Origin of the sequence: Kushneria avicenniae, assembly GCF_900112585.1 — a bacterium.
In the GTDB taxonomy this organism is placed as follows: domain Bacteria; phylum Pseudomonadota; class Gammaproteobacteria; order Pseudomonadales; family Halomonadaceae; genus Kushneria; species Kushneria avicenniae.
On record NZ_FOLY01000010.1, the window covers coordinates 1 to 57,197 of the forward strand.

Consider the following 57,197-nt stretch of genomic DNA (forward strand, 5'->3'; position numbering starts at 1 on the left):
GGGCAAAACACCCATCGGATTTATTCTGGAAAGATGGCAGGATGACCCGGACAGGTTCCATCAAAACCCGAACCATTACTTCCCGGGACCAAATACCTAGACCACTTTTTGAGCTATCACTGAAAAATAAAATCCCGGCAAAGGCTTTTGGCCCATACCGGGAAAACATCCAAACGAATGGATTCTGGAGAACAAACAACTCTATGCCGCTGGTTTTTTCCTCAGAATGCCCTGATATACGGCAGCCAGCAGCTTTTCGGGCATGAGGCGCAAGGGAGCTCTTTTGAGAATATTCATGTACATGGTGCCTGCACTGACAAACCCCATGTCATGAAATTTTTTCTGAAGTTTCACATCCTGCTTGAAGTAATGCCAACCTCGACGCCTTGCCAGCATGCCGTTACCAACACGGGCATTAACCAGAATATCACTGACGTTATCGATATGACTGCCCTGACAAAGCAAACGCGCCCAGAGGTAATAGTCTTCGATGCCCAGAAAATGCTGATAGCCACCGGCTTTCAGAATTGCCGAGCGGCGAAACATCACGGTCATATGATTGACCGGGCAGCGTGAGCGCGCAAAACGGGCGACCTGCTCCTTACCGGTAGGCAATTCGCGAATGGCGTGAGGCTGCTTCGGATCTTCGTTGAACTCGGCGATCGCGCCACCCAGCATGTCCACTTCGGGGTGAGCACTCATGTAGTTCATCTGCAATTCGAAACGCCCGGGACAGCAGTGATCATCCGTATCCATTCTGGCGACAAGATCGTTACGGCACTGTTCAAGCCCTGCGTTGAGCGCTTCCCCAAGCCCCCGGTTTTCATGCAGTCTGATAGAAACAATATCAAGACTGGTGCGATATTCATTCAGCGCATCATGCAGTTGATCGGTAATGGGGCCATCTTCAACGATCACGACCTCGTCAGGCTGTACACTTTGTGTCCTGATGCTTTCAAGGCACTCACGTAAAAACAGTGGTGACTCCTTGTCATAGACTGACATCAGCACTGAAAATTTCATTGCAGCCTTTCCCTTGAAAATTCTTTAGAAAATTTTGTCATGGACGTCTTAGGCAAACTGGTATCAGCTATTTCTCAGATTCTCATCAACCAGCTTATCCATCCATACTTTAAACCAACTCTATTTGTGCCAGGCGAAGGGTAGCGAATAGTATAAACAAACCAGCTTTAACGATCCCTTCGTGCCTTACCAATAGAAATAATGTTTACAAATACGATCTGCCAAAACTGATTTTTAATATTAGCCTTCAAACACGCTCATTATAAATTAGCCATTTTTCCTTTCTTAGACATTATATTTTCATATAATGCCTTATAGTTTTGGCTCATGGCTTCGCCTGTAAACTGCGCCAGATAACGGTTGCGAGAACGCGTTGACAGCTGATGGCGTTGATCAAGGGCATGAGTAATAGCGCTTTGAAGTGACGCCTGATCGCCAACGGTAAAGAAAGCCGCCTCGTCTTTTTGCAGAATCTCCCGAAAGACACCGATATCACTGCAAACACAAGGCAGACCGGCTGCCATGGCCTCAAGCAGCGCCAGTCCAAAACCTTCACTGATGCTGGGCATCATGTAAATATCGTAATATGGTAAAAAAGCAGAAACGTTATCCCTGTATCCCGCGAACCAGCATCTATCTGCCACACCGGCTTCTTCAGCCTGATCCATAAGATCCTTTTTATAAGGACCATCTCCTATTACCACGAGTGCACATTCGGGCAAACCTGAAAGTGCACTAACTACCTGGCTGATTCCTTTTCTTTTTATAAGATGAGCATTGGTTCCCAATACATGATATTGGCGAGAAAATATTTCTATCCTGTCAAGATCGTCAGAAGAGAGGCCATGTGTAGTTGCCAGCCCTCGAATACCATTATGCACTACATGCAGCTTTTCCACTGGCAGGCTGGAGTAATAATAGTTGTAGGCATCCTGAGTCAAAACCGCCAGCCCATCCATCCTCCGCCAGGCATTCATCCATAGAGGCGTTACAAGAGTTGCTGCTTTCTGACCATAAATATTTAATAGCTCATCTTTGACGTAGTTATGTAAAGTCGAGATGAATACACTTTTTTTATTAAAAAAAGAAGCAAACACTCCCAAAAAGTCCGGCCTAATGCCATGGGAATGAACAACATCAAATGATTTAAGGGCCTTGATACTACGAAAATCTATCGGCCTTGTCTCACAACTAACCTCCAGGGTAGGTGGTCCTCTAAAATAGAAAACCGTTGACTCAACATCTGTAGGTAAATTGTCCACGATATTTTTGACAACGTTAGCCGGCCCGCTCGGTTTAAGTTCAGTAATGATTTGAGCAATCTTCAATGTCAACTCCGAATTAACCGGGAAGGCGTGCCGCTGTTATAAGGAAATTATACGCTGAGCTGAACAAGAAAGTAGGTGCAATACCCGCCATGACAAACAGCATGCGCATCAGAATCTTTTCATTTTGTGTTTTAAAACTACGATCAAGGTTCGCCGCAAAAATAGGCATGGTGACGATAAGCAGCATCATGCCAATTCGCTCAGCCTGCGCGCCACCCAGCGCTGGAATAAACGCCACAAATGTGAAAATTGAATAAACAAGAGTTGTATTGTGGTGTATGAACTTCTTTAAACTAAAGTTCCCAATCACAAAGGCAACAATGGACATCGCAAAGAAAACTGCAAGATAAGCATAAGTCAGTGAAATCCCTGTGGAAGAAGAAGATTTCCCGAACTCGCTATCCCCCAGAGAAGAATAATATACGCCCGCCATCATTACGAGATAAAGAAACGCAAAAACACCTTTATGAAAAAAGCTGACTTTTGGTTTCGTCATTCCATTGGTCACTGCAAAAATATACAGCAGCGGCATATAAACGATGGCAGCGTTGTGCGTAAACAATGCAAGCAAGCCAAAAAATCCTGCTACCATGAGATTTCTGGCACCAAAAAATGCGAACAGCACGAAAACGCAGGCAATCAGCTGACGATAGACATTCTGATACCCCATCAATAATGGAAAGAATACTATCAAGAAGGGAATGACATACATGGGCACTTTACTACTCAAGTGACGATTCCCCATCGCATAAAACAACAGGGTAAGCCAGATCATATCAATGACCCATAGCGTTATGACATCATCCTGAATCATCTGGTACAGATAAGATGCCCCGAACCAGTATACAAACTCTCTTATATAATATGTTGTTGCAGTGGCAAAATCGAGATTATAGGTAAGATATCTGGCATACCCCACCATGTCATAGTCAAAGCCAGAAGTGCGAACAATCCACAGATAGTACGCGGCAATCACATAAGTAATTGCGATCAGTGCCGTTCTTTTGTTAAGAAAACAATAAAAGAACGCAAGACCACACAACACAAGATACCATGCAAGCTCAGCAGTCATAGGCTAACTCATCAGGATTTTTTTAATCTGGCAATGGCTTTATAAGTGCCAAGCAAATGAGGCAATAGAAAGAATAGACCAATCTTATCAAGCATATCACCTGCCAACTTGATCGTTTTGAACTTTGGCTTCAAAAGCTCTGGCATGATGCGATCCGAAAAAAAACGATAAGCACCATGATCCTTCAAAAGGGCCGCAAGTACAAAGTGACGTTTAGCGAAACCACTCATATGTCTTGGATCTACAAGATATTTTTTCATGAATACCTTGCTGGCTTCCATATTCATGGAGCTACTCATACGTCCATCACGGTCGCAATTCAGACGTACACCCGGTATAGGGTCATATCCCCACGATCTACTATGCTCGGCAGTATCGATCAAGAACCCCCAATCCTGATGTTTATTCAAGCTTTCATTAAATTTGAAGACATGCTTTTGATCAGCTGAAAAGCTAATCGTGGAGGTTCTTATATCCTTGTCTTCAATGAAGAGATAGTGTCGGGGATCATAAACATCGGGCTTTTCGATAAAATCTTTTTCCCCATCGACTGCCACATTGGTATAGGCGCCGAAACAGAAATCGTAATGCCCTTGGCGCATAAATTCCAAACGCTCGGCGATATAGTTTGGTTTAAAATGATCATCAGAATCGAGCAAAAAAATATAATCGCCCGAAGCAAGATTAATACCAACATTTCTGGAAACAGCAGCGTTTGATTTTTTTCCTTTTTGCACGAGAGTCGCATTAGGAAAACCATTGACAACTGCTGTTAATCTTTCAAAATCGTCAGAACAATCGTCAACCAAAATCGTCTCATATTCATAATCACATGCAGACTGATGAACGCTGTCAAGAGTATCTTTGATAAAACCGCTACTACGATATGTTGGAATGATTACTGATATTTTCATCATTTAATTCCAGTTACCCTTCAATCAAATTCATTCTGATGACTTCTTTGATTTTGACAATAAATCTCACTCAATTTTTTTATCAACAAGACCATTAACAGCTTAGCAAGCCTAGAAAATACCAGCATGCAATATTAACAAAAATATTATTTTTACAAAATTTTGAAAGGGCTTTTTTATCGAAATCGACATATGTAAAGGTAAACACAAAACCTCAAAAAATATATTTCGAAAAAAAGAACCGCAATAACCCATTCACATCATTTTGTCATTTTCAGATCTAAATATTTATCTGTATGAAACAGAAATCTGAGTGCAAGCAACACTGCCAGCACTCAGAAAATTCCTCTACAAATATTATCTAGCACCAAAGCCTGTCAACATCGTTTTTATCGTGCGAATGACGATGAGAACATCCAACCAGAATGAAAAATTCTTGATGTAGTAAAAATCATGTTCAAGCTTTTTGGTCATGCCTTCTACTTCAGCTGCGTATCCAAGTTCGACCTGAGCCCATCCAGAAATCCCTGGACGCACGACGTGGCGATAGTTAAAGAATGGGACGTCACGCTCATACCACTCTGCAAGGTTACAAGATTCCGGCCTCGGTCCAATCAGACTCATGTCTCCCTTGAGCACATTGAAAAGCTGAGGCAGTTCGTCAATACGATACTTCCTGATCACTTTTCCTACTCGTGTAATACGCGGATCCTCACCCTCCGATGTAAAACCGAGCCCTTCATGATTCATGTACATACTACGAAACTTGAAAAGCTTGAATGGACGGCAGTGAAATCCCATACGCTGCTGATTGAAAAATGCCGGCCCCGGGTCATCCCTTTTGATAATGATCATGGTAGCCAGCATGATCGGCAAAACAACTGGTAATACCAGCAGCACGCCAAAGACATCGATCAGGCGCTTGACAAGCTCGTAATTTTCGCTGGGCGTTAGACTACCATATTTATTCTCATACAAATGATCCAGATGTACTCTGCCTGTTAATGATTCGTGAACCTGACGAGCATTAAATACCGGAATGCGATGAATTGTGCAGTCTGCAAGAAACTTTTGCCATTTATCATCCAGATCCGCACGGAGATCTGCGACAACACCATCGACGCGCATCGTTTCAAGGTCGGGGTTTTCCAACCACCGCCAATCGACATTCTTGTCATGACAGAATTCGTGCACTCGACCAAAAGGCACCACCGCCAGTTTGCGAGTTCTATAACGCGTACTGAGCTGATACCCCATAGAGCAGTAGAGTACTGCAATCAGATAAGATAGAACGATCTGTGTGGTTGCAGTCTCTGTCTGCAGACTCATCAGAACCGCTGCCATCACAATGTAGGATATTGTAATGAAAGGAATAATATATAAAAAGGCTTTCGTTCTAGGAAAGTGTACAAGACGGTGTACAGCAATGATGGCCACCAGGTAAGCTACGGCCGTACCAAGCAAGGTAATGCAACGCTCAGCCTGCCATTCTGCAATCAGACTCCAGCTCCACTGAAACATTGCCGGCAACAGTACCGCGATAATCAGTCCCAGTGCCTGATTGAAGCGATAGCTCAGCAGGAGCTTTTCGTACCACCTTGAATGCCGACGATTTTGTTCCATGAAATTTGTGAACGTTTCCATGTTGCTTTTCTCACTTCCGATGTGGCTACCCTACCGCATGTAGGGCAGCCACGGGGCGCGCTCTTGATCTTTTATGACTTCTGACCGTAGCTGTAGTGGTAATTACCGTAATTACCGCCATAGCGATGGGATGCTGTCTGCTCGATACCGTTGAGAACGGTTCCCTTGATTTCCACCCCGCTGTGTTCGAATCGACGCCTTGCCTGCTCGATCTCTGCGGGAGGATTCACGCCATATCGTGCCAGCAACATGTTGGTACCTGCCTGCTTGCCGATAATAGCTGCATCAGTGACAGCCAGAATGGGCGGCGTATCGATAATGATCAGATCATAATGCTGATCTGCCCATGCCAGCAGCTCACTAAATCCAGCGCTCATCAGAAGTTCAGCAGGGTTGGGCGGAGCAACGCCTCGCGAAATGAAATCAAGCCCATCGACACCGCCGGAACGCACCACTTCAGAAGCTGTTGTCCTGCGCGCAAGCACATCGCTCAGACCATTTTCCGAACGCCCCTTGAAGATCTGGTGCAGATGGCCCATACGCATATCGGCATCGATCACGAGGACACGCTGGCCTGCTTGGGCACATACTACGCCTAGATTGGAAACCACGAAGCTTTTGCCTGCACCTGGGCTGGCACTGCTGATCATAAGTCGTGCGTTCGGTGCTTCCATCATTGCGAAATGAAGACTGGTTCGCAGGCTACGTACAGCTTCGACAGCCTGATCATCAGAGTTACGCAGAGCCAGAACACCAGTATCGACTGTATTTCTGACGCCCTGCTTGCGCCCAAGGCCTAAACCACGCTTGCCACGAACCCTTTTCACCAGCCCACTCTGGTTACTACTGAGAGGCACTGAAGCATAAACGGGAATACCGATCTGCTCGAGCTGCTCCGGACTTTCGATACCACGATTCATGATCCGACGGATCAGAACCACGATAATGGCCAATACCAAGCCCAACGCAAAGGCGATGACGGTTATCAGGGCCTTGCGTGGCGCCACCGGGCTACTACGCAGCGTTGAATCATCGATGATGCGGACGTTCCCTACAGCGCCTGCCTTGGCAATGTTCATTTCCTGCATGCGGTTAAGCATCTGAACGTACATTTCCTGGTTGACGTTCACGTCACGCTGAAGCCGCAATACTTCCTGTTGTGTTTCGGGAAGACTGTCGACACGCTTTTGCAGACGATCCTTTTCGGCATTGAGCTCTTCACGCTTCTGGAGCAGTGCCTGATATTGTGGATGGCTTTTATTGAAACGGCGTGACAAGTCAGCTTCGTCAAACTTGAGCTGATTGAGCTGATTATCAATATTGACAATCTGACTTAATACCGAAGAGGTCTCCTGATCAAGATCCACGGAGTCCTGATTGACACGGTAGTTATTCAGCTTGTTCTCTGCTTCCACCAAGCTGTCTCGAACCTGCGGAGCCTGCTCATTGAGAAAGTCAAGGCTCTTCTGAGCTTCGGCAGATTGCCTTTCAATATTTTGAGTGATGTAGATATCGGTAATGGCCTTGAGGCTATCACGGATTTCATTGCGATCGGTGCCCTTTAGCGTCAGGCGCAGTATGCCCGTTCCGGAGCGACCAACTTCTTCAACCTCAAAACCGCTACGCAGACTGTTAATGGCTGACAGACGAGAGCGTTTGACAACCGTGAACTCGGCACCCTGCCCTGCGGTCATATCCATGATGCGCATCTCTACATTGCCATCACGTGATTGCGCCAATTGACCCACCTGTCCTTCCAGAACCAGCTGGCCGTCAGCACGTAACTCGTAGCGATTGTTGCCCAGCGATTTGATAGTGAGCGGTCTGTTGGTCCAGCTATCCGGTACGATAAAACGCGTAACGTTGATGCTTTCACCAGCCCACACGGAGGACCACCCCTGTGCAAACGACGGGCGTTCAACGCCTCGGCGCGCCAGCGTATCGCCGAGAATAGGCAGCCCTTCCGGCTTGATACTCAACTGAAGATTGAGCCGATCAACTGCCTGACCCAGCACCATGCGAGAAGAGAGAATTTCCATCTCGGCGGTTGAACGAGGGGTATCGCCAAAAACCCCCAGATTCTGGATCGGATTACTTGCCGGGTTGGCACGTCCTTCTATTTCAAGCAGGGCATCGCTCTGGTAAACCGGCGTTTTAAAAGTAACGTAGAGGATCCCCAGAAACGTAAACACACATACGATCAGAGCGATCAGCCACTTATTGTCGACCATCAGACCGAAAAGACGGCCTAGATCAAGCTCTTCGCCAGAATCGGCTGACTGATGTTTTTCAGTATTCGAGGCCATATTGATTTATCACTGATTCCATTTACGAAATGGTATATGAGCGTCCCTGTCAGACTTGATACAGCGCTCATTTCCGATGTTGCCGACTAAAGGAGTCACGCTATTCGACAGACTGAATAGCGTGAGCTCTTTGATTAAAGATCGTTATAGTCGTTAACGGAGCCAACCGATTGACGCGTCAGATTGGTCGAAGGCAGCAGTTGGCTGATAACGCGGTTCCAGCGACTGATCGGTGCAGTAGTGACATAAACGATATCGCGCGGCTCAAGCTGAAACTCTGTACCAATGACATAGGCAGCAGCGTTACTGGCATCAAGCTGATAGACAGTAGCCTGCTTGTCACCGGGGCCGCCTTGGCGGATGACAAAAATACCAGAGGCACGCGCTTGGATCTCATCAATACCACCGGACTGGCTCAACGCGTCAACAAGGTTGAAGCGGTGGCCACCCATTGGTAGGTCCTGAGGCCTTTGAACCTCGCCCAGCACGTAAACTTTCTCGTCGCCAACATCAGGCACATGCAACACATCGCCATCATGGAGCAGACGATTCTGACTGACCTGGCCGTTCTGCAGCATATCGTAAACGTTGATTATTTCTTCCTGACCATTGTGGGTCAGCACGACATGGCGCCAGTCAGCGTTTTCGTTAAGACCGCCGGCACTAGAAATGGCATCAAGCACGGTCAGCGGCGTGTTGGTAATGGGCTGCTGGCCAGGGTTATTAACCTGACCGCTGATATATGCCTTCTGGGACTGGAAGCTGGCAATATTGACCTCAACTTGGGGCTCTGCAATATAGTCAGACAGTGCAGAAGCAATCTGGCCACGCACATCCGCCACATTCTTGCCGGCAACCTGCATACGACCGACATAGGGGTAGAATATGGTCCCATCACTGTGTACAACGTTACCGGTTTCGACCGCAGTTCGCTCCCCACCGGCAGGAATCGTCAACTCGGGATGGTCGTAAACAACAATGTTGAGGATGTCGCCCTTGCCTATACGGTAGTCGTAGTCACTACCATCAAACTTCAGGTCTTGCGAGGCCTCTTTCAGACTTCTCTGGGAGCTGACCTCCTTGCGCGCAGCATTTTGCGCCTGTACAAGGCCAAAGGTGATGGGCTGGACATCTACCAGATCATCGATGGGTGGCCCTGACTGTTCATAGGGCATGTCACTGCCGGGAGCAAGAACACAGCCTCCCAGAAAAAGGGAGCTCCCTACCAAGGCACAACTCAGCAGCCGCTTCATTAACCGCTCACTCCTGTCAAAATTATTCCGGCGTCTGGACACGCTACCGCCGCGGAATGTCCATACTGGCGTGTTTCCGAGGCCATAAAATACCGTCGATGTCGCTTTTTCTACCTCGACACCATGTCGACGGTATCGAATGATGCAGCGGCCCATGACTGCAAGTCGACTCGACGCCTCAATAACATGACCCGACCTGATTAAAGAAATCGGCAAAAGCGCCTACAACCTTTAATTAAAGGCCAGATAAAATTATTCAGACTTTGGATTGGTGTCGATGCTATCAGACCCCCTTGAGCAGGGGTATGCTGCTTTGCGCATCATTATTCCGGGATTCTACAGCACCAGCATCTAACCTACCATTGGCAAGACTTCGTTTTACGAATCATCATGTCACGTCGTGTTACATGAGCTTTTGAGACTGACGCCGAACTGCTTTGTAAAACGTATTCAGTATTTTAAGCATGCATCACTTCAGCGCTTGTGCAGAAAACACCATGTCGGCAAAACTTTAAAGCCGAAAGTCATAACGGCACGAGGCGCCATGAAAAATAGATCCGGCGATCAAAAAAACGCCAGGCATAAAAAAAGGGCCGTCGAAACGGCCCTTTTTTAAAAGAAAACTATTCGGTACGCTCAAGCCACTGCTCGACCGTATCGTTACCGTACTCTTCTTTCCATGCCTTGAGTGTTTTCTGGTTACCACCACGAGTTTCCACAACTTCCCCGGTATGGGGATTGCGATACACTTTCAGCTTGCGCTTGCGCCGACCTGCACTCTGGCTTTCTGAAGCGGTAGATGACGATTGCCTGGTGACGGGCTGATCGCCAGCGGGATCGAGGATCTCGATGACATCTGCTGCGGTCTTGTCATGAGTCTTCATCAGTTGTTCAAGCTTTTCCTTGAACTCCAGTTCACCCTTGAGCCTTTGATCCTGCTCGAGCTGTTGCAGTTCATCGCGCAATTGCTTGAGCAGTTGTTCTTTCTTCATGTATTCATTCAACAGCGACATTATCGACCTCTTCAGCTAATGCACATCTCTTTAAAGGATGCTCGACCCTGCGGCCCATTAAAATGGTTTTAACCAGTGGCCCTTGAATACTACGCCAGGAAAAAAATACTTTAAAGCAAAAACTGGCTTCGACGCCTTTGAAAGGATAAATAAAAACGAATCGTTCTACCATATCGGTTATCGTCAATATTAGCCAACGTGACTTAAAACTCATCTAATAATAAGATGCCGCTCCATTGGCAATACCACGGCATAATAGCATTACCTCCCATCACACTGAAAATAACCACATCGAGATTCGAAACAGATGATTTATTATCCAGCAGCCAAACTATTGGAAACCTGATGCCAAGTCACCTGTGAATAGCGCATTTACAGCTCTTCGAACCTGTAGTATGTATATGCGTACAGATATTTCCGGGATTCGTGATGCGCAAGATACTTCACGCTGACTGCGACTGTTTCTACGCTGCTGTCGAGATGCGAGATAATGCGTCTCTACGCGACACCCCCTTGGTGATCGGAGGAAAAGCAGAGCACCGTGGCGTCGTGGCAACATGCAATTATCCAGCTCGCGAATATGGCATACGCTCTGCCATGTCGATGGCGCAGGCCAAAAGGCTATGCCCTCACCTGCAGCGTCTCAGCCCCGACTTTGACAAATATCGAAGGGCCTCACAGCAGGTACAGGAGATCTTTCGCGAACTCACCCCCATCATTGAACCTCTATCACTTGATGAGGCCTTTCTGGACGTATCACACATCGAGCTTATGCAGGGCAGCGCAACCTGGATGGCGCAATGGCTTAAAAGCGAGGTGCTGCAGCGTGTGGGCATTACCATTTCGGTAGGCGTTGCACCCAACAAGTTTCTCGCCAAGATTGCCAGCGACTGGCAAAAGCCTGATGGTCTCTACACCATTGTTCCGGATCAGGTCAGTGACTTTCTGGATCGCCTTCCCATTACAAGGCTCCATGGGGTGGGACCTGCTACGGCGAAGAAGCTCGAAGCTCAGGGCATTCATACCTGCAGTGAGTTGAAAGCTGTCGACCTTGCAACGCTTCTGGACGATTTCGGTAAATTTGGTGGGCGGCTTCATGAACTGGCCCGGGGAATAGACGAGCGCCCGGTCAAGATTGAGAGAGAAAGAAAATCAATCAGTGTGGAGACCACGTTTGATCGGGATCTGCCCAGCATGGCGTTATGCCGGAAAAATATCGCAGAGCTGGTCGTACGTCTGGGCGAGCGTATAGAGCGCTATCAACACCCCGCAATCAACAAGCTTTTTGTGAAAATACGCTTTGACGACTTTTCCATCACAACCATGGAAACGGCAGGTCAAACGCCAGAACTGGAACGGTTTCTGCCACTTTTCGACACTGCCTGGCAGCGCGCGGAACGTCCCGTCAGGCTTCTCGGTGTTGGCGTAAGGCTTACATCAGAGGATGCTCAGCGGCAACTCGGGCTTTTTTGAGCCGGTTGCCGCTGGAGCAGAACTCAGGAAAATACTACGGTCTTGTTACCATCGATCAGTACCCTGTCCTGCAAATGCCAGCGCACACCTCGTGCCAGCACGGACTTTTCAATATCCCGTCCCAGCCTGACCAGATCGCTGGTGGTATGGCAGTGAGTTACCCGCTGAATATCCTGCTCGATAATCGGCCCGGCATCCAGCTCCCGAGTCACGTAGTGACAGGTGGCGCCAATGAGCTTGACCCCTCGTGTATGCGCCTGATGATAGGGTCTTGCGCCAGCAAAGGAAGGCAGAAAACTGTGATGGATATTAATGATCTGTCCGCTATAACGCTCACACAGTGACGGTGGAATAATCTGCATATAGCGTGCCAGCACAATCGTGTCAGCGTCATTCTCTTCGATGGCTTTTTCGATATCAGCAAAGGCGGTCGCCTTGTTATCTGACAGCACCGGAATATGGTGATAGTCAATGCCATGCCATTCGACCACGCTGCGCAGATCATCATGATTGGAGATCACGCCGGCAATATCGCAATCGAGCTCGCCGGCCGACCAACGGTACAAAAGATCCACCAGACAGTGTGACTCTTTTGAGACCATGATCATCAGACGGCGGCGCTTTTGTGCACCGTCTCGCCACTGCCACTGCATATCGAATTCTTCGGCAATTGTGGCAAAGGCCTGCCGAAAAGCATCGCTATCGATCCCAATATCTCTGGCCTCAACTTCATAGCGCATGAAAAAGCGCCCGGTTTCCAGATCGGAGTGCTGGTTGGCTTCGGTGATAGAGCCGCCCTTCTCGGCGATAAACGACGACACGCGTGCGACAATGCCAACACGATCAGGACAGGTTACCACTAAACGACAAAGGGACATCAGATTCACGCTACCTGTTCAAAGACAGGAATTGTAGCGAATTCAGATGCTTTTGCGCAGTGTTCGTTGTGACCACCTGATGCGTTGCGTATAGTTGATCACAAACTATCGCCGGACCCGCCATGGATCAGACTCGCGTACAAGTTCGTCCCCGTCGCCGTTCCGAGATCGAAATATTGCCGCTGGGTGGTTGCGGTGAAATCGGTATGAACCTGATGCTTTACGGCTTTCAGTCCCGCTGGCTGGTTGTTGATTGCGGTATGGCGCTGCGTCAGGATCTCCCTGACACCCCTCTGCAGATCCCGGACGTTTCCTCTCTGGCAACACTCGGCATTCGACCGGAAGCCATCGTCATCACCCATGGCCACGAGGATCACCTTGGCGCACTGGGTTGGCTGTGGCCACGTTTTGGCTGTCCGATATACGCCACGCCACTGGCCGCGGGTATTGCACGACAAAAACTCGTTGAACAGGGTCTGGCCACCGATGCCATCAGGGTTTTCAAACCCGGTGCCCGTTTCGATGCGGGGCCTTTTTCAGTGCAAAGCATCAACGTTGCACACTCCATCCCGGAAAGCGTTTCACTGCTGCTGGAAGTTGATCGACATCGTATTCTGCATACCGGTGACTGGAAAATCGATCCGAACCCGATACTGGGCGCCACAACCCGCGAACAGGACTTCACCCGGATTGCACCGGTTGATCTGGTTGTAGGTGACTCCACCAATGCCATGGTAGAAGAGCACTCACGCAGTGAAGGCGACGTGGCAACCACGCTCGAACGGCTCATTGAGGGTTGCAAAGGGCGTGTCGTGGTCAGCTGTTTTGCCAGCAATCTTGCGCGCATCCTGGCGGCAGGACTTGCAGCGCGTCGCCATCGGCGCCGCATTGCGCTTCTTGGCAGGGCGATGGAAAAGATGGTGCGACTGGGGCGTGAACTGGGATACCTGGCTGACTTTCCGGACACGGTACCGCTATCCGATATTGGCTACCTGCCCCCGGATGAAATTCTGATTCTGGCGACCGGCAGCCAGGGAGAATCTCGAGCGGCCCTTTCCCGCCTGGCCGCCAATCAACATTCAGCACTCGAAATCGAGGCCGGCGATTGCATTATTTTCTCCTCACGCGCCATTCCCGGCAATGAAAGAGCAGTCACGCGACTACAGCAGGCTTTCACGCATCGTGGCGCTCACGTTTTCAGCGATGAAACGCATCCGGGCCTCCATGCTTCCGGCCATCCGGGTCAGGATGAGCTACTCAGCCTTTATCGATGGGTCCGGCCTGCCCATTTGCTGCCGGTACACGGCGAGACTCTGCATCAACAGGCCCATTGCGCCATCGCTGACTCGCTTGGCATCAAAAGCACCATCCTGCCAATCAACGGTCAATGGCTGCGCTGGAACGGTAAACGCATGATGACAGAAGAAATATTAACACTTTCTCCTGTCATCATTTCTCAGCGCAAGCGTGCAAGGAAACCCTCCCATCGCCAGAACGATACGATCATTGTTTTGCCCGTCATCCATCAGATCGATAAAGGGCAATGGCAGCGGGTTGGCAGAATGCTTATCGACAGTCAGGTTGACGCCTTTGTGGATGAAGAAACACTGGGGGACTGGGTCGACATTACGCTGGAAGGGATAACGGCACGCACATCCGTCGAGCTTTCACATCTGCTCGAAGAACTTGCCAATCACTGGCTTGGAGAACAGCTCAGACAATCCTCCAGAGTCACGATCGATATTGTAGATACCACATTGCAACGATAGAGGCAGCGTCGTTTATAAAAGCCGTGGCACTATCACGGCTTTTTCATGAAAAGCGAATATGGCCTGACGGTACTTTTCAGGTGAAAAGACACCATCAGGCGCTGGCATCCTTGGGGGGACGGCCCCGACGCTTGCGTGGCTGCTCGTTTCCAACAAGATCGTTAACCGATAAGCCGGCATCGGTCATGGCAGCACGAATTTCGGCAAGTTTTTGCTCCTTGCTGGCCTCTTCCTCTCGCCGCTTCTGCTCTTCTTCCTGCTTTTGCATCATGACTTCATCAATAATTTCGGAAAGCTTGGTCAACTGCTCCATGCTCAACTGACGCGCTGCAGCTCTGGCTACATTCTTGTTGCGAGCGATCTTTTCCAATGTCTCTGTCGACATATCCTGCACTCCAGATAAAAGATATATGCCTTGAGTAGTATATACCCTGAAAAAGGGTTATCAATTATTGAAACCAAAGAAAAAGGCCGACATGTGTCGACCTTTTTTCATAAAAACGAAACGCTCTATCCACCAGTCATGTTCATGAACCTGACAATCTGAACATCGCCATCGGTTGTGAAATGATGACGGTGAGGCTTGAGGGACATCGACTCACGAATTCTTTGCTTCAGGGGCTCTATCTCACCCGGATTTGCACGGATGACTTCCCGTAAATCCGTGGAGTGCTCATTACCAAGGCACAGCAGCAACCGGCCCTCGCAGGTCACACGCACCCGGTTACAGCTGTCACAAAAATTGTGGCTATGCGGCGAAATAAAGCCAATGCGCGAATCGCTGTCAGCCATCCGGCAATAGCGTGACGGCCCGCCCGAGCTTTCCGGAGAATCCAGCAACGGATAACGTGCTTCGATGGTAGCGCGCACCTCATCGCTGGAGCAGAAGGTTTCCTCACGCGAATGCTCTGAAACATCGCCCAGCGGCATTTCTTCGATGAAGCTGATATCGATACTTTCATCACGAGCAAACTCGACAAGATCCAGTATCTCGTCGTCGTTTCGCCCTTTCAAAATGACAGCATTGAGTTTGATACGCTCGAAACCTGCCTCTTTTGCAGCACGAATACCATCGATGACCTTCTCGAGATTACCGGTACGAGTCAGCTCCTTGAAACGTTCCGGCTTCAGGGAATCAAGGCTGATGTTGAGACGCTGCATACCCGACTGACGCAGTGATGATGCATAGCGCCTTAGCTGGGCACCATTGGTGGTCATGGTGAAGTCTCGAAGACCTTCCAGCGATCCGATATTGTTGACCAGCTCGTCAATGTTGCGCCGTACCAGTGGCTCGCCGCCGGTCAAACGAATCTTTTCCACGCCCAGCTCTGTAAATGCTCTGGCCACCATCGAAATCTCCTCGATGGAGAGCACCTGATCACGTGGCAGAAAGGTCATCTCTTCGCTCATGCAGTAGACACAGCGAAAGTCGCAGCGATCCGTTACAGAGATGCGCACGTACTTGATACGACGATCAAAATCATCAATCAATTCACTCATTACTGCTCCCAGCGCTTCAACGACGCCAGATCGCTTTCACGCTCGCTGACCCAGTAAGCCCCACTGCTGGTATGTTCCTTTTTCCAGAAAGGCGCACTGGTCTTTAAAAAATCCATGATAAAAGCGCAGGCTTCAAAAGCGGCCTGACGATGTACCGTACTGACAAGTACCGCGACAATATCGTCTCCCGGCGTCATATAACCAATGCGATGAACAACGATCACATCGTTGATCTGCCAGCGCTGTCTTGCACGCTCGACGACATTTTCCAGCGCCCTTTCGGTCATTCCCGGGTAATGTTCAAGAGTGAGCGCCGTGACCTCAGGCGACTCATTAAAATCCCGCACCCGTCCCACGAAACTGACCACGGCTCCCGTGCCATGGCAGCCGTCCGAAAGCCGACGATACAGGGCACCAATATCGAAGGGATCATGCTGTATCGCAATCATGCCCTCTTTCTGACAGCCATTGTCAGCCTCCGGTAACGGGTGGAAAGAAGGCAACTTCGTCGCCGGGATTGACCGCGACATCACCCTGAACCATATCGTGATTAACGGCGCACAAAAGGCGCGCTTGATCCAGCGCCTGAGGAGCGTCAACCTGCGATTTTATCCACTCCTTTACTGCCATCAGTGTAGGAGACGATAGATGCCCTGGTAAAACACTCAATTTTTCGACACCCAGCCGCTCTCTCAACTCGGCAAAAAAGCGTATTTCGATAGGAGTCTCCTCGGTTACCGCTGGGCCATCCGACGCTCGGGCATCGAGTACAGCGTGGCTATCAGCGGCTGACGAGGCTTCCTGTCGCTGCCATACACCGGAGCGCCCGCCGCTTTTATGATCCAGGCGTACCTCCATGATTTCCATGCCGCGATCCACGGCCTTGCACATGTCATAAAGCGTCAGGCAGGCAACGGATACCGCTGTCAGCGCCTCCATTTCGACACCGGTGCGCCCTTCCAGACGGCAGAAAGCTCTGACCCGTACGCAGTGCTCTACCGTATCAAGCTCAAAATCCACCGAGACTTTTGAAAGCATCAGCGCATGACACAGCGGGATCAGTTCATGGGTACGCTTGGCAGCCTGAATGCCGGCAATCCGCGCCGTTGCCAGCACATCGCCCTTGGGCATATCGCCATCGGCAAGCAGTTTCAGTGTTTCGGGCTGCATGACGATACGACCGGTGGCAACAGCTTCACGATGACTGTTCTGCTTGTCCGATACGTCGACCATGCTGGCCTCACCTCGTTCGTTCAGGTGGGTCAAAGTCATATCAATTCTCCAAGCGGTTGTATGGTCACGGGCGTGCCGGCATCACATGCTGCCAGCTCGGCCGGCAGTTCTATCAGACAGTTGGCATCATAAAGCGAGCTCAGCCGATGCGACCCCTGCTCCTGCAGGACACTGACGCTGATCACGCCCCGGCTGTCGACATGATAGCGCCCCCTCAGAAGATCCAGCCGGCCGTGCCGCCCTTTCAGAGGCTGCTTGCACAGGGCATGCCATTTAACAGGCATCCAGTGGCGCCACCCGCTCAATTGACGAAACAGAGGCTGTACAAACTGCATGAGAGTGACCAGCGCCGCCACGGGGTTACCCGGTAGTCCAAAAAATGGAACCTGCTGAATATGACCGAAAGCCATCGGCTTGCCCGGTCGCATGGCCACACGCCAGGAGGTGACCTGGCCCAGCTGCTGGATGGCATCGCGAACCAGATCCGCCTGACCGGCCGAGACACCGCCAGAGGTAATGATCAGATCGGCCTGTCGACTGGCACTCGAAAGATGAGCCATGGTCTCATCAAGACGATCAGGCAATATATCGGTCATGACCACCTCCGCGCCCCAGCGTTTCAGGCAGGCAGCAAGACTGAAGGTATTGGCGTCAAAAAGAGAGGAAGTCGTGTCATCACCGGCACGCCGCAGCTCGTCACCGCTGGAAAAAATGGCCACTCGGGGACGACGGTGCACATCAATATACGCCAGGCCCAATGAGGCTGCCATACCCAGCTGGGCTGGCCCCAGAAGTGTTCCCGCCTCGAAAACCCGATCCCCGATAGTAATCTCTTCACCGGCATGGCGAACGTTCTGCCCCCGCCTGACGCTATCCGGTTTCAGGAGTTCCACCCGTTCACCGCTGACGACAATCTCCTCGATCATTACCACCGTGTCGCATCCAGCCGGCAATGGAGCCCCCGTAGTGATGGCAACGGCCTCCCCCGACGCCACCACCGCCTTGAAGGGGTGCCCTGCCAGCGCCTCTCCGGCCAGCCTGAAGCAGTGATGCCCCTCATGAGCAAAGGCAATGCCATCCATGGCGGAGGCGGTATAGCGCGGCAGGTCCAGCGTAGCCACCAGCGGTTCGGCGAGGATTCGGTCCACGGCCTGCATCAGCGGTACGCGCTCCACTCCGACCGGCGCTGGCGCAGCGGCCTTGATATGCGCCAGCATATCGCCGACCTCAAGCAATGTCTCACGGGTCTCGAAGCAATCACTCATGACGCGGCCCCTGAGCCATGGCCTGCCACCGCACGGGCCAGGCGACCAACCAGTCCAGCAGCGCGGCATGATCATCAAGATCAAGGCGTTCCACGTTTTCTGGCAATGCCACCTCATCGGTCGTTGCCACGGCACGCACCCAGGGATCCTCAAAGGCCATCAGCGATTTGCCGACGGCGTCGCGATAAAGCTCCAGCTTGGGCAGGGGCCACTGCTTGAAGCCCTCGATCAATACGAGATCGGGCGATAGCGTCAGCACCTGATCCAGCAGGATCGACAGGCAGGGCTCTTCCTGGCCGGGGGTTTCCATCATCAGAGCAAAACGTCTGCCGGAAGCAACCAGCATGGGCGCTGCCCCCGCCGTACGCAGGCGATGACTGTCCTTGCCGGGAACATCGACATCAAAATCATGATGGGCGTGCTTGATCACGGCCACATTGAGGCCGCGCAAGCGCAGGTCGGGGAGCAGGGCTTCCAGCAGCGTTGTCTTGCCTGTGCCACTCCAGGCGGCAATGCCCAGAAGCGGGGTATGGATATCGGAAAGCGTCAACTGCGTCATGGTACCCTGCCAGATCAGGATGACACGGTTACCTGACGACGTTCAGACCCGGTACGGCATGGCCCGTGACATGATCATCGACCAAAGGTATCCCTGTCATGGGGTGTATTGATATTGACGAAAGCACGGGCATTGTCGAAATGGCAGGCGACATTTGAATGGCGTGCATACCATTGATCGATCTTGCGACCACCGTCGTCCAGCCACTGCGCCAGATCATCAAACAGCTCTCGCCTGAGTAAAACGACCGTAGGGTGAGCGCGCTCATGATCGCTGGCATACGCAATATCGGCATTGCAATCTGCAAGGGCCGTCAGGAGCCTGTCGACCAGATTTTCTGGCAAAGCCGGCGTATCACACGGCACGATCAGCACCAGCGGCGTTGACGCCGCCTTCATCGCCGCATGAAAGCCTGCCAGCGGCCCGGCGCTGCCTGCAATCCGGTCAGTGATGACGGGATAGCCCAGCGCCTCATAATCGTCGATATGACGATTGGCATTGATCATGACCCGGGAAACCTGAGGCACTATTACAGTCAGCACATGGCTGACAAGGGGCCGACCATCGAGCTCTACCAGCCCCTTGTTGACGCCGCCCATGCGCCGTCCCAGACCACCGGCCAGCACCACGCCGGTAATGCTCGACCGATTATCCATGATCGCCTTCAGCGCGTTCCAAAAAGCTTGTCGCCGGCATCACCAAGACCGGGCACGATATAGCCATGGCTGTCGAGACCTTCATCGACCGCGGCCGTATACAGCTCGATTTCCGGATGCGAGCGGGAAACCCGTGCAATGCCTTCAGGCGTCGCCACCAGCACGATCACCTTGATTTGACGACAGCCCTTGGCCTTGAGCATGTCCAGCGTAGCGGCCATGGAGCCGCCTGTCGCCAGCATGGGATCGATGACAATCGCCAGACGCTCGTCCAGATCCTGTACGAACTTTTCGAAATAGGGCACAGGCTCGAGGGTTTCCTCGTTTCGATAAAGCCCCACAACGCTGATTCGAGCGCTCGGCAACAGGGTCGTGACGCCATCGAGCATACCAAGGCCTGCACGCAGAATGGGAACGACCGTCACCTTCTTGCCCCTGATCTGCTGCACCTTCAATTGCTTGCCACTCCAGCCCTCGATGGTTTCATCGCCCAGCTCGAGCCCCTTGGTCGCCTCGTAGGTCAGAAGGGTCGCCAGTTCATTGGCGAGCTCGCGGAAGTGCTTGGTACTGATCCCCGCTCCACGCAGCAGTCCCAGCTTGTGTTTGACGAGAGGGTGATCAATGGTATGAACATTCATGATGGGTATACGACCTGATAGAAGAATATCACTGCCCTTTTATTTCATGATGGACAGCGCAAGTGCCCCCATTCTACTCCGGCACACACGAGTGCGTTAAGCATCCGTGCGCCGACAACAGAGGACATATTGACACATCGTGGTAACGCCGCTCAGGCGTCGGAGAGCTGCTCAATGGACGGCAGCTGCCAATCAATGGGTGACGCCCCCTTCTGGGTCAGAAACTCGTTGGCTTTCGAAAAGTGCTGGCAGCCGAAAAAACCACGATGGGCAGCCAGTGGTGACGGATGCGGTGCATGAAGCACCAGATGTTTTGTCCGATCCACGAAGGCCGCCTTTTTCTGGGCATAGCTGCCCCACAGCAAAAAGACGACGTTCTCGCACTGCTCATTGATGGCCTCGATGGCGCGATCGGTAAACGTCTCCCAGCCCTGCCCGCGGTGAGAGGCGGCCTGCCCCCGCTCCACGGTCAGTACGCTGTTGAGCAGCAGAACCCCCTGGCGCGCCCAGCTTTCCAGAAAACCGTGACTGACCGGTTCAAAGGCCACGCTGTCGCTCTGCAACTCCTTGTAGATGTTGACCAGAGACGGTGGAATGGCCACTTCCGGACGGACCGAGAAGCAGAGCCCATGGGCCTGCCCAGGACCGTGGTAGGGGTCCTGTCCCAGAATGACGACCCTGACGCTTTCCAGCGGCGTCAGTTCAAAGGCACGAAACCAGTTCTCCGATGCTGGATAGATGACCTTGCGCTGATCCTTCTCGTGACGCAGAAAGGCTTTCAACGCCTGCATGTAGGGAGCATCCACCTCATCGCCAAGGTAGCGGTTCCAGCTTTCGGGCAGCGGCAGGGCCATGGTTACTCCTTGCGGGTACGAAGCTGATCCACCAGCGGCTCGACAAAGGAGATGCCCATATCCCAGGGGAACTGGATCCAGGTGTCCTGCGCCACTTCCGTCAGATACTGATCTACCATCGGACGCCCTTCAGGCTTGGCGTAAATGGTCACGAAATGCGCGCGCGGCAGCATTTCGCGCACGGCACCGGCGGTCTTGCCGGTATCAACCAGATCATCCACCAGCAGCCAGCCATCACCATCATGATCGATGCCCTTGAGCACGCTGATGCTGCTCTGTGTCATGTGCTCGTAGCTTTTGATACAGACCGTATCGATCAGACGGATATCGAGCTCGCGTGCGATCAGGGCAGCCGGAATCAGACCACCACGAGTCACGGCAACGATACCCTTGAAGTCACGGTCAACCAGCTGATGACACAGCATGCGAACGTCGCGGTGAAGACGATCCCAGGAGATCGTGAACTGGTTATGGTAGCGCTCGGTACTCATTGAAATGTCCTGTGCGTCAAGGGAGACACGTCTGCCCTGCCTATTCGTCTTCGGTGAAGGTGCAGGCCGCAAAAACGCTGTAACCGTCAGCGCGAATCATGTCACCACCGCCAAGCTCGGGCAGATCGATGATGGCAGCCGTTTCAACGATGATGCCGCCGCTGCGCTCGATCAAACGAGCCGCCGCCAGCATGGTGCCTCCCGTGGCGATCAGATCATCCACCAGCAGGATCCTGTCCCCCTTCTGGAACGCATCCGAATGCAGCTCCACGGTGGACTCGCCATATTCAAGGCTGTAGGTCTCGCTGATGGTGCGAAACGGCAGCTTGCCCTTCTTGCGTACCGGCACGAAGCTACAGCCCAGCTCGTAGGCCAGCGGTGCGCCGATGATGAAGCCGCGCGCATCAATGGCCGCGATGGCATCGATATCAAGCTCCTGATATCGATGAACGAAGCTGTCGATCAGCTTGCGAAAGGCAGCACTGTTTTGCAGCACCGGCGTAATGTCGCGAAAGTTGACACCGGGTTCCGGCCAATCCTTCACGGTACGAATCACAGACTTGATGTAGTCGCCGTAAATACTTGTCGCCACGTTCAATCTCTCGTCGACCCATATGCAAAACGACCGGACAGTGCCGGTCGCTTTTTATAAACGTTGATCATTTTACCCAATGGCGCCCGCGCAAGCGACCCGCGCAGGCCACATCAGCACGCAATTTCACGCTCTTGCCGCCAGAACACGTTCCACTGTCTCGACAATGGTCTGTGTCTGAGGGTCGATTTCAATATTGACGCCGTCGCCGATATCGCGCGTGCCGATTGTGGTCCGTGCCAGCGTATCGGGGATCAGGTTGACGCAAAATCGATTGTCTCTGACCTCACCGATGGTCAGGCTGATGCCATCAACACCAATATAGCCCTTGTCGAACAGAAAGCGTGACCACTGCGGCGGCAGTTCGAACCACAGTTGACAATTGTTGGGCGCATCCTCACGGGAAATCAGTGTGGCCATACACATGACATGCCCCGACATGGCGTGGCCGCCGATTTCATCGCCCAGTCGCGCCGCCCGCTCCACGTTCACGCTGTCCCCCACGTCCAGCGCCCCCAGATTGGTCACCGCCAGCGTCTCACGCATGAGATCAAAACCGACGCGCGCCCCTTCAATGCTTGTGACGCTCAGACAGCAACCGTTGTGCGCTACCGAGGCACCGTGAGCAAGCCCCTCAAGCAGGGGTTCGGGCATCTCGATAACGTGACGATTGAGCCCTTCCAGGCGCTCGATGGCGACCACCCGCGCCATGCCCTGTACGATACCGGTAAACATGATGGCCTCGTTGACAGCTGAAAAGCCCCATATTCGCCTTTTCTGCCGGCCCTGTCATCCGCAGCAACCGGCCGGCGCCATCATATACCCGCACTGTTGGGTCCTTATGACGCGTGAAGACGATGAATCAAGTATACTGACGCGCCTTGTGCCCAGCGCACGTTTTACGACGATCATTTTCACCACGTCAGGTACGCGCCCGGTGGTGCACGATCCAACAGCATTTAAGACATTCCCATCCAATGATTCGACTTGAAAATGTGACCCGAGTGTACGGTCAGGGCGCCGGGGCCGTGACGGCTCTCAAGGACGTTAACCTGGAAGTGGCCCCCGGCAGCATCACCGGTGTCATCGGCGTCTCCGGTGCCGGCAAGAGCACCTTGATTCGATGCGTCAATCTGCTCGAGCGCCCGACACGGGGCCGGGTATTCGTGGCCGACCAAGAGCTGACTGCCCTGAACAAGGAGGCGCTTCGAAAGGCGCGTCACGGCATCGGCATGATCTTTCAGCACTTCAACCTGCTCGAGTCGCGCACCGTACGCGGCAATATCGGCCTGCCGCTGGAACTGATCGGCACACCGCGCCGCGACATCGATCAGCGCATTGATGAGCTTCTGGAGCTGACAGGCCTTGCTGAACGGGCCAACGCCTATCCGGCCGCCCTTTCCGGTGGTCAGAAACAGCGCGTGGCAATTGCCAGGGCGCTGGCCAGCAACCCGAAGGCCCTGCTGTGTGACGAGGCCACCTCGGCGCTGGACCCGCAGACCACCAGCGCCATTCTGACGCTGTTGAGGGATATCAATCAGCGACTGGGGCTGACCATCCTGCTGATCACCCATGAAATGGAAGTGGTCAGAACCATCTGCGACCAGGTTGCCCTGATCAGCGGCGGAGCGCTGGTGGAAACAGCCCCGGTCGGGGACTTTTTCACTCGCCCTGCCACCGAGGAAGGCCGACTCTTTCTCAACGACTTCCTGCAGTTGGCGCCGTCCAATGCGCTGCTTCAGCGTCTTTCAGACGGCGGAGCCGGCAACGGCGTGCCCGTGGTACGTCTCACCTTTCGCGGCCAGTCTCTTTCCAGCGAGCTGATGACCCATCTCGAGCAACGCTTCGGCCTGCGGCTGCACATCCTGCAGGCGCGCGTCGAAAACATTCAGGGCCGCACGCTGGGCCTGATGATCGCGGAGTTTGACGGCGACCGGGACATCATCGATGACGCCATGGCCCACCTGCACACGCTTGACGTACAAACGGAGGTACTTGGCCATGTCCAGCGCCATGATTGATCGTATTCTCGATGCCGTTATCGATACCTTCTATCTGGTCATCTGCAGCGGCGTCATCGGTATCGTGCTGGGCATCATGATGGGTGTGGCACTCTACGTGACCCGTGAAAACCGCATCATGGCGCTGCCGGCCCTCAACCGAGTCATCAGCCTGATCGTCAATGTTGGCCGGTCAGTGCCGTTCATTATTCTGATGCTGGCACTGGCCCCCTTTACCCGCTGGCTGGTGGGCTCCTACATTGGCACCACCGCCGCACTGGTGCCGCTGAGCATTGCTGCCATCCCCTTCGTGGCGCGTCTGGTCGAAGGCGCCCTCAATGAAGTGCCGCATGGATTGATCGAAGCCGCCGAGTCGATGGGCGCCACGCCCTGGCAGATCATCACTCGCGTATTGCTGCCCGAGGCGCGCGGCGGATTGATCACGGCGGCGACCATTACCATCATCGCACTGATCGGCTACAGCGCCATGGCCGGTGCCATCGGTGCCGGTGGTCTGGGTGCTGTGGCCTACAACTATGGCTACTCCCGTTATAATCCCATGGTCATGCTGGTGACGGTGCTGATCATGGTGGTCATGGTGCAGGGTGTTCAGATGCTGGGCGACTTCCTTGTTCACCGCAGCCGCCATCGCTGAAAGGCAGCCCACAGACCTGAAACAACCATGGCCTTAAAACAACCCTGACAACGATATTCGCGGGCATGAACCATCGCTCGTTAACCCTTTTCGACAGCGTCGCCTGTTGACACCCTTGCAAGGAGATCAGACATGAAAGGTTTACCAGGGATTCTGGGCACCGCGCTGGCCCTGAGCGCCAGCGTTATCCTCACCGGCTGCGGTAGCCAGAGTGATGACGAGAACACCATCCGGGTCGGCACCATGGCAGGCCCGGAAACGGCGCTGATGGAAACTGCTGCGGACGTGGCAAAGGAAAAATACGGGCTCGACGTCGAGATCACCGAATTCAACGATTACGTTTCGCCCAATGCCGCGCTCGACGACGGCAGCATTGATGCCAACGCCTATCAGCACCAGCCCTATCTGGACAGCATGATGGAAGATCGCGGCTTTGACTTTGTCGCGGCCGGCAAGACATTCATCTACCCGATCGGCGCTTATTCCGACAAGTACCAGAGCATCGATGAGCTGCCGGAAGGCGCGACGATTGCCGTACCCAACGATCCGTCCAATGAGGCACGCGCCCTGCTGCTGCTGGCACGTGAAAACCTGGTCACGCTGCGCGACCCGAAAAGCCCGACCGCCACACCGGATGACATCACCGACAATCCGCACAACTATCAGCTGCGCGAACTGGACGCCGCCCAGCTCACGCGTGCGCTGCCGGATGTCGACATGGCCTTTATCAACAGCACCTACTCGGTGGCCGCTGACATGACCGTTGATCAGGCGCTGATCGTCGAGGATGGTGACTCTCCATACGTCAACCTCATCGTGGTCCGTCAGGGCGACCAGAACAGCGAGAAGGTTCAGCATCTCGTCGACGCCTTCCAGAGTCAGCAGGTCGTCGACAGGGCCGACGAGCTCTTCAAGGGCGGCGCGATCGCGGGCTGGCAAAAAGACCAGTAATCTACTCTACCCGTCGCTGACCGGGGCCGGCCCATGCCGGCCCTTTTTTATGACTCAGCCATCGAGATCATCATGAACGACACACGATCCACCACCGATTACGGCATGCTCAAGCGCCAGCTGTCTGCCCTGCTGGATACGCGGGACTGGGTAACCAATACCTCGCAGATGACCGCCTTTATCTTTCAGCAGATCCCTGACCTGAACTGGGCGGGCTTTTACATACAGCGTGAAGAACGTGTTTTACGCCTTGGGCCGTTTCAGGGGCAACCGGCATGCAATCCCATCGGATTTGAAGAAGGCGTCTGCGGCGCGGCAGCGCGCACGCGCCAGACACAGCGTGTAGAGGACGTGCACGCCTTTCCCGGCCACATTGCCTGTGATGCGGCGTCACGCTCGGAGCTGGTCATCCCACTGATCAGCCACGATCGCCTCTGGGGCGTACTGGATCTGGACAGTCCTCTGGCCGGACGCTTTGCCAGCGAGGATCAGGAAGGCATTGAAGCGCTGTGCCAGGTATTGATCGAGCAGACCGATCTTTTCGAGCCAATCGGCTGACTTTCATCGGCTGACAACAGGACGTAAAAAAACCCCGCCGATGCGGGGTTTTAGAAATTCTGGTAGGACCGAGCGGATTTGAACCGCTGACCTCCACGATGTCAACGTGGCGCTCTAACCAACTGAGCTACGGTCCTTCAAATCAGTATCCGTTGAAACAACCCGTTTTGATGTCCTGAAACGATGGTAGGACCGAGCGGATTTGAACCGCTGACCTCCACGATGTCAACGTGGCGCTCTAACCAACTGAGCTACGGTCCTGCTTCAATGGCATGCGAGTGCCGTTTCAACGCTGCGCTATTGTACTGATTTTCTGTTCGAGCGCAACCGTTTAACCTCCTCATCGTTATAAAATCCTGCTTTTGCAATGTCTCCCTGAAAACAAACCGAGCCGGCCGATGATCAATCAGCAGGCCCGGATATCATTCAGCGGCGGGACCGACAGCATTCGAATGTGGCGTCCTCCGACACCACAAACGCGGCGGCCCGCTGCTGTGCTTTACCGGCTCATGACTCGACCCGGAAGCCCATGGTGGCCTCAACTGCCTGCTTCCAGCCGTCGTAGAGCTCGTTGCGCTGCTTCTCGCTCATCTTCGGCTCGAACTTGCGCTCCAGTGCCCAGTACTCGGCGATCTCTTCACGAGACTTCCAGAACCCGACGGCCAGACCAGCGAGATAGGCCGCGCCCAGTGCGGTTGTCTCATTGACCTCACAGCGCAGCACGTCAACGCCCAGCACATCGGCCTGGAACTGCGCCAGGAAGTTGTTGGAGATGGCACCACCGTCGGTACGCAGCTCGGTCAGGGCGATATTGGCGTCGTTTTGCATCGCATACAACACATCGGCGCTCTGATACGCCAGTGACTCGACCGCCGAACGAATGAAATGCTCCTTGGTCGTACCGCGGGTCAGACCGAACATCGCGCCGCGTACGTTGGAGTTCCAGTACGGTGCGCCCAGACCGGTAAATGCCGGTACCATATACACACCATCATTGGTGCCGGCCCGCTCGGCATAGGCTTCAGAGTCCGAAGCCCTGCCCAGCATTCGCAGCCCGTCACGCAGCCACTGAATGACCGAACCGGCCACAAACACGCTGCCCTCCAGCGCATACTCCATGGTGCCGTCGACTTCCCAGGCCACGGTTGTCAGCAGCCCGTTGCTGGAAGGCGTCGCCTCGGTGCCGGTGTTCATCAGGGTAAAGCAGCCGGTGCCATAAGTGTTCTTGGCCATACCGGGCTTGAAGCAGGCCTGACCAAACAACGCCGCGTTCTGATCCCCCGCCATGCCGGCAATCGGCACTTCATGGCCAAACAGGTACTTCGGCAGAACGTGACCGTAGACTTCGCTGTTGGACTTCACCTCGGGCAGCATGCTCTCGGGCACACCGAACAGCTCCAGCAGCTCCTTGTCCCACTGGCGCTCGCGAATGTTGAAAAGCATCGTGCGCGAGGCGTTGCTGACGTCGGTCACGTGTACCTTGCCACCCGTCAGGTTCCACACCAGCCACGTATCGATGGTGCCAAACAGCAGATCACCCTTCTCGGCCTTCTCTTTAACGCCTTCGACGTTGTCAAAGATCCACTTCAGCTTGGTCGCCGAGAAGTAGGCATCGATGACCAGCCCGGTCTTGTCACGAATCATGTCGGCATGACCCGCTTCACGCAGCTCATCGCAGATCTCGGCGGAGTGGCGCGACTGCCAGACGATGGCGTTGTAGACCGCATGCCCGGTGTTCTTGTCCCAGATGACCGTGGTTTCACGCTGGTTGGTAATGCCGATCGAGGCAATATCCGAGACATCAACTTCCGAATTGTTGATGACCTCGGCCAGCGTGGTCAGCACACTGGTCATGATTTCGCGCGGGTTGTGCTCGACCCAGCCCGGACGCGGGAAGATCTGTTCGAACTCGCGCTGGGCAATGCCCGCCACACGGCCTTCGTGATCAAACAGCATCGAGCGCGAGCTGGTGGTGCCCTGATCGATAGCGAGAATGTACTTTTTCTGCTCACTCATGAGTATCAACTCCTCGATTTAGTACAAGCGGCGCATGGGCCTGATAACGATTCAATAGACGTAGGCAACCAGCGCGGCCAGGGTACTGCCAATGACCGGGCCGATAATGGGGACCAGCGCATAGCCCCAGTTGCTGCCGCCCTTGTTTTTGATGGGCAGAACGGCATGCGCAATGCGCGGGCCGAGATCGCGCGCCGGGTTGATGGCGTAGCCTGTCGGGCCACCCAGCGACGCACCGATCGATACCACCAGCAGCGCGACCGCGAGAGGCCCGAGACCGCTGGGAGTATAACCGAACATGATGATCACAAAGATCAGCACAAATGTCCCGATGGCTTCAGTCACCACGTTCCACGCATGAGACTTGACGGTCGGTCCGGTCGAGAACGTGGCAAGAATGGCGCCGGCATCTTCGGTGTCGTCATACTGCTTCTTGTAGGCAAGATAGCAGGCGATCGCCCCTATAAAGGCACCGATGAATTCGGCCACCAGATAGGCCACTGTGGTGGCAAACGTAATCGGGATACCATCGGCATATTCCTTCGCCGGCCCGATCAGCAGGGCAAGCGTTACGGCCGGGTTGATGTGAGCGCCGGTGTCATAAGCCACATAGACGGCGGCAAAAACGGCCAGCCCCCAGCCGAAGAAGATGACGATGCCATCACTGCCGTGACCATTGGTCTTGTTCAGCAGTACGTTGGCCACCACACCACACCCCAGCAGCGTCAGAATGGCCGTACCTGCAATTTCATGGACCAGAATGGTTTGAATGATATCCATTCTCTACCCCGATAACGTTGATTTTCACACACAAGGTGCATGGCCGTGTTGCTTTTCGCGCATCCTATAGAAACCATTGAAAAATACGATGTGCCGTTTCTTTCTTTTCGTCAGCTTATTTTCAAGTAATTGATTAAAATAGATAAAAAACGCTTTAAACCTTAGTATTACATGGTGATTTCAAGGGGTAAAAACGGGCTTTTTTGAGCGATAAGCAACACGATGTGTTGCCATGCCAACACGTTCATGATCAGGCGAAAACAACACTGATGTCGCTATTGCCGGAAGCGGGCTCCGGGGATAACCTGGTCATGACGATCAGCACTTGAACGCTCATGAACAGGACAAGACATGACCCAGCAGGAACGCCACGGCACTATCATCGATATGGTCAAGCGTCAGGGCTACGCCACCATCGAGCAGCTGGCCCACCACTTCAACGTCACCCCGCAGACCATCCGACGCGATCTCAAGGTGCTCGCCGATGAACAGCTGATCCGACGGGTTCACGGTGGCGCCGGCCAGCTGGAATCCAGCACGGTCAACACGGCCTATAGTACCCGCAAGCTGATCAATCATGACGCCAAGGCGCGCATTGCGCGCGCGCTGGCCGAGCAGATTCCCGATCAGAGCTCGCTTTTCATCAACATCGGCACCAGTACGGAACTGGTTGCCGAGGCGCTGCTCAATCATCACGGGCTGGAAGTCATCACCAACAATCTCAACGTCGCCGCCACGCTTCAGCACCGTGAGGACTTCAACGTCATCGTGGCCGGCGGCAGCGTGCGCTCGCGCGACGGCGGCATCATCGGAGAGGCCACCGTGGACTTTATCAATCAGTTCAAGGTCGACTTCGGCATTATCGGCATCAGCAGTATCGATGAAGACGGCGCTCTGCTCGACTTCGATTATCAGGAAGTTCGAGTCGCGCAGGCGATCATCAGCAACTCACGTCGCGTCTTTCTGGCAGCCGATCACTCCAAGTTTGCCCGCAACGCCGTGGTACGCCTGGGGCATCTGCGTCAGATTCACGGGCTGTTTACCGACCAGGAGCCACCGGCCGGCATCCGCCGTCTGCTCCATGAGCACGGCATCACTCTCAGCATCTGCCCCTGAGCGCAGCGAGGTTCAAAGGGAAACCGCGTCTATCGTACCGATGATGTCGAACAATGACGGACGGCTTGATGTTCTTTCGAACATGGCATATGTTCACATTCGAACATTCATGATGGTATCGTTACCGCGTTTTCCAATCTCTTACCCGGCGCAAACGCGCAAGGCAGGCGCATGACTTCCGACAAGACTTCCGCAATGGACACCCCGGTTCTGGACCTTTTCATCATCGGTGGCGGCATCAACGGCACCGGTATCGCCAATGATGCGGCCGGCCGCGGTCTCAGTGTCGGACTCTGTGAACAGGCCGACCTTGCCAGTGCCACCTCCTCGGCTTCCAGCAAGCTGATCCATGGCGGTCTGCGCTATCTGGAGCACAAGGAATTTCGTCTGGTACGCGAGGCGCTTCACGAGCGCGAAGTGCTGCTCAACAAGGCCCCGCACATCATCTGGCCGCTGCGCTTTATCCTGCCGCACCGCCAGCACCTTCGTCCGGCATGGATGCTGCGGGCCGGGCTGTTTCTGTATGATCACCTGAGCCCGCGCGACACGCTGCCCGGCTCGAAATCGCTCAAATTCGACAGCCAGAGCGCGCTTAAACCCGACATCAAGCGCGGCTTCGAATACTCCGACTGCTGGGTCGATGATGCCCGCCTGGTCGTGCTCAACGCCCTGCAGGCACAGGAACAGGGCGGTGAGATCCTGGTACGCACCCGCTGCATCAACGCCGTGGAAAAGGACGGCGTCTGGGAAATCACGCTGGAAAACATGCGCACCGGTGAACAGATGGTTCGCCGTGCCAGGGCGCTGATCAACGCCGCCGGCCCGTGGGTCGAGTCCTTCATCAGCGGCAGCACCCCGCGCAAGTCGCGCTATGGCATCAACATGATCAAGGGCAGCCATATCATCACCCGCCGTATCAACGGTGATGATCGCGCCTACATCCTGCAAAACGAGGACAAGCGCATCGTCTTCGTACTGCCCTGGCAAAACGACTATAGCCTGATCGGGACGACCGACCAGAACTACGAGGGTGACCCGACCCACATCACCATCAGCGACCAAGAGACCGACTACATCCTCAATGTCGTCAATGCGCACTTCAAAAAGCAGCTGACCCGTGACGACGTGGTCACCAGTTACTCCGGCGTTCGCCCGCTGTGCGATGACGAATCTGATGACCCGTCAGCTATGACGCGTGACTATACGCTTTCGCTGGATGATTCCGGTGCACCGATGCTGTCGGTCTTTGGCGGCAAGATCACCACCTTCCGTCGGCTCTCGGAATCCGCCATGGAAAAGATCGAGCCCTGGTTCCCGAACATGGGCAAGCCCTGGACCGACAAGCGAGTGCTGCCGGGCGGCGACATCGGTTCGCGCGAGGACTACACCCGCAAGCTGCTCGGCCAGTATCCGTTTCTGGGGGAACTGCGCGCCCGCCGATTTGCCTCCAGCTACGGCACGCTGTGTGAAACATTCCTGGACGGTGTGACCGATGAAGCCGGTCTGGGCGAGGATTTCGGCGCCGGTCTGACCCGCGCTGAAGTGGACTACCTGATCGACCATGAATGGGCCACGCAGGTGGATGACATCCTCTGGCGTCGTACCAAGATGGACATGCGCCTGAACGACACTCAGCGTGCGCGTCTGCAGGAATACGTGACCGAACGTATGTCGTTCACCGCAAACGACATGAGTGAGCCGGTCGGAACGCCCTCGCCGGATCACGCTCTGGCACACTGAGGCTGCCTTTGCCGGCATACAAAAAAGGGCCCCGTTCGGGGCCCTTTTTATGGTGTGACTCTGATATGTAGCGACTTGCAGACGTCGGCAGACGCCATTATTCCTGAATGCCGCCCTGGGTCAGCTGCGCCGGATCGAGATAGCGCTCGAGCTCTTCGCGGGAAAGCTCGGTTTCCTCCTCTGCCACCTCGATGATCGGCCGCCCTTCCTGATAGGCCTTCTTGGCCACGCGCGCCGCCTCGTTGTAGCCGATCACCGGATTGAGTGCCGTGACCAGCACCGGATTACGCGCCAGCGGCGATTCGATGTTGTCACGACGGACATTGAAACTACTGATGGCCTTATCCGCCAACAGCAAAGAGACGTTGTTCAAAAGCGATATCGAGCTTAATACATTGTGTGCCATTAGCGGCAGCATGACGTTGAGCTGGAAGTTGCCCGACTGCCCACCGACGGTCACCGCAGCATCATTGCCGATCACCTGGGCGGCCACCTGCGCCGCTGCCTCGGGAATTACCGGGTTGACCTTGCCAGGCATGATCGAGCTGCCTGGCTGCAGGGCTTCAAGTTCGATCTCACCCAGTCCTGCCAGCGGTCCGGAGTTCATCCAGCGCAGATCATTGCTGATCTTCATCAGCGCACAGGCATAGGCCTTGAGATGGCCCGACATCTCCACGGTGGCATCCTGCGAGCCCAGCGCCGCAAAGAAGCTGTCCGCCGGCGTAAACGCAAGCCCGGTCTGCTCGGACAAACGCCGGGCAAAGCGCTCGGAGAACTCCGGATGTGCATTGATGCCGGACCCCACGGCCGTGCCGCCCTGCGCCAGCCGCAGCATACGCGTCATGGCATTTTCAAGCCGCTCGATGGACTGTCCGACCTGGCTGGACCAGCCGCCCAGTTCCTGACTCATGCGCACCGGCATGGCATCCATCAGGTGGGTACGCCCGGTCTTGACCACGTCATCCAGCGACGCCGCCTTGTCATCAATGGTCTTTTTCAGATACGCAAGCGTTGGCAGCAAACGCTCATGAAGCTCCATGGCAATTGACACATGCAGCGCCGTTGGAATCGTATCGTTGCTGCTCTGGCCCATATTGACGTGATCGTTGGGCCCGATCTCGAGATCATCCCGTGAGGCCAGATGCGAGATCACCTCGTTGACGTTCATGTTGGTCGAGGTGCCAGAGCCGGTCTGATAGATATCGATCGGGAACTGATCGACGTGTTCACCACGAATGATCGCATCGGCTGCCTTGACGATGGACAGGGCCCGCCCTTCATCCAGCAGGCCGAGATCCATGTTGACCTCGGCAGCTGCTCGCTTGACGCGCGCCACGGCGGCGATGAAAGACGCCGGCATGGGCTGACCGCTGACCGGAAAGTTATTGATGGCCCGCTGGGTCTGTGCACCGTAAAGCGCCTCGATCGGCACTTCCAGCTCGCCCATACTGTCCTTTTCGATACGGGTCTGGCCCATGATCTTCTCCTGCTGATGGATTAACGATGACGTCCCGAAGGGCGCTTTCAGAGTAGCAGGCGTGTCGACATTACAGCCATTGATATTGACCGCCGGAAAGCTTCAGGGATTCTGTCGACTATAGATCGATGATCTGGCGAATGGCCTGCCCGGAAGCCAGCCGCTCGAAGCCCTCGTTGATCTCGTCCAGTTTGATTCGATGGGTCAAAAGCCGGTCTACCGGCAGCCGCCCGGCCTGATAGAGCGCAATGTACTCCGGCACATCCAGCGACGGCACATGCCCGCCCAGATAGGACCCCTTGAGCGTACGCTGCTCGGCCACCATGCGCGTCGGGCTGATGGCCAGCCTGACATCAGGGTGCGGTAATCCCGAAGTTACCGTGGTGCCGCCGCGTCGGGTGCATTCAAAGGCAAACTCCAGCGCCGGGGCCACGCCAGCAAACTCGGCCGCCAGATTTACCCCGCCGCCGCTGATGTGACGCACCTGTTCGATGGCATCATCATCACCGCTGTTGACCACATGGGTGGCCCCCATGGCTTTGGCTGTTTCAAGCTTTACGGCGTCAATATCGGCCGCGATTACCTGACGCGCACCGCCGCCAATCGCCCCCAGCACCGCTGCCAGCCCTACGCCCCCCAGGCCGACCACCAGTACCGACTGTCCCAGCCTGAGTTCGCCGGTATGCACGACTGCCCCGACACCGGTCAGCACCGCACAGCCGAACAGCGCTGCGATATGAAACGGCAGGTCTGGATCGATGCGCGTCAGCGAACGGCGAGAGGCCACGGCATGCTCGGCAAACCCGGACACGCCGATATGGTGATAGACCGTCTCGTCACCGCGGTGTAGCCGCATGCCACCGCCCAGTAGATGCCCGGCGGTATTGGCCGCCGCACCCGGCTGACACAGCGCCGCGTCACCGGAAAGACAAAAGGCGCAGGTGCCGCAGTTGGGAGCAAACGAAAACACCACATGATCGCCCACATCGAGATCATCAATCCCCTCGCCGACCTCGACCACTTCTCCCGCTGCTTCATGCCCCAGCACCATGGGTAGCGGTCGTGGCCGGTCACCGTTAATGGTCGATAGATCGGAGTGACACAATCCGGCCGCGCGGATACGCACCAGCACCTCCCCACGACCAGGCGGATCAAGCGTCACCTCCTCGATCGACAGCGGCCTTGATGCCCCGTAGGGACGGGGTCTTTGCATTGCTCGCAGCACGGCGGCCCGGGTTTCCATGGCAATTCTCCTGGTCCTGAAGATGACAATGCCAGCATGACGCTGAACTCAGCGGTAATACTCGGGGGCATGGCGAAACGTGGGCCATGCCTCGGGGTCATGGCCAGTGACCACCATGGCCTGCGTCTTGCGCGCCAGTGCATGAAGCTTTTGTACCGAGCGTACGGCGTCCACGGTAGAGGCCAGAAACCCCGGCAGCGCCTTTTCGTTCCAGTGATCGGTGGTATAGGCCGCATCAACCGCCAGCAGGACAGGCCCCGTCTGTTCGAGATTGATGAGAAAACTGGCATGGCCGGGTGCGTGGCCGGGGGTAAAAATAAAGCGAATGACACCATCGCCGAAGACGTCGTAACCGTCCTCGCTGTCATCGAGAAAATGCCAGTTCAAACCGGGACGATCGAAGTCCTTGCGGATATAGCCGCCGGCCGCAAACCAGTCCGGGGCCATGGCGTATTCATATTCACGCCGACGAACGACATGGACGGCATTGGGGAAGCGGCCGGTCGCTCCGGTATGATCGAGATGGAGATGGCTGTGTAACACGTAACGCACATCTTCACGCGCAACTCCCATGGACTGAAGCGCCTGCACGCATCCCTCTTCCTCACGCATGACCGGCTGATAGACCGCGGTAATATCGCCCCAATGACCTTCGGCATCCGTGGCACACTCTACCGCGCAGCCGCCATCGATCACGACATGCCCTTCCGGATGGGTAATCAGATACCAGGGCACTGGTATCTCATAATCATCAAGTCCGGCATTCATGCTGATGTTGCAACGACGACACTTCAAGGTGCCGGTCTGGAACATGTAGAGGCGCAGCTGGTTCATGGCAACTCTCCCGACAGGAACATGACAGGGGTCTGGACATGGCACATCGACTGCCCGAAAGATAACCCGCCTGCCTGATCCCTTCCGTCCTACCTTCTGACAAGACCACTGCCAGTCTCCGGTTTTAAAGCCCTGCAAACGATCAGAACAATAGCCCGGAGCAGGACGCTCCCGACGCGCTCATCTACCCTTTACCATCAAATACATTCACCAGGGAGCAACCGCTCATGTGGTACCGCCAGCAGATTACCCTCAAGCCCTACACGCGCGGCTTTCATCTGATCACCCACGACATTCTGGGCGCTCTGGACCCAATAAAGGAGATCTCCACCGGGCTGTTACATCTGCAGATGCTCCACACCTCGGCCTCATTAACGCTTAATGAAAATGCCGACCCGGACGTACGCCATGACATGGAAGCCTTTTTCCGTGACCGCGTGCCGGGCGATCTGCCCTATTTTCGCCATACGATGGAAGGTCCGGACGACATGCCCGCCCACATCAAGGCCAGCCTCATGGGCACCGAACTGACGCTGGCCGTCGATAACGGCCGACTGGCCACCGGCACATGGCAGGGCATCTGGCTGGGGGAACATCGAGAAAACGGCGGCAGTCGCCGCATTCTGGCGACGCTGTTCGGCGAGTAACGATCCATCTGCCGGGGTCCATCGTCCCGGCAGACGGATCGCTTGGTTTCAGGACCGGGGTTCGGTGTCTGAAACGCTTTGAATCGACTTGATCATCTCGTCACCGTTCTGATCGATATAAGTCTTCCAGACGGGCTGGATGGCCTGTTGGAAGGCGGCGGTATCGACATCACGATTGACCTTCATGCCCTCGTCCTCAAGCGTTTTGATCATCGCCTCGGTCTGCTCACCATTCATCTGTCGCTGCATGGCAGTAGCATCCGCTGCAGCTTTCTCGACGATCTGCTGCTGCTCGGGCGTCAGGCTGTCAAAGCGCTTCTGGTTCATGACCATCAGAAGCGCCGAGTAGGCATGATTGGTGATCGACAGGTACTTCTGGACCTCATTGAAGTTGAACGACACCACGATGCCCAACGGATGGTCCTGAGCATCGACCACACCGGTTTCAAGCGCCGTGTAAAGCTCGGCCACCGGCAGCTGCTGCGGGTTGGCGCCGAGGCGTTCGAACATGTTGTTGAGCGTGATGGAGTTGTTGACCCGCATGCGCAGGCCCTTCAGATCCGCCGGTTCACGAATCGGTCCGCGGTTGTTGGTGATCTCGCGAAAGCCATTTTCCGGGAAGGCCAGTCCCTTGAGGCCCAGTGCCGGCAGCTTGTCCATCACCTCCTGTCCCGGCGCACCATCCAGCGCCTGGTAGGCAGCGGCGCTATCGGCAAACATGAACGGCAGCTCAAAGGCCCCGGCCTCCGGCACCATGCCGGTAAAGTTGTTCAATCCTGACAGCGTGATGTCGATGATGCCCGAGCGCGCCCCGTCGATCATCTGGGCATCGTTGCCCAGCTGCCCATTGGGAAAGATCTGTACTTTCAGGTCGCCGTTGCTCTGGGCCTCGACCTCCTCCTTGAACTTCTCGGCCAGCTTGTGCTGCAGATCATTTTGCGGCGTGGGATGGGCAAAGCGTAGCGTGGTGGCCGCCGCCGCACCGCTGGAGACCGACATCGCCACCACCAGTGCCGCCATTGTTGTACCGAACGTTTTGCCAAACAGGGATATTGTCATGTGGTTGCTCCTTGCCTTCAGGCTCAGCCGATCAGCCAATGCATCGGCACGGTAATGATCTGGGGTATCAGCACAAACAGCGCCAGCAGCGCGATATACACCAGAACAAAGGGATAGACGCCACGCACGGCGTCGCTCATCGTCGATTTACTGATGCCGCAGACCACGTTGAGTACGGTCCCCACCGGCGGCGTGATCAGACCGATACAGCAGTTGATGACAAACATCAGCCCGAAATAGATCGGATCGATCCCCGCCTCGCGCACCAGCGGCATGAACAGCGGCACCAGAATCAGAATCGCCGGCGCCAGATCCATCACCATGCCCACCAGCAGCACCACCACCATGATGGCGGCCATCAAGAGCCTTGGATGATCGACCAGTGGCCCCAGCAGCTCGGCAAGCTGCTGCGGTAGCTGCGCGATGGTCATCACCCAGGAGGCCACCATCGCCGCACCGACCAGAAACATCACCAGCGCCGTTGAACGCCCGGCACTTTTCAGTACCTGCGCCAGTTTGGCGAGACTCATTTCGCGATAGATCACGGTCGAGACAACAATGGCGTAGACGGCAGCCACCACGGCGGCTTCCGTCGGCGTAAAGACCCCAAAGCGGATGCCGACGATGATGATCACCGGCAGCAGCAATGCCCAGACACTCTCCCTGAGCGCCTTGAGCCGTTCGGCCCGGCTTGCCTTCGGCTGAGGCTCAAGATCGGATGTACGCATCATGAATCGCCAGGTCACCATCAGCGCCAGTCCCATCAACAGGCCGGGCACGATGCCGCCGATAAAGAGTTTGGCAATCGAGATATTGCCCGCCACCCCCAGAATGATCAGCGGTAACGAGGGCGGAATCACCGGCGCGATGATGCCACCAGCCGCCAGCAGCCCGACCGAGCGAAACGCCGGATAGCCACTTTTACGCATCATCGGGTAAAGAATGCTGACCAGCGCCGCGGCGTCCGCCACGGCTGAACCCGAAAGCCCGGCCAGCAGCAGCGATGTGATAATCGCCACGTACCCCAGCCCGCCGCGCCAGTGACCCACCAGCGTCATGGCCAGGCGCACGATGCGATCGGACAGCCCACCGACCGCCATGACCTCGCCTGCAATCATGAAAAAAGGAATTGCCAGCAGCGCAAAATTGTCCACGCCATTGATCATGGACTGCGACAGGATGTCGGCACTGAACATGCTCAGATGGAGCATCAGCGCGCCCGCGGACAGCAGCAGCGCAAAGGCCACCGGCAGACGGAGCAGGATCGCCCCGATCAGTACGCCCAGAAATAGTGCCAGCGTCATGAGCGGTGCTCCCCGTTGGAAGAAGGCGTGGCCTCATCAACCGCCTGCGAAGGCCCCTCGCCCGCCGGCTCGCCTGGGGCCCGCCCGGGACCGGGACGCAGCAGGCCCATCAGCGAGGTCATACTCATCAGGGCGCCGGCCACCACACCAGCCAGATAGAACAGTCCGCTCGGCAACCCGGTCAGCGGTGAAATGTTGTGCCAGTTGGCCAGCGTCTGCTTCCAGCACCCCATCATCAGCATGACCGAGCCCCCCAGAATCACGACCCAGAGAAGACGCGCAATGATCGAGCGTACCGGGCCCGGCAGGCGATCAAAGACCTCGGACACGGCGAGATGCTCACCATCCTTCAGACACAGTGACGCTCCCAGCATCACGATCCAGACAAACCCGAGCCGGGAAAGCTCTATTCCCGAACGCAGCCCCGAGGAGAAGCCATAGCGCAGCACCACGTTGACAAACACCAGCACCATCATGGCGGTCATCAAGGCCACAATCAGCCATTCGATGCTGCGCCATACTCCGCGAAACATGATCATCGCTCCCCCCTGTCGGCCCCTCCGGGCCGCCGCATCGGTTATCCCCTGCTACCTGCCTGCCGCGTCATGCCCCACACCGCTTTACGCCCCCTGCGTCTGCCCGGACCCATCGCTGCCGGGCGGCCGATCCAGTTCCGCGATATAGCGCTGCGTCACGGTCAGATCGAGCTCGCCCAGTCCGCGCTCGCCCAGATCCTGATACAGCGCCAACAGCGTGGAGAGCTGTGGCGTCACAACCTGCTGCTGCGCGGCTTCATCCCGCGCGAAGCCGAGATCCTTGGTCATGTAGCGGGCAATACCGGAAGGCGTATAATCCTTGTCGATCAGGCGTTGCTTGCGTGATTCCAGAAAGCGACCGCCGGCATAGCCGCCGCCCAGACAGCCCAGCAGTCTTTCCACATCAAGACCGGCACGCTCGGCAATGTTGGTCGCCTCGGAGAGCGCCACCATGGTCGCGGCCACCACCATCTGATTACACGCCTTGGCAACCTCGCCCGCACCGAGCGGGCCCAGCAGTACCGGCGTGCCCATGGTCTCGAGCACCGGACGCGCCCGTTCGAGATCGGCCTCTTCGCCGCCCACCATGATGGAAAGCCGGCCGGCCTCGGCGCCGTCCGTACCGCCGGACAGCGGCGCATCCAGCACATGAATCCGGCCCTCGCTTTTCTCGCTCAGTGTTCGCGCCAGAGCCCGCACGCCCTCGGGCGATGACGTCGAACAGATCACCAGCAACAGGGGGCCATCAACCCCGGCCAGAATCCCCTCATCGCCGTCGATCAGCGCCTCGAGCTGGGGCAGGTCGGGCAGCACCGTGATGAGCACATCACTTTGCGCCGCCAGTGCCTTCGGCGTCTCACAGCGCTCGGCGCCGGCCTCAAGCGCCGGCGCCAGTTTCTCCGGTGAGCGGCCAAACACACTGACCCGACCGGCCAACCCGGCGCGAAGCAGGTTGAGTGCCATCGGCATGCCCATGCTGCCCAGCCCGATCATGCCAACCCGCATGGTGGACCCCGCCTTATCGACATCCTGCATAGGTCTTTCCTCTCAAAGTGGTTTTCGTGATCGGCCGTCAGAGATCGATACCGGCACCGCCTTGGCCCAGATTCATCGGATTGGCAATATGGGCGGCCATGACAGACAGTGCCTCGATGGCCTGCTGTTCGATGTGGACGTTGCAGTACACCTCCAGCAGCGAGGCCCCCACGGCATACGCCTGTTCACCGCTGTACTGCGGTGCCACGGCAACCGCCAGTCCCCGAATGCCCGGAAACACCTCCCCTTCATCCCGGGCATGGCCACGCCCACGCACGTCACGAATCTTGTCGATCAGCGCATCCAGGTCGGTGACTGAATGGGCGGTCCAGGCCGGACGCGTGGCGGGGTCTTCAAAGCGATGTCTGAGCTCGTCATCCTCCAGCTTGGCCAGCAGAGCATTGCCCACAGCGGTGATCGAGGCCGGGAAACGACTGCCAATGCTGGCCGTCATTCTCAGCGGCAACCGCCCGGCATGCGCGGCAAGGTAGAGCACCTCCGTGCCATCCAGCACCGCCAGCTGACAGATTTCATCATGTAGAAAGGAGATATCACTGCAGGCCTGATAGAACGCCTGAACCGGGTCAACCGTGCGCAGATAAGCGCCTCCCAGCTCCACCAGCCGGCGACCCAGCCGGTAGCCCCCCTCACTGCGCTGGACCACGCCTTCGGCCTCCAGCGCCAGACAGACGTTAAACAGTGACGAGCGCGCCACGCCCAGCTGACGTGCCATTTCGCTGACGCCCAGCGTCTCGCCGCCGGCGGCTTCCAGCAGTGCCAGCACACGCAGTGCACGGGTGACGGCCGGAGCACTCATCAGTAGAACTCGACCGTATCGACACGATTTACAAGTGCTTCGCCGTTGAGGTAGCGCCGCGCGTTATCGGCGAAAAATTCGGCAATCAGGCGATCTTCCGATTCACTGAGGGCCGCGGTGTGCGGGGTCAACAGCACATTGGGCATGTCCCACAGAGGGGATGCCTGATCCAGCGGCTCCGAGGCCGTGACATCCAATACCGCCAGGCCGATATGCTGACGCTGCAGGGCCTCGATCAGGGCAGGCTCATCAATCACCGTGCCTCGGCCCACGTTAACGATGGTGACTCCGGGTTTCATCTCGGCCAGAAGCTCGGCATCGATCAGCCCTTCGGTGGCCTCCGTCCCCGGCAGCGCAATCACGATGGCATCCGCGCGGCGCACGCCCTCACGAAGCTGTGACGGCGGAATGATTTCATCGACATGGGGCACCATGCGCTGCTGACGGGACACGCCCAGCACATGCATATCCAGCAGCGAGAGGCGACGCGCCACTTCGCGTCCAATGCCGCCGAGCCCCAGAATCAGCACCTGCTGCTCGCTGATCTGTCCCATCATCCAGCGACCGCCCCAGTGATGATCACGTTGCTGCGCCACGATGCGCGGCAGCTGCTTGGCCCCGGCCAGCACGCCGAACACGGCGTACTCCGCCAGTGGCCCACCATGCACCCCGGCGGAGGTGGTGAACATCACTCGCTCCAGCGCCTCCGGGGATAATCCCGCGGCCTTGACCTGACCGCCGCCACCAGCGGCCATCACATGCACCCAGCGCAGCTGTGGATTGGCCTTGACGATGCGCGCCAGACGCTGCGGGTCCACATCCGGAATGCCGTAGAGCACCTCCGCCTCACACAGCAGCCTGTCAAAGCGCGCCTCCTCTTCCGGCGTGCGCTTGAACGACGGATCACCGGCAAAGTCCGCCGGATGGCGCATGGGCGGTAACAGTGACTGATCGCGCAGTAGCTCGATCCCGGGCACCCTCGACTCGATCAGTGCGCAAAGCGCTTCGCTTAATGGCGTGGCCACCGCCACTTTCAGCGTTTTGGGGGGCATGATGCGCTCCGAAGACCAGCGGTCGTACAGTGGGTTGAACGTTGTTCATTGGACTGTACAGCGCCTGACGCCGACTTGAAGCGCGGCTTTGGTCGATATCGGGACCAAAGTGCAATGCCCGGCTTTTCAGGCATGCCCGGCAGGTCGTCTCAGGGAAGGGAATGGCCGCAAGAAGGGGCACCCTGTTCCAGCGCGCGGACCAGCACCAGCAGGGTATGGTTAATGGGCGTCTCGATACCGTGAACTTTTGCCTGTCGCACAATAAAGCCATTGAGGTGCTCGATTTCACTGGGGCGCGCACGGGCCAGATCCTGCGCGGTCGAGGAACGCTGCCCGGCCATGCTGTCGGCAATCGTGAGCGTGGCGCGCTCGATATCATCGGGCAGTGTCACCGCACTGGCCTGTGCCACGCGCTGGCACTCCCTGACGACGGCCGTCACCACCTCGCGCATGCCACCGACCGCCATCAGGGCACCATAAGGCTGCTGCGTGATGGCCGACACCGCATTCCAGGCGCAGTTGATCACAAGCTTCGCCCACAGCATGGCGGTCACATCTTCTGCAAACGACGCGCCAATATTCGCCTGTTGAAAAAGAGGCACCAGCGATTCGCTCATGGGGGAAGCCCCCAGCGCCAGTTCACCACGACCGTGATGGCGCACGTGCCCCGGCCCCGCCATGGTAACGGCCGCATACACCACGACCGGAATCACTTCGCGACGCACGATGGCGGATAACCGCTCGGCATTATCGACACCGTTTTGCAGGCTCAGCACGACCGCGCTTCCGGCCAGCATCGGGGCCATCAACGCACCGGCGGTTTCGGTATCACTGGATTTGACGCAAAAGAGCACCAGCTCGGCGTCCTTCAAGGCAGCCACATTCTGGCTGGCCATCACATCAAACGTCTCGCATCCAGCGGTCGTTTCCAGTATCAGCCCCGACCGCGAGATCGCCTCGACATGCGCTGAACGGCCTATCAGCGTAATCGAATGCCCGGCCCGCGCCAGCAACGCGCCGTAATAACAGCCCACCGCCCCGGCCCCCATGATCGCAATCTGCATGCCCACTCCTGTCAGTCTGATGCCGTCATGGGACATCCTGCCTCACGGTAACGCCCCGTCGCGAGCGCTATTGTGTAGGATAGGAAGCCCTCACCCCACCGCCGATTCGGCGCCGGGGTCACTCGAACGGCACACCTTCATTACAGGCATTTAAACAAGAGGCATGGCATGAACACGCTTACCCGACGTCAACAGCTCTTTGGCCTGGCCGGCTGGCTACTGCTGGCCTATCTCGCTGCGACCATCGGCGCTGTCGCCTCCGTCAATGCCGCCGAGTTCTATCAAACGCTCCAGCAGCCCTCATGGGCACCACCGGCCGGCGCCTTCGGGCCGGTCTGGACCACGCTCTATGCCCTGATGGGCATCGCGGCCTGGCTTGTCTGGCGGGAAAAATCTGTTCGGAACGTGCAGCCGGCCCTGACCCTTTTTGTCGTGCAGCTGGCCCTCAACGCGCTTTGGAGCTGGCTCTACTTTGTCTGGCACCTGGGCGCCATCGCCTTTGCCGGCACGGTCGTTCTGTGGCTACTGATTCTGGTCACGCTGATTGCCTTCTGGCGCGTCAGGCCGCTCGCAGGCGCTCTGCTGGTGCCCTATCTGGCCTGGGTGACGCTGGCCACCGCGCTCACCTGGAGCACCTGGCATCTCAACCCACAGCTGCTGGGATAATCCCATGCCGCAGCCGGATACCCCAGCAGACCCACCCTGTTTTAACGCGCCCGCCGGTGAGATTATCGGCTGGCATGACGGCGACGTGCATCGCGCCACCGGCATTCCCTACGCCCGTACCCGACGTTTTCAGCCGCCCGAACGGCTGGCACGCGCCGAGCAGCCGATCGATGCCACGCAGTGGTCACCCGCCAGCCCCCAGCGCCCCATGCAGGCCTTTAACCGTTTGCTGGGCGTTTCAACTGACGCCATGGCGCAGCAGGAAGACTGCACCCGCCTGTCCATCTGTCTGCCGTCCAGACCGGCCACGAAAGCTCGCCCGGTCATGGTCTGGATCCACGGCGGCTCCTACATTTTCGGCGCGGGCGATCTGCCCATCCACGACACGAAGCCGCTGGCATCGGAGCAGGATGTGGTAGTCGTCAGCATCACCTACCGACTGGGCCTCTTCGGTTTCGTCGGCGGCGCATCCAAGGGTGAAACAGGCAGACGGCCCGCCAATCTCGGGCTTCTGGACATGATCGCCGCGCTGGACTGGATCAGGGACAACATCGCCGCCTTTAGTGGTGATCCCGACAATGTCACCCTGTTCGGCGAATCGGCCGGTGGCGATGCCATTGCCCACCTGATGGCCGCCGATGGCACCAAAGAACTTTTCCGACGCGCCATCATCCAGAGCGCGCCGCTGGGCATTACGCCCGGACGCCGCGCCATGCACACCGCCATGGCCAGAGCCGCCGAAAACGTTGGTGAGCACAGTTCACTTGAAGCCTGTCTGGATACACAGCGACAGGTCGAAAAGATCGGTCAACGCTATCTGCTGGGCGGCCTGATGCCCTTCGGCGTGCAGTTCGGTCAGGCCCCGCTACCGCCGCTCGACCAGCGTCAAAGCGCCCTTGAACAGCGCGCGCCACATTGCGATCTGCTGATCGGCCATAACGCTGATGAAGCCGAACTGTTCATACCCGAGGCCGAAGCGCTGCAGGGCCTGTTCCGACTGCCAGTGGTTGGCATGTGGTGTCGGCGCGCGCTGAGCCGTGCCATCACCGCCGGGCTCTACTCACGCCCCGCCGAACGCTTTGCCCAACAGCATGCCGCCGCTGGCGGGCACGCCTGGCACTATCGGCTGGACTGGGGCAGCAAGCGTGCCGCCCGCGGCGCCTGCCACAGCATTGACCTGCCCCTGCTGTTCGCCGGCTGGGCGCAGTGGCAACATGCCGGCATTATCGAAGGCATGAACAAACAGGAACTGGAGAACAGCAGCCGCCAGCTGCGGGCGCTATGGGCGCGCTTTGCGCGGGAAGGCACGCTGGAGGCGCATGGAACCATCGAGAGTGTGCTGGAGTGGCACAGGGTCACGAAACGGTAGGTTAATGGTCTTTTGCAGATGCAGCTCTCCTTAGCCCCTTAACCTCTCCCCCCCGCCCCACTGACGGCAGACCAACGAACAACGCCCGCCCGTGAAATCCGGGCGGGCGCGGTGTCCATTTTCAGATGGCCCTTGGAATCAGGATGCGGGGCCGAGCTGCTCCAGATGGGCGCGCCATTCCCCGTTGACCTGCTCAACGCGATAGAGATGGCTCTGGGCGCCCAGATTGCCGGAGTAGTAGGTGCCGCGTGCCATGCAGTTGCCTGTCGCCGAACACTCGGTAATGTCCACGCCGTAGAGCACCGCCGGCTGACCGTTGAAACTGGCGCGCTCACCTCCGCTGCATTGAGACGCATCGACAACGGGTACTGATGACGCCTGATTCAGGGCCGCGAGCAGGGCATCCGAGGGTGCCTGAAGATCAGGCGCACTGCCAATGCCTGCACAGCGGGTGGCGGTATCATTCCCCGTTCCGCCCTGTTCAAACATCTGCTGAAAAACCGCCCGCTGCATTTCGGTCGAGGCCTGAGGAGACCGGTCAGCAGTATCATGGCTCCCCGACGTCTCCGGATCTGAAGAGGCGCAGGCGGTCAGCAGTGCCGCAACAGCCAGCACAGGAATGCCCTGTAACATTCTTGTCGTCATGAAAAGCTCTCTCCTGCATGTCGCGTTAATGGTCACGAAAACAACCAGTCTGGCCTCTGATATGCCCGGAAGCCACTCCGGGACAGCCCCTTTCAGCTCGAGTTGAGACGATGAGTGACACGCCAGATCACCAGATGCCCTCTTTAGAATGTGCCCCTCGAAGACGTCAGCCCGATGCCTTCGGGCCACCTACCTCTTTAGAGCGCCGACGCCGCCGTGGCGCCGAAAGGCAGACCAGACACGCGATGACCAGCACAATGCCCGCCCAGCCCAACGGCGGCAGGCGCTCGCCCACGATCACCACTGCCAGCAGCGCGGCGACAACCGGCTCGAACAGAGTGATGGTCGTGGCCGTACTGGCCGGCACTCTTGCAAGACCAAATCCGAAGCCGAGATAGCCCAGAAACATCGGCACCAGCGCCATATAGAGCCCGACCGCGGCATTACCGACCGAGGCCAGAAGCGGCGCGCCTGTCAGCAGCAGTACCGGCATCAGCATCAGTCCGCCCAGACCAAAGGTCGCCCCCATGGCAGCACGTGTCGCAATCCCGCCCTGCATCAGACGTCGCGCCGACCAGGCATAAAACGCATAGGTCAGCCCTGCCACCAGCCCCATCGCCACGCCCTGCAGTACCTGTGAGGTACTCCCCACGCCTGCGATGGGCCCGGTTTCTGCCAGACACAGCAGCACCATGCCGATCAGTCCCAGCGTCGCGCCGATCTTCCAGCGTCTCCCCAGCACCAGACCATCAAGGCGCGACTCGATCAACGCCGAGAGCAGCGGGGCCGAGCCGATCGACACCACCGTGCCAATGGTGACCCCTGCCAGACGCATCGAGCCATAAAACGCCAGTGGATAGATCGCCACCGCCACGGCGCCTGACAACAGCCAGGGTCTGCGGGCGCGTAACGAGGGCCAGGCCTTTCGAATACGCGGCGCGGCCATCAGTGCCTGCAGGAGCCCGCCACCGCCCATGGCCACAGCCCCGATGGCAATGGCGCTGACTTGCGGTGCCAGGGTCGCCGCCGTGCCGGTCGTGCCCCATAACACTGCCGCCAGAAGCACGCCGCCCACACCGAGAAAACGCTCAAGAGCCGTGGTATTCATAATGTGTTCATGATGCAGTCACCATCGCCCACGCCATGTCATGGGCCTCACGCACGCAGCGGCTGTGGCCTTCAAGGCCCGCGCGCACCATCGCACCCTCCAGCAAAAAAGCGAGCTGACGTGCCAGCCGTGATGCCCTGGCCTCATCATCGATAAGTTCTTCAAGCGGCGCCGTCAGCAGTGATTCCACCTGCCGCTTGTGACGAAGGACCACATCGCGCCCTTCATGGCCCGCCGGCAGCTCGGCAGCCGCATTGAGCAGTCCACAGCCCCGAAAGCCACGCTCGTAGGCCCATTCGGCATGATCCTGATAGGCCAGAAATACCGCCAGTACCCGATCAACAGGGGTAAATGCCTTTGTCATCCGAGTTTCATAAAGGGCGAGCCATTCGCTGTGACGTGCTTCCATATAGGCGGCGACCAGTGCTGCCTTGGAATCGAAGTTGTTGTAGAGGCTCTTTTTGGCCACGCCTGCCCGCTTGACGATGGCATCAATGCCGGTCGCGACAATGCCATCGCTATAAAACAGCATGGCGGCAGCGTCGAGCAGTCGCTCACGCGCACTGCCCATCGGCAGGGCTTCAGAGGAGGTCATGGTCATGCTCCGCCATTCATGGGTAGGTAGACCAGTCTACCTACCCATAAGGGCATATCAAGCAATGATGGCAGCAAGACGCCGCCTGCCGCTGAATCCGTATATTCATATTTTTTTATTCTCCTGACCAAGGCATGATAAGACCGGCCCTCTGGACAGTGGCCCTATCACTTGCAAGGACACTACTGCATGAACCCCCGGCTGATCTTTATTCTGCTGGCATGTCTGGGCTTTATCATCTGGATGATGCTGGACCGATAACCTCACATCCCTGGGACGACAGTCTCATGGGAACCCGAGAATACAAAAAAGCCCCGGCGCAGTGCGTCGGGGCTTTTTTGATAAATACCGGTCTTCAGCGCTTGAGGGCTTCCAGCAGCCTCTCGGCCACGGCCTCGGAACTGGCCGGGTTTTGTCCGGTGATCACCAGGCCATCTTCCACGGCAAACGGTGTGAAGGCCTCGACCTTTTGATAGTCTGCCCCACGACGCTTGAGCTCATCTTCCAATAGATGCGGCACCACATCCGTCAGGCCGACCGCGGCCTCCTCCTCGTTGGTGAAACCTGCCACCCGTTTGCCCTTGATCACGAACTCACCGCGATCATCCTTGAGATTCAAAAACGCCGTGGGCGCGTGACATACCGACGCGATCGGCTTTTGCTGGCGCAAAAAGCCTTCCAGCAGCGCGATGGAATCCTGATTATCTGTCAGATCCCACAACGGACCGTGGCCGCCAGGGTAGAACACGGTGTCGAAATCCTCGACGCGCATGTCGGCCAGTCGCTTGGTACCGGCAATGCGCGCCTTCGCTTTTTCATCAGCGTAGAAGCGCCGCGTGGCCTCGGTCTGGGCGTCCTCGCCTTCGCTATTGGGATCAATCGGTGCCGCGCCCCCTTTCGGCGTGGCAAGCACGATATCGCAGCCGGCATCAAGAAAGGTGTAATAGGGTGCAGCAAACTCCTCGACCCAGAAGCCGGTCTTGTGGCCGGTGTCGCCCATCTCGTCGTGCGAGGTCAGAACCATCAGAATACGCGGTGCACTCATGGAACACTCCTGAACAGGTGAATTACCCATGAGATCGTTGCACCGGAGCGTGATATCAACTCCTGGCAAACCGGACCGTTTGTCGCAGGCCGCACCTCACTCCGGTTGGAAAAAATGCCCCCTCGAAAAATTGTCGAAGGGGCATAGCATGACAGGCCTGGTGCAACAGGCCCTGTCAGGCGGGCATTACTCGCCGCAGCTGCAGTTGTGGCCGCAGTCTTTTGAGCCATCAGCGTGACCAGTGGCACAAGCCTGGCAGCAGTACAGCTCGCCGTTATGCTCAACGGCGTTGTCTTTAACGTCACAGGTGCATTTCGGGCAGGCGCAGCGGGTCTGATCGGACATGGTCTTGCTCCTTGTAAGGTGAACAACACCTTTGTAAACCTTCTACCTTCTATAAGGTCAAGGCCTTTTCGATCATTAAAGGTGCCCTGCGGTCATCCGGTCACCACCAGACGCTGGTCAATGGGCGTTACGGGCGCAGAAAAATGGACGAAAAAAAGCCCGCCGGCGATGTAACCGGCGGGCCCGATGTCTGATTCAGGGAGCGTCTCAGCCCTCTTCTTCGTTCATGCGACGGCAGTCTTCTTCGGCCTCCTCGCGCACCTCATATTCGGTGCTGACATAGCGCTCTTCTTCGAGATCCCAGATACGAAAGCACTCCAGCGGCATCTCGTCCATCTCCTTTTGCTGCTCCCGATTGGGCGCGCCCTGTACGTGCGCAGTGGCGTGCTCATGCACTTCATAGCGGCTTGCCATGCCTTCCTCCCTGATTGATTGGTGCCAGAGAAAGTGTGGTCAGGAAAATCGCGAAATGCCACCGAACAGCACACAAAATCATGTGGCCCCTGTCATTATCGTGTTCCAGTCGATGACAGCCCCGCAGGAAAGGGCATGACGCTCCCTTTCCTGCGGGACGAGACCATTGGAGATCAATGTGAAGTGGCATCCTCCGGCAGCGCGAAGGCCACAATTTTGGTGCTCAACTCCGTTTTGAGCGATTGACGCCCACCCGCTGCAATCACGACAAACTGGCGGCCGCTTTTCGGACCGACATAGGTCACCGGGGTCGCATTGCCGCCTCCGGGCAGGCGTGACGACCATAGCGTCTCGCCGGTGCGGGCATCGAGTGCACGGAAGGTCTGTTCGGCAGTCGCCCCGATGAAAACGAGGCCGCCCGCCGTTGTCATTGAGCCTCCGGTCATCGGTGTGCCGATCGTCAGCGGTATCCCACTGGCCATTCCCATCGGACCGGTATCCCGCGCGCTTCCCAGTGGTCGCGACCAGAGCAGCTTGCCACTGGCAAGATCGACGGCAGAGACTGCCCCCCAGGGCGGCGCATTGCAGGGCGCGCCCAGCGGCGACAGGAATGGCACGCCGTAAGCGCCATAGGGGGTATCCAGCATCGGGCGCTGAGCGGCACCACCGGCGCTGTTGCCCTCGGCGATCTCGAAATTGCGCTTGATGGCTTCTTCTCGTGTGACAAGCTCAACGCGGTCGGTCAGGCGCATCCAGTTCACAAACATCACGCCATGGTCGAGATCCAGTGAGACCCCGCCCCAGTTAACGCCACCACTGGAGCCAGGATCGATAAGAACCGGGGTGTCGAGCTGAAGCGGTGTCAGATGGCCTTCATAGCGTGAGGTGCGATAATCGATGCGACACAGCATCTGGTCGACCGGCGAAATTCCCCACATATCCCGCTCTTCAAGCACGGGACGGCGAAACGCGGGAATACCGATGGAAGCTGGCTGTGTCGGCGATAGCCACTCACCTTCAACGATGCCGCCCTGAGGCACAGGCTGCTCCTCGACCGGAAAGATGGGCTCGCCTGTCACCCGATCAAGGATGAAAACTTCACCACGCTTGGTCGGCTGGATCAGCGCCTGGCGCATTTCACCATCGACCGGTAGATCCACCAGCGTCGGCTGGGCGGGGACATCGTAATCCCAGATGTCGTGATGGGTGGTCTGGAAGCGCCAGCGCAGGCGCCCGGTCTCGGCATCCAGCGCCATCACGGAGCTTGCCACCCACTCATCCCCCGGGCGCCTCTGGCCACCGTAGTTGTCGGGCGTGGCGTTACCCACCGGCAGATAGACCAGACCCAGCGATTCGTCGGCACTGATTGGAGCCCAGGCGTTGGGGGATGACGGCGTATAAACCTCACCTTCCTGAGGCGCGCCCATACGCTCCGGCTCATTGGGATCGAAAGCCCAGTTCAACTCTCCGGTCACGGCATCAAAAGCGCGCACGACACCGGAGGGGCCGCCCCAGTATTGGCCGTCTGGAATGCCACTGCCCACGACGATGTTGCCGCGGATCACCTGCGGCGCAGAACTGACGTAATAAAGACCATGCGGATAAGGCTGGATATTGTCGCGCAGATCGATCGCGCCCTCGTCACCGAAGCCTTCGCACATCTCGCCGGTGCGCGCATCAAGCGCGACCAGTGTCGGTGTCTGGCTGGGCGCATAGATCCGCTCGGAGCAACTGCCGGTCGCTTCCGGTACGCGATAATACGCCACCCCGCGACACGACTTTCCGGAAGCGTCGACCCCCTGTGAAATATCCGTGTGCCAGCGCTCTTCCCCGGTCTCGGCATCAAAGGCAAACACGCGGTTGTTACTGCTGCAGGCGTAGAGGGTGTCTCCAATCATGATGGGAGAGACCTCAAGCCCGATTTCCGGTCCCGGCGACGCCGGGCCCACATCGGCCTCCCAGGCCACCTCGAGCTTTGAAACGTTATCTGCCGTCACCTGATCGACGGGGCTGAAGCGTGTACCGCCCTGGTCATTACCGAACGCCGACCACTCGTTATTGGCGATGTTCGGTCCGAGATCGCTGGGCGCCGGATAGTCCTTCGCGATGCCGGTGCGATCGATCGGCCCGGTATCAACCGCGGGATGGATCATGTGAAGCAGCGAGCCAAGACCAAGCGCCCCGACAAGCGTTGCGACACCGCCCAAAAGACGCGAACGGCGAAAGCGACGCGGCGCACTCCAGAGGGCCGTGGCCAGCAACAGCACGCCCAGTAACGCCAGCACCCCGAGTCGGGGCACGAGTTGCCACCCGTTGAAGCCGACTTCCCAGAGACTCCAGGCCAGCGTCACCGCAAAAAAGACCACAAACAGTGCCAGACCGCCGGGCCGACCCGATAAATGCAGCCCGCCGACAACCAGCAGAGCAAGACCCGCCAGCAGATAATAGGGGGAACCCCCGTGATAGAGCAGAATGCCGCCACCGATCAAAAGGCTGAACCCCAACGCCAGCACCAGCAGTGCGACCAGTCCACGCGCAACCGTGGAAAAACGATTATTGCGAGTCATGAGCCATCATCTCGTCGTTAACGGATCAAATCAGCGCGCAGACACGGGCCGATGCGAAAAGAGCTCGAGCCCCGGTGCCAGGGCCCGGGCACGAAAGATATTGGCACCGCTGTCCCCCTTGCGATCCCCCGAGACGATATAGGCCGTGGCCTCATCAGGGGCGATGGCAAGATTGGTCGTGGCAGGATGACGCCCCTGCTCCCGACCGGGCAGCAGAATCTGCGCGATCGGGACGCCGTTATCCGCGAACACCAGAACACGCGCCTGGCCATTCAATGCCACATAGAGATGGCCGGCGCTGTCGACGCGCATCGAATCCGGCGGCGGACCGGCAAAGTGATATGCGACCTGCGTTCCATTGGCGGCCGGGCGGCCCGGCGCCTGCAGATCAATCCGGTGCAGGCGGCTTTTGCTGTATTCAATGACCCACAGGGTTTTGCCATCCGGAGACATCGCCACCCCATTGCCACGGGCGATGTCGGGCAATACCGTCGTGATCTCGCCACCACCCGGGGCAACGTAATACACGCCACCCGATGGCTCGGTCGAGCTCCCCCGGAAATCCGTGAAATAGATGCCCCCCTGCTCATCGAACACCAGATCATTGGGCACCAGGCCCCGCTCCGGCGGTACGATCATTTCGGGCTGCGAGCCGTCTGGCTGCAGCGCCACGATATACCCCCGCGTGAAGTGATCGGCAGTGACCGCCACGAAGATACGACCGTCACGATGAATGGCCGTACCGCCGGGCCCATCCTTGCCGAAATCGTGCAACGTCGTCACATTGCCATCCGGCGACGCGCGCAGGAGTTTGCCCCCAAAGGGATCGGTGAAGATCAGATTGCCCTGACGATCAAGGCTTGGCCCCTCAAGCAGGGTTTTGCCTTCGGAGACCGTGATCCAGTGCTCGGCAAGCGTTGCCGGCAGTGCACGTTCGGCAAGCGGAATTGGTGCCGCACCTGAAGCCGAAGCGCCAGCAAGAGGCGTGTTTGCAACCGATTGCGAGGGGCCATCGCTGACGCAGCCGCCAAGCGTCATCGCTGCGACCAGCAGTGGCAAGGCCGAAAGTCTTGTCATGAGTCAACCACCTGTTCCAGTGAATAATCCGTAAAGGGTTTCTGTGACTGCCCAGAAGCGATATCCATGCGGATACCCGAATGTTCCTGATTGTCTAATTGATTCTGCAGCCCCGAGTCACCTGCGCCTTGCCTGTCCGAGCGCTTGCCGTCCCCCAAAAGGCCGTCAGACTCATAGACACTTCGTTGTTCATCATCCTGATCAGGCCTGATGTTTTCTGACCGTGCCGGGTTGCTTTCAAAAAAGCGCGCAACACGTCGTGGCTCGAGGCATGCTGGTGGTTGTGCAATCCCTTCAAGGCACAAGGAAAACCGCTTGGCGCTTGCGGCATCGAAGGGCCCACCGAAACTCCGTTGCTGGCGCTCAGGATGACCGCATGCGCCGGCGCTGCCACCATCAATATCTTGAGCAGGCCCTGCGTCCGTAGGGCCTGCTCATATCGTTATGCCACGAGATGCTGATTGAAGAACTCGGTCATCCGGTCAAACGGAATGATGTCCATCTGGTCATAAAGATCCGTATGGCTGGCGCCGGGAATGATCATCAGCTCTTTCGGCTCGGCCGCGGCTGCATAAGCAGTTTCACTAAAGTAGCGTGAATGTGCGTTTTCACCATGAATGAACAGTACCGGACGCGGAGAGATTTCTGCTATGTAGGTCAATAGCGGCATGTTCATGAAAGACAGCGGATTCGTGACGGTCCAGGAGCCGTTCGAATTGACCGCGCGCGGGTGAAAGCCTCGCGGTGTTCGATAATAGTCGTGGTAATCCACCAGAAACTGCGCCTCGCCACCCTCAAGCTCGTTCATGAGCGGCCCATAGGCGGGTGTACCACTTTCAGCATCTGCCCAGCGCTGCTGGCCAAGCTGCTCAAGGGTCTGAGTACGCTGCTCGAGGGTCACGCTGTCGTTATAGCCTCGGGCAAAAAGACGAGACATGTCGTACATGGTGCTGGCCACCACCGCCTTGACGCGCTTGTCCACTGCCACCGCATTCAGCCCCATGCCGCCCCAGCCGCAGATACCGATCACGCCAATCCGGTCACGGTCGACACCGGGCTGAAGCCCCAGACAGTCAACCGCTGCGCTGAAATCTTCGGTATTGATATCCGGTGAAGAGACGTTGCGCGGCTCACCACCGCTTTCGCCGGTATATGAGGGATCAAAGGCCAGAGTGACGAATCCACGCTCGGCCATGGTCTGGGCATAAAGCCCTGAAGACTGCTCCTTTACTGCGCCATAAGGGCCGCTGACAGCGATTGCCGGCAGTTTGCCTTCAGCATTTCGAGGGGAATAAAGATCACCGACCAGCGTGATGCCATAGCGGTTTTGAAAGGAGACCTTGCGATGATCGACCTTGTCACTTTCAGGAAAAACCTTGTCCCATTCCCGGGACGTATTGACGGTTTTTGTACCGGGTTCTGCCCTGGAAAGATTGAACATCGCACCAGCACCATACAGAGCGACACCCGCCCCGGCCTTTTTCAGCAGGTCACGCCGGCCGGCATCAAGTGCCCTGGAAGCAAGTGCCTTGGAAGAGGATACCTGGTGATCATCAGCATCGTTATAATCGCTCATCGTGATATCTCCAATCGGTTACTGATCCATTAGCCCCCGTCATCTTAAATATCGACCTGTGCCACGATTACCCGCTCAAAACACGCATAGTCATGCAATAAACTAATAAATAAAGGATAAAAATATAAAACCTTATTGATATCAGCAGGATACATTAAACACCTCTTATGCCCTCCACCGCTGATTCTTGTATCAGACTGAATGTCAGTGTCGGCTCGACTTCGTGACACCTCTCTATTTACGCCATGACATCTCTACTGGATTAGTGAACCTGACTCATGGTTGCTATCGGATTATTGTCATTCACAATCATTGTCGGCATTTATAGAATTCTTTCCCTGTTTGCACGCCTGCCTTCCGGATTGACGACTCGATCATTACCGAGCGCTTTTGCATTACGGCCCCTGCCTCGTTCGAAAGGGGCTGATGTCCGTTGGTACACCAGAGAACGACCTCAGGCACTGCACAACACTCCAAAAGCGTGAAATAACCTGCTGACCCTTGCCACTGATATCAACGACAGCAAACAAACCATCGTTTGACTGCTCAGCCCCGGGCATCAGCGGGTCATCAATATCTCCTTATTCCCTGCCCACCTGCAGAAACAGGGCCTTTTATGCCGTCAGGGCCCGGGCTTCCAGCAGTGGGTATCAAGCCATCGATAGAGCGCTATTACCGTGCAAAAGAAATCCCCGTTCACCCTTTCTCGTATCAACTGGCCACTGCTCGCCCTCGGGCTTGGCGCCTTCGGCATTGGCACTACAGAATTTGCACCCATGGGGCTACTCCCCGTCATCGCTGATGGCGTGAATGTGTCCATCCCTACCGCTGGTACGCTGGTGACCGCTTACGCCATTGGCGTCATGATTGGCGCCCCCGTCATCACCCTGATGCTGAGCCGGTTCACAAGGCGGACGTCGTTGATGCTGCTCATGGGCATCTTCATTCTGGGCAACCTGCTGTCTGCGATGGCACCAGGCTATGGCACGCTACTGGTCGCGCGTGTGATTACCAGCCTGTCGCAGGGGGCTTTTTTCGGATTCGGCGCAGTGGTCGCCACAAAGGTCGTTCCCGTAGACAAACAGGCCAGTGCGGTTGCCACCATGTTCATGGGACTCAGCATTGCCAATATTGGCGGTGTCCCCGCGGCGGCCTGGATCGGCCAGCATATCGGCTGGCGTGAAGCCTTTGGCGGTACGGCCGTACTGGGCCTGCTCGCGCTGACAGGGTTGGCTTTGGCCCTGCCACGGGGTGAACAAGGCCAGCGGCCGGACGTCGCGCGAGAATTAAGTGCCCTGTGGCGACTGGATATGCTGGTGGCCATGTCTCTCACGGTCCTTTTCGCCGCCGCTTTTTTCACGCTGTATACCTACGTTGCCCCGCTGCTACAGAACCTGACCGGCGTGTCGGATAATTTCATCACGCTGGCGCTGGTGCTGATCGGCCTCGGGCTGACGCTGGGTAACTGGCTTGGCGGACGTCTGGCGGATTGGTCACTGGATGGCGGCACCGCCATCGGCCTTGTCGCACTGGCCGCTGCCATGCTGTTCATGCCGCTCATGGCGGCCACCCCGATCGGTGCTGCCATCGGCCTGGTCCTCTGGGCCGTTGCCGCCTTCATCATCGTGCCGCCCTTGCAGGTGCGTGCCATGCGCGCTGCTGCAGAGGCCCCCAGTCTGGCCGCCGCCATCAATATTGCCGGTTTCAATCTGGGCAATGCGATCGGGGCCAGCGCCGGTGGCGGTGCACTCGGCCTTGGCCTCGGCTACAGCGCCATCCCGATGACAGGCGCCATACTCGCCCTTGTCGCACTAGTGATTCTGTGGCTGAGCCGCTTGACTCGCAATACAACCGGGTCGGCCCCCAGCGCTGCCGTTTGATTCCGGATACTCGAGAGAAACCGGTCATGGTGGAGGCCTCTTCATCAGCAGGGTTATTGAGCAGGGCCATCGCCTTCCGGTATGGCCTTGAATAATCCGACAAGGTCAGCCTGCTCGATACCCGGATGCTCATGAGCGGCGCAAGGCACTGAGTATTGCGGTCTTGTCAGCTCGGGCAGTGTCTTCATTCTCTGCCAGCCTTCTTCGGCTTCTTCGCACGCCTTATATGCAGAAACGGACACGGCGTCGTCATGGACTTCATGGCGTGTTGCCATGTCTTTTCTTCCCGCTCGATTAATCCCCTTGCCTTATCCCCTTGTCGGGGTTCCCGCATTAAGTCATTTGCATATACTCGCTTTGAAACCGGCAGGATGGTTTCACCATGTCCCGTGTAAAGACGAAAGCGGAGGAACAACGATGAGAACCATGAAAGCAGCTGTTGTCCCAGCGTTCAAAGCGCGTCTGGACATTCGCGAAGTTCCGGTTCCCGAGCCCGGCCCCGGTCAGGTACTGATGCGGGTACAGGCCTCGGGCGTCTGCCATACCGACCTTCACGCCGTGGAAG

General features: G+C 56.8%; 56 protein-coding genes and 2 tRNA genes (1 of these 58 running past the window's edge). 13 read left to right on the forward strand and 45 right to left on the reverse strand.

Features of this window, described 5'->3' with window-relative positions:
• Positions 1–201: 201 nt before the first annotated feature.
• The 8 genes from BM079_RS16085 to BM079_RS16120 form a co-directional block, all read right to left on the reverse strand.
• Positions 202–1,023 carry a glycosyltransferase family 2 protein gene (locus BM079_RS16085; RefSeq protein WP_090136158.1) on the reverse strand — a complete coding sequence of 274 codons (822 nt, stop codon included), beginning with the start codon at positions 1,021–1,023 and terminating at the stop codon, positions 202–204.
• A gap of 260 nt (positions 1,024–1,283) precedes the next feature.
• Positions 1,284–2,351 carry a glycosyltransferase gene (locus BM079_RS16090; protein WP_175489740.1) on the reverse strand — a complete coding sequence of 356 codons (1,068 nt, stop codon included), beginning with the start codon at positions 2,349–2,351 and terminating at the stop codon, positions 1,284–1,286.
• 13 nt (positions 2,352–2,364) lie between these two features.
• Entirely contained in the window at positions 2,365–3,423 is a 1,059-nt protein-coding gene (locus tag BM079_RS16095) for a hypothetical protein (RefSeq protein WP_090136162.1), read from the reverse strand.
• An 11-nt stretch (positions 3,424–3,434) separates the two neighbouring features.
• Entirely contained in the window at positions 3,435–4,337 is a 903-nt protein-coding gene (locus tag BM079_RS16100) for a glycosyltransferase family 2 protein (RefSeq protein WP_175489741.1), read from the reverse strand.
• 357 nt (positions 4,338–4,694) lie between these two features.
• The gene (locus BM079_RS16105; protein WP_245743213.1) at positions 4,695–5,981 is read right to left on the reverse strand and encodes an exopolysaccharide biosynthesis polyprenyl glycosylphosphotransferase; all 1,287 of its coding nucleotides are present in this window, start codon (positions 5,979–5,981) and stop codon (positions 4,695–4,697) included.
• Positions 5,982–6,052: 71 nt separating this feature from the next.
• Positions 6,053–8,287 (reverse strand): polysaccharide biosynthesis tyrosine autokinase, encoded by a 2,235-nt coding sequence (locus BM079_RS16110; RefSeq protein WP_090136166.1) that lies wholly within the window; start codon positions 8,285–8,287, stop codon positions 6,053–6,055.
• Between the two features lie 134 nt (positions 8,288–8,421).
• Entirely contained in the window at positions 8,422–9,540 is a 1,119-nt protein-coding gene (locus BM079_RS16115) for a polysaccharide export protein (RefSeq protein ID WP_090136168.1), read from the reverse strand.
• Between the two features lie 623 nt (positions 9,541–10,163).
• Positions 10,164–10,553, reverse strand: a complete 390-nt coding sequence (locus BM079_RS16120) for a histone-like nucleoid-structuring protein, MvaT/MvaU family (protein ID WP_090136170.1) — start codon at positions 10,551–10,553, stop codon at positions 10,164–10,166.
• A 429-nt stretch (positions 10,554–10,982) separates the two neighbouring features.
• Here BM079_RS16120 and dinB point away from each other — a divergent pair, with 429 nt between their 5' ends.
• Entirely contained in the window at positions 10,983–12,026 is a 1,044-nt protein-coding gene (gene dinB, locus BM079_RS16125; RefSeq protein WP_090136172.1) for a DNA polymerase IV, read from the forward strand.
• Positions 12,027–12,049: 23 nt separating this feature from the next.
• On the opposite strand, the gene purU is transcribed toward dinB, so the two are convergent.
• Complete coding sequence (gene purU, locus BM079_RS16130) at positions 12,050–12,904, reverse strand: formyltetrahydrofolate deformylase (protein ID WP_090136174.1); 855 nt, start codon at positions 12,902–12,904, stop codon at positions 12,050–12,052.
• Between the two features lie 122 nt (positions 12,905–13,026).
• Here purU and BM079_RS16135 point away from each other — a divergent pair, with 122 nt between their 5' ends.
• Positions 13,027–14,673, forward strand: a complete 1,647-nt coding sequence (locus BM079_RS16135) for a ribonuclease J (protein ID WP_090136176.1) — start codon at positions 13,027–13,029, stop codon at positions 14,671–14,673.
• Positions 14,674–14,767: 94 nt separating this feature from the next.
• Here BM079_RS16135 and BM079_RS16140 read toward each other — a convergent pair whose 3' ends face one another.
• The 12 genes from BM079_RS16140 to BM079_RS16195 form a co-directional block, all read right to left on the reverse strand.
• On the reverse strand, positions 14,768–15,058 hold the full coding sequence (locus BM079_RS16140) for an H-NS family histone-like protein (RefSeq protein ID WP_090136178.1): 291 nt from the start codon (positions 15,056–15,058) through the stop codon (positions 14,768–14,770).
• Between the two features lie 125 nt (positions 15,059–15,183).
• Entirely contained in the window at positions 15,184–16,173 is a 990-nt protein-coding gene (moaA, locus tag BM079_RS16145) for a GTP 3',8-cyclase MoaA (RefSeq protein ID WP_090136180.1), read from the reverse strand.
• The gene (gene moaE / locus BM079_RS16150; protein ID WP_090136182.1) at positions 16,173–16,622 is read right to left on the reverse strand and encodes a molybdopterin synthase catalytic subunit MoaE; all 450 of its coding nucleotides are present in this window, start codon (positions 16,620–16,622) and stop codon (positions 16,173–16,175) included. Before moaE ends, moaA begins: the two co-directional genes overlap by 1 nt.
• Positions 16,623–16,644: 22 nt before the next feature.
• Complete coding sequence (gene moaC / locus BM079_RS16155) at positions 16,645–17,445, reverse strand: cyclic pyranopterin monophosphate synthase MoaC (protein ID WP_090136185.1); 801 nt, start codon at positions 17,443–17,445, stop codon at positions 16,645–16,647.
• On the reverse strand, positions 17,442–18,671 hold the full coding sequence (locus BM079_RS16160; RefSeq protein WP_175489742.1) for a molybdopterin molybdotransferase MoeA: 1,230 nt from the start codon (positions 18,669–18,671) through the stop codon (positions 17,442–17,444). The genes moaC and BM079_RS16160 overlap by 4 nt, the downstream gene beginning before the upstream one ends.
• A complete protein-coding gene (gene mobB / locus BM079_RS16165) occupies positions 18,664–19,230 on the reverse strand; it encodes a molybdopterin-guanine dinucleotide biosynthesis protein B (RefSeq protein ID WP_090136189.1) in 567 nt (188 codons plus the stop codon). The genes BM079_RS16160 and mobB overlap by 8 nt, the downstream gene beginning before the upstream one ends.
• A gap of 74 nt (positions 19,231–19,304) precedes the next feature.
• Positions 19,305–19,886, reverse strand: coding sequence for a molybdenum cofactor guanylyltransferase MobA (gene mobA, locus BM079_RS16170; RefSeq protein ID WP_090136191.1), 582 nt, complete (start codon positions 19,884–19,886; stop codon positions 19,305–19,307).
• 8 nt (positions 19,887–19,894) lie between these two features.
• Positions 19,895–20,524: a uracil phosphoribosyltransferase gene (gene upp / locus BM079_RS16175; protein WP_090136193.1), complete on the reverse strand. Its 630-nt coding sequence runs from the start codon at positions 20,522–20,524 to the stop codon at positions 19,895–19,897.
• A gap of 152 nt (positions 20,525–20,676) precedes the next feature.
• Positions 20,677–21,378 carry a uracil-DNA glycosylase gene (gene ung, locus BM079_RS16180; RefSeq protein ID WP_090136195.1) on the reverse strand — a complete coding sequence of 234 codons (702 nt, stop codon included), beginning with the start codon at positions 21,376–21,378 and terminating at the stop codon, positions 20,677–20,679.
• Positions 21,379–21,380: 2 nt separating this feature from the next.
• Entirely contained in the window at positions 21,381–21,869 is a 489-nt protein-coding gene (gene gpt / locus BM079_RS16185) for a xanthine phosphoribosyltransferase (protein WP_090136197.1), read from the reverse strand.
• 40 nt (positions 21,870–21,909) lie between these two features.
• Positions 21,910–22,461, reverse strand: a complete 552-nt coding sequence (locus tag BM079_RS16190; protein ID WP_090136199.1) for an adenine phosphoribosyltransferase — start codon at positions 22,459–22,461, stop codon at positions 21,910–21,912.
• Between the two features lie 126 nt (positions 22,462–22,587).
• Positions 22,588–23,196, reverse strand: a complete 609-nt coding sequence (locus BM079_RS16195; protein ID WP_090136201.1) for a riboflavin synthase subunit alpha — start codon at positions 23,194–23,196, stop codon at positions 22,588–22,590.
• 242 nt (positions 23,197–23,438) lie between these two features.
• Here BM079_RS16195 and BM079_RS16200 point away from each other — a divergent pair, with 242 nt between their 5' ends.
• The 4 genes from BM079_RS16200 to BM079_RS16215 all read left to right on the forward strand — a co-directional run bounded on the left by BM079_RS16200 (position 23,439) and on the right by BM079_RS16215 (position 26,625).
• The gene (locus BM079_RS16200; RefSeq protein WP_090136203.1) at positions 23,439–24,482 is read left to right on the forward strand and encodes a methionine ABC transporter ATP-binding protein; all 1,044 of its coding nucleotides are present in this window, start codon (positions 23,439–23,441) and stop codon (positions 24,480–24,482) included.
• Complete coding sequence (locus tag BM079_RS16205) at positions 24,463–25,116, forward strand: methionine ABC transporter permease (RefSeq protein ID WP_090136206.1); 654 nt, start codon at positions 24,463–24,465, stop codon at positions 25,114–25,116. Before BM079_RS16200 ends, BM079_RS16205 begins: the two co-directional genes overlap by 20 nt.
• Before the next feature lie 132 nt (positions 25,117–25,248).
• Positions 25,249–26,067, forward strand: coding sequence for a MetQ/NlpA family ABC transporter substrate-binding protein (locus BM079_RS16210; protein WP_090136207.1), 819 nt, complete (start codon positions 25,249–25,251; stop codon positions 26,065–26,067).
• Positions 26,068–26,139: 72 nt separating this feature from the next.
• Positions 26,140–26,625, forward strand: a complete 486-nt coding sequence (locus BM079_RS16215; protein WP_090136273.1) for a GAF domain-containing protein — start codon at positions 26,140–26,142, stop codon at positions 26,623–26,625.
• 60 nt (positions 26,626–26,685) lie between these two features.
• Here the strand turns inward: BM079_RS16215 and BM079_RS16220 are convergent.
• The 4 genes from BM079_RS16220 to BM079_RS16235 all read right to left on the reverse strand — a co-directional run bounded on the left by BM079_RS16220 (position 26,686) and on the right by BM079_RS16235 (position 29,421).
• Positions 26,686–26,762: transfer RNA gene (locus BM079_RS16220), tRNA-Val, on the reverse strand.
• A gap of 47 nt (positions 26,763–26,809) precedes the next feature.
• Positions 26,810–26,886, reverse strand: a tRNA-Val gene (locus BM079_RS16225).
• A 246-nt stretch (positions 26,887–27,132) separates the two neighbouring features.
• Entirely contained in the window at positions 27,133–28,641 is a 1,509-nt protein-coding gene (gene glpK / locus BM079_RS16230) for a glycerol kinase GlpK (protein WP_090136209.1), read from the reverse strand.
• A gap of 51 nt (positions 28,642–28,692) precedes the next feature.
• Positions 28,693–29,421, reverse strand: a complete 729-nt coding sequence (locus tag BM079_RS16235; RefSeq protein ID WP_175489743.1) for an MIP/aquaporin family protein — start codon at positions 29,419–29,421, stop codon at positions 28,693–28,695.
• 351 nt (positions 29,422–29,772) lie between these two features.
• Here BM079_RS16235 and BM079_RS16240 point away from each other — a divergent pair, with 351 nt between their 5' ends.
• Positions 29,773–30,537: a DeoR/GlpR family transcriptional regulator gene (locus BM079_RS16240; protein ID WP_090136211.1), complete on the forward strand. Its 765-nt coding sequence runs from the start codon at positions 29,773–29,775 to the stop codon at positions 30,535–30,537.
• Between the two features lie 171 nt (positions 30,538–30,708).
• Positions 30,709–32,277 (forward strand): glycerol-3-phosphate dehydrogenase, encoded by a 1,569-nt coding sequence (gene glpD / locus BM079_RS16245; RefSeq protein ID WP_380059465.1) that lies wholly within the window; start codon positions 30,709–30,711, stop codon positions 32,275–32,277.
• Between the two features lie 97 nt (positions 32,278–32,374).
• Here the strand turns inward: glpD and BM079_RS16250 are convergent, their stop codons facing one another.
• From BM079_RS16250 to attM, 3 genes are all read right to left on the reverse strand, one after another.
• Complete coding sequence (locus BM079_RS16250) at positions 32,375–33,754, reverse strand: class II fumarate hydratase (RefSeq protein ID WP_090136215.1); 1,380 nt, start codon at positions 33,752–33,754, stop codon at positions 32,375–32,377.
• 118 nt (positions 33,755–33,872) lie between these two features.
• Entirely contained in the window at positions 33,873–34,997 is a 1,125-nt protein-coding gene (locus BM079_RS16255) for a zinc-dependent alcohol dehydrogenase family protein (protein WP_090136217.1), read from the reverse strand.
• Positions 34,998–35,045: 48 nt separating this feature from the next.
• Positions 35,046–35,831 carry an AttM family quorum-quenching N-acyl homoserine lactonase gene (gene attM / locus BM079_RS16260; RefSeq protein WP_090136218.1) on the reverse strand — a complete coding sequence of 262 codons (786 nt, stop codon included), beginning with the start codon at positions 35,829–35,831 and terminating at the stop codon, positions 35,046–35,048.
• A 227-nt stretch (positions 35,832–36,058) separates the two neighbouring features.
• Between attM and BM079_RS16265 the strand changes: the two genes are divergently transcribed.
• Positions 36,059–36,478: a secondary thiamine-phosphate synthase enzyme YjbQ gene (locus BM079_RS16265; protein ID WP_090136220.1), complete on the forward strand. Its 420-nt coding sequence runs from the start codon at positions 36,059–36,061 to the stop codon at positions 36,476–36,478.
• A gap of 48 nt (positions 36,479–36,526) precedes the next feature.
• Here BM079_RS16265 and BM079_RS16270 read toward each other — a convergent pair whose 3' ends face one another.
• The 7 genes from BM079_RS16270 to BM079_RS16300 form a co-directional block, all read right to left on the reverse strand.
• On the reverse strand, positions 36,527–37,537 hold the full coding sequence (locus BM079_RS16270; RefSeq protein WP_090136221.1) for a DctP family TRAP transporter solute-binding subunit: 1,011 nt from the start codon (positions 37,535–37,537) through the stop codon (positions 36,527–36,529).
• A 23-nt stretch (positions 37,538–37,560) separates the two neighbouring features.
• A complete protein-coding gene (locus BM079_RS16275; RefSeq protein WP_090136223.1) occupies positions 37,561–38,841 on the reverse strand; it encodes a TRAP transporter large permease subunit in 1,281 nt (426 codons plus the stop codon).
• Entirely contained in the window at positions 38,838–39,374 is a 537-nt protein-coding gene (locus BM079_RS16280) for a TRAP transporter small permease (protein WP_217639720.1), read from the reverse strand. Before BM079_RS16280 ends, BM079_RS16275 begins: the two co-directional genes overlap by 4 nt.
• Before the next feature lie 87 nt (positions 39,375–39,461).
• A complete protein-coding gene (locus tag BM079_RS16285) occupies positions 39,462–40,412 on the reverse strand; it encodes an NAD(P)-dependent oxidoreductase (RefSeq protein WP_175489744.1) in 951 nt (316 codons plus the stop codon).
• Between the two features lie 37 nt (positions 40,413–40,449).
• The gene (locus BM079_RS16290; RefSeq protein WP_090136227.1) at positions 40,450–41,229 is read right to left on the reverse strand and encodes an IclR family transcriptional regulator; all 780 of its coding nucleotides are present in this window, start codon (positions 41,227–41,229) and stop codon (positions 40,450–40,452) included.
• Positions 41,229–42,281 carry a D-2-hydroxyacid dehydrogenase gene (locus BM079_RS16295; RefSeq protein ID WP_090136229.1) on the reverse strand — a complete coding sequence of 351 codons (1,053 nt, stop codon included), beginning with the start codon at positions 42,279–42,281 and terminating at the stop codon, positions 41,229–41,231. The genes BM079_RS16290 and BM079_RS16295 overlap by 1 nt, the downstream gene beginning before the upstream one ends.
• A gap of 149 nt (positions 42,282–42,430) precedes the next feature.
• The gene (locus BM079_RS16300) at positions 42,431–43,345 is read right to left on the reverse strand and encodes a ketopantoate reductase family protein (RefSeq protein ID WP_090136231.1); all 915 of its coding nucleotides are present in this window, start codon (positions 43,343–43,345) and stop codon (positions 42,431–42,433) included.
• Between the two features lie 168 nt (positions 43,346–43,513).
• On the opposite strand from BM079_RS16300, the gene BM079_RS16305 reads away from it, so the two are divergent.
• Both BM079_RS16305 and BM079_RS16310 read left to right on the forward strand, forming a co-directional pair.
• A complete protein-coding gene (locus BM079_RS16305) occupies positions 43,514–44,011 on the forward strand; it encodes a TspO/MBR family protein (RefSeq protein WP_090136233.1) in 498 nt (165 codons plus the stop codon).
• A gap of 4 nt (positions 44,012–44,015) precedes the next feature.
• Entirely contained in the window at positions 44,016–45,380 is a 1,365-nt protein-coding gene (locus BM079_RS16310; RefSeq protein WP_090136236.1) for a carboxylesterase family protein, read from the forward strand.
• Between the two features lie 138 nt (positions 45,381–45,518).
• Here BM079_RS16310 and BM079_RS16315 read toward each other — a convergent pair whose 3' ends face one another.
• The 9 genes from BM079_RS16315 to BM079_RS16355 form a co-directional block, all read right to left on the reverse strand.
• Entirely contained in the window at positions 45,519–46,025 is a 507-nt protein-coding gene (locus BM079_RS16315; RefSeq protein ID WP_139215331.1) for a hypothetical protein, read from the reverse strand.
• A gap of 166 nt (positions 46,026–46,191) precedes the next feature.
• Complete coding sequence (locus BM079_RS16320) at positions 46,192–47,133, reverse strand: DMT family transporter (RefSeq protein WP_090136240.1); 942 nt, start codon at positions 47,131–47,133, stop codon at positions 46,192–46,194.
• Positions 47,134–47,140: 7 nt separating this feature from the next.
• On the reverse strand, positions 47,141–47,728 hold the full coding sequence (locus BM079_RS16325) for a TetR/AcrR family transcriptional regulator (protein WP_090136279.1): 588 nt from the start codon (positions 47,726–47,728) through the stop codon (positions 47,141–47,143).
• Positions 47,729–48,083: 355 nt separating this feature from the next.
• Positions 48,084–48,773: a type 1 glutamine amidotransferase domain-containing protein gene (locus tag BM079_RS16330; protein WP_090136242.1), complete on the reverse strand. Its 690-nt coding sequence runs from the start codon at positions 48,771–48,773 to the stop codon at positions 48,084–48,086.
• Positions 48,774–48,959: 186 nt separating this feature from the next.
• Positions 48,960–49,118 carry a metallothionein gene (locus BM079_RS16335; RefSeq protein WP_090136244.1) on the reverse strand — a complete coding sequence of 53 codons (159 nt, stop codon included), beginning with the start codon at positions 49,116–49,118 and terminating at the stop codon, positions 48,960–48,962.
• A 207-nt stretch (positions 49,119–49,325) separates the two neighbouring features.
• On the reverse strand, positions 49,326–49,532 hold the full coding sequence (locus BM079_RS16340; RefSeq protein WP_090136246.1) for a hypothetical protein: 207 nt from the start codon (positions 49,530–49,532) through the stop codon (positions 49,326–49,328).
• Positions 49,533–49,705: 173 nt separating this feature from the next.
• Entirely contained in the window at positions 49,706–52,099 is a 2,394-nt protein-coding gene (locus BM079_RS16345) for a pyrroloquinoline quinone-dependent dehydrogenase (RefSeq protein WP_090136248.1), read from the reverse strand.
• A 30-nt stretch (positions 52,100–52,129) separates the two neighbouring features.
• Positions 52,130–53,176: an SMP-30/gluconolactonase/LRE family protein gene (locus tag BM079_RS16350; protein WP_090136251.1), complete on the reverse strand. Its 1,047-nt coding sequence runs from the start codon at positions 53,174–53,176 to the stop codon at positions 52,130–52,132.
• A gap of 442 nt (positions 53,177–53,618) precedes the next feature.
• Complete coding sequence (locus BM079_RS16355; protein WP_090136253.1) at positions 53,619–54,752, reverse strand: alpha/beta hydrolase; 1,134 nt, start codon at positions 54,750–54,752, stop codon at positions 53,619–53,621.
• A 677-nt stretch (positions 54,753–55,429) separates the two neighbouring features.
• Between BM079_RS16355 and BM079_RS16360 the strand changes: the two genes are divergently transcribed.
• A complete protein-coding gene (locus BM079_RS16360; RefSeq protein WP_245743223.1) occupies positions 55,430–56,632 on the forward strand; it encodes an MFS transporter in 1,203 nt (400 codons plus the stop codon).
• Positions 56,633–56,685: 53 nt separating this feature from the next.
• Here BM079_RS16360 and BM079_RS16760 read toward each other — a convergent pair whose 3' ends face one another.
• Positions 56,686–56,907, reverse strand: a complete 222-nt coding sequence (locus BM079_RS16760; RefSeq protein WP_090136257.1) for a hypothetical protein — start codon at positions 56,905–56,907, stop codon at positions 56,686–56,688.
• Between the two features lie 151 nt (positions 56,908–57,058).
• Here BM079_RS16760 and adhP point away from each other — a divergent pair, with 151 nt between their 5' ends.
• On the forward strand, positions 57,059–57,197 hold the 5' end (the start) of the coding sequence (adhP, locus tag BM079_RS16370) for an alcohol dehydrogenase AdhP (RefSeq protein WP_090136281.1). The gene runs 875 nt beyond the window's last position; the window shows 139 of its 1,014 coding nt (coding positions 1–139); the start codon lies at positions 57,059–57,061; its stop codon lies beyond the right edge, outside the window.

What these genes read in the sequence shown, in the direction of transcription:
- BM079_RS16085 (WP_090136158.1), bottom strand. Translation starts at nt 1,023, where the DNA reads ATGAAATTTTCAGTGCTGATGTCAGTCTATGACAAGGAGTCACCACTG.
- BM079_RS16095 (WP_090136162.1), bottom strand. Translation starts at nt 3,423, where the DNA reads ATGACTGCTGAGCTTGCATGGTATCTTGTGTTGTGTGGTCTTGCGTTC.
- BM079_RS16100 (WP_175489741.1), bottom strand. Translation starts at nt 4,337, where the DNA reads ATGAAAATATCAGTAATCATTCCAACATATCGTAGTAGCGGTTTTATC.
- BM079_RS16105 (WP_245743213.1), bottom strand. Translation starts at nt 5,981, where the DNA reads ATGGAAACGTTCACAAATTTCATGGAACAAAATCGTCGGCATTCAAGG.
- BM079_RS16110 (WP_090136166.1), bottom strand. Translation starts at nt 8,287, where the DNA reads ATGGCCTCGAATACTGAAAAACATCAGTCAGCCGATTCTGGCGAAGAG.
- BM079_RS16115 (WP_090136168.1), bottom strand. Translation starts at nt 9,540, where the DNA reads ATGAAGCGGCTGCTGAGTTGTGCCTTGGTAGGGAGCTCCCTTTTTCTG.
- BM079_RS16120 (WP_090136170.1), bottom strand. Translation starts at nt 10,553, where the DNA reads ATGTCGCTGTTGAATGAATACATGAAGAAAGAACAACTGCTCAAGCAA.
- dinB (WP_090136172.1), top strand. Translation starts at nt 10,983, where the DNA reads ATGCGCAAGATACTTCACGCTGACTGCGACTGTTTCTACGCTGCTGTC.
- purU (WP_090136174.1), bottom strand. Translation starts at nt 12,904, where the DNA reads ATGTCCCTTTGTCGTTTAGTGGTAACCTGTCCTGATCGTGTTGGCATT.
- BM079_RS16135 (WP_090136176.1), top strand. Translation starts at nt 13,027, where the DNA reads ATGGATCAGACTCGCGTACAAGTTCGTCCCCGTCGCCGTTCCGAGATC.
- BM079_RS16140 (WP_090136178.1), bottom strand. Translation starts at nt 15,058, where the DNA reads ATGTCGACAGAGACATTGGAAAAGATCGCTCGCAACAAGAATGTAGCC.
- moaA (WP_090136180.1), bottom strand. Translation starts at nt 16,173, where the DNA reads ATGAGTGAATTGATTGATGATTTTGATCGTCGTATCAAGTACGTGCGC.
- moaE (WP_090136182.1), bottom strand. Translation starts at nt 16,622, where the DNA reads ATGATTGCGATACAGCATGATCCCTTCGATATTGGTGCCCTGTATCGT.
- moaC (WP_090136185.1), bottom strand. Translation starts at nt 17,445, where the DNA reads ATGACTTTGACCCACCTGAACGAACGAGGTGAGGCCAGCATGGTCGAC.
- BM079_RS16160 (WP_175489742.1), bottom strand. Translation starts at nt 18,671, where the DNA reads ATGAGTGATTGCTTCGAGACCCGTGAGACATTGCTTGAGGTCGGCGAT.
- mobB (WP_090136189.1), bottom strand. Translation starts at nt 19,230, where the DNA reads ATGACGCAGTTGACGCTTTCCGATATCCATACCCCGCTTCTGGGCATT.
- mobA (WP_090136191.1), bottom strand. Translation starts at nt 19,886, where the DNA reads ATGGATAATCGGTCGAGCATTACCGGCGTGGTGCTGGCCGGTGGTCTG.
- upp (WP_090136193.1), bottom strand. Translation starts at nt 20,524, where the DNA reads ATGAATGTTCATACCATTGATCACCCTCTCGTCAAACACAAGCTGGGA.
- ung (WP_090136195.1), bottom strand. Translation starts at nt 21,378, where the DNA reads ATGGCCCTGCCGCTGCCCGAAAGCTGGAACCGCTACCTTGGCGATGAG.
- gpt (WP_090136197.1), bottom strand. Translation starts at nt 21,869, where the DNA reads ATGAGTACCGAGCGCTACCATAACCAGTTCACGATCTCCTGGGATCGT.
- BM079_RS16195 (WP_090136201.1), bottom strand. Translation starts at nt 23,196, where the DNA reads ATGTTTACCGGTATCGTACAGGGCATGGCGCGGGTGGTCGCCATCGAG.
- BM079_RS16200 (WP_090136203.1), top strand. Translation starts at nt 23,439, where the DNA reads ATGATTCGACTTGAAAATGTGACCCGAGTGTACGGTCAGGGCGCCGGG.
- BM079_RS16205 (WP_090136206.1), top strand. Translation starts at nt 24,463, where the DNA reads ATGTCCAGCGCCATGATTGATCGTATTCTCGATGCCGTTATCGATACC.
- BM079_RS16210 (WP_090136207.1), top strand. Translation starts at nt 25,249, where the DNA reads ATGAAAGGTTTACCAGGGATTCTGGGCACCGCGCTGGCCCTGAGCGCC.
- BM079_RS16215 (WP_090136273.1), top strand. Translation starts at nt 26,140, where the DNA reads ATGAACGACACACGATCCACCACCGATTACGGCATGCTCAAGCGCCAG.
- glpK (WP_090136209.1), bottom strand. Translation starts at nt 28,641, where the DNA reads ATGAGTGAGCAGAAAAAGTACATTCTCGCTATCGATCAGGGCACCACC.
- BM079_RS16235 (WP_175489743.1), bottom strand. Translation starts at nt 29,421, where the DNA reads ATGGATATCATTCAAACCATTCTGGTCCATGAAATTGCAGGTACGGCC.
- BM079_RS16240 (WP_090136211.1), top strand. Translation starts at nt 29,773, where the DNA reads ATGACCCAGCAGGAACGCCACGGCACTATCATCGATATGGTCAAGCGT.
- glpD (WP_380059465.1), top strand. Translation starts at nt 30,709, where the DNA reads ATGACTTCCGACAAGACTTCCGCAATGGACACCCCGGTTCTGGACCTT.
- BM079_RS16250 (WP_090136215.1), bottom strand. Translation starts at nt 33,754, where the DNA reads ATGGGCCAGACCCGTATCGAAAAGGACAGTATGGGCGAGCTGGAAGTG.
- BM079_RS16255 (WP_090136217.1), bottom strand. Translation starts at nt 34,997, where the DNA reads ATGGAAACCCGGGCCGCCGTGCTGCGAGCAATGCAAAGACCCCGTCCC.
- attM (WP_090136218.1), bottom strand. Translation starts at nt 35,831, where the DNA reads ATGAACCAGCTGCGCCTCTACATGTTCCAGACCGGCACCTTGAAGTGT.
- BM079_RS16265 (WP_090136220.1), top strand. Translation starts at nt 36,059, where the DNA reads ATGTGGTACCGCCAGCAGATTACCCTCAAGCCCTACACGCGCGGCTTT.
- BM079_RS16270 (WP_090136221.1), bottom strand. Translation starts at nt 37,537, where the DNA reads ATGACAATATCCCTGTTTGGCAAAACGTTCGGTACAACAATGGCGGCA.
- BM079_RS16275 (WP_090136223.1), bottom strand. Translation starts at nt 38,841, where the DNA reads ATGACGCTGGCACTATTTCTGGGCGTACTGATCGGGGCGATCCTGCTC.
- BM079_RS16280 (WP_217639720.1), bottom strand. Translation starts at nt 39,374, where the DNA reads ATGTTTCGCGGAGTATGGCGCAGCATCGAATGGCTGATTGTGGCCTTG.
- BM079_RS16285 (WP_175489744.1), bottom strand. Translation starts at nt 40,412, where the DNA reads ATGCAGGATGTCGATAAGGCGGGGTCCACCATGCGGGTTGGCATGATC.
- BM079_RS16290 (WP_090136227.1), bottom strand. Translation starts at nt 41,229, where the DNA reads ATGAGTGCTCCGGCCGTCACCCGTGCACTGCGTGTGCTGGCACTGCTG.
- BM079_RS16295 (WP_090136229.1), bottom strand. Translation starts at nt 42,281, where the DNA reads ATGCCCCCCAAAACGCTGAAAGTGGCGGTGGCCACGCCATTAAGCGAA.
- BM079_RS16300 (WP_090136231.1), bottom strand. Translation starts at nt 43,345, where the DNA reads ATGCAGATTGCGATCATGGGGGCCGGGGCGGTGGGCTGTTATTACGGC.
- BM079_RS16305 (WP_090136233.1), top strand. Translation starts at nt 43,514, where the DNA reads ATGAACACGCTTACCCGACGTCAACAGCTCTTTGGCCTGGCCGGCTGG.
- BM079_RS16310 (WP_090136236.1), top strand. Translation starts at nt 44,016, where the DNA reads ATGCCGCAGCCGGATACCCCAGCAGACCCACCCTGTTTTAACGCGCCC.
- BM079_RS16315 (WP_139215331.1), bottom strand. Translation starts at nt 46,025, where the DNA reads ATGACGACAAGAATGTTACAGGGCATTCCTGTGCTGGCTGTTGCGGCA.
- BM079_RS16320 (WP_090136240.1), bottom strand. Translation starts at nt 47,133, where the DNA reads ATGAATACCACGGCTCTTGAGCGTTTTCTCGGTGTGGGCGGCGTGCTT.
- BM079_RS16325 (WP_090136279.1), bottom strand. Translation starts at nt 47,728, where the DNA reads ATGACCTCCTCTGAAGCCCTGCCGATGGGCAGTGCGCGTGAGCGACTG.
- BM079_RS16330 (WP_090136242.1), bottom strand. Translation starts at nt 48,773, where the DNA reads ATGAGTGCACCGCGTATTCTGATGGTTCTGACCTCGCACGACGAGATG.
- BM079_RS16335 (WP_090136244.1), bottom strand. Translation starts at nt 49,118, where the DNA reads ATGTCCGATCAGACCCGCTGCGCCTGCCCGAAATGCACCTGTGACGTT.
- BM079_RS16340 (WP_090136246.1), bottom strand. Translation starts at nt 49,532, where the DNA reads ATGGCAAGCCGCTATGAAGTGCATGAGCACGCCACTGCGCACGTACAG.
- BM079_RS16345 (WP_090136248.1), bottom strand. Translation starts at nt 52,099, where the DNA reads ATGACTCGCAATAATCGTTTTTCCACGGTTGCGCGTGGACTGGTCGCA.
- BM079_RS16350 (WP_090136251.1), bottom strand. Translation starts at nt 53,176, where the DNA reads ATGACAAGACTTTCGGCCTTGCCACTGCTGGTCGCAGCGATGACGCTT.
- BM079_RS16355 (WP_090136253.1), bottom strand. Translation starts at nt 54,752, where the DNA reads ATGAGCGATTATAACGATGCTGATGATCACCAGGTATCCTCTTCCAAG.
- BM079_RS16760 (WP_090136257.1), bottom strand. Translation starts at nt 56,907, where the DNA reads ATGGCAACACGCCATGAAGTCCATGACGACGCCGTGTCCGTTTCTGCA.